Origin of the sequence: Marinobacter sp. (assembly GCF_965229985.1) — a bacterium.
GTDB lineage: Bacteria > Pseudomonadota > Gammaproteobacteria > Pseudomonadales > Oleiphilaceae > Marinobacter.
Map to the genome: position 1 here is coordinate 797516 of NZ_OZ245935.1, position 55630 is coordinate 853145.

Annotated in this window: 60 protein-coding genes and 2 tRNA genes (1 of these 62 only partly in view); 33 read left to right on the top strand and 29 right to left on the bottom strand. The window is 56.9% G+C overall.

Translation table 11 applies throughout. The annotated features are described in order from the left end of the window. From ACO06L_RS03620 to ACO06L_RS03630, 3 genes are all read right to left on the bottom strand, one after another. Positions 1 to 702, bottom strand: partial view of a DEAD/DEAH box helicase gene (locus tag ACO06L_RS03620; RefSeq protein ID WP_202347577.1) — the 5' portion only. The gene continues 1500 nt to the left of window position 1, outside the view; the window shows 702 of its 2202 coding nt (coding positions 1-702); its start codon is at positions 700 to 702; the stop codon falls past the left edge of the window. 139 nt (positions 703 to 841) lie between these two features. After that, positions 842 to 928 (bottom strand) — tRNA-Leu (locus ACO06L_RS03625). Positions 929 to 1003: 75 nt separating this feature from the next. Next, the gene (locus ACO06L_RS03630; protein ID WP_202347578.1) at positions 1004 to 1645 is read right to left on the bottom strand and encodes a class I SAM-dependent methyltransferase; all 642 of its coding nucleotides are present in this window, start codon (positions 1643 to 1645) and stop codon (positions 1004 to 1006) included. 184 nt (positions 1646 to 1829) lie between these two features. Here ACO06L_RS03630 and ACO06L_RS03635 point away from each other — a divergent pair, with 184 nt between their 5' ends. From ACO06L_RS03635 to cydC, 4 genes are read left to right on the top strand one after another with little or no spacing between them, the layout of a single operon-like run. Then, positions 1830 to 3260, top strand: coding sequence for a cytochrome ubiquinol oxidase subunit I (locus tag ACO06L_RS03635; RefSeq protein ID WP_202347579.1), 1431 nt, complete (start codon positions 1830 to 1832; stop codon positions 3258 to 3260). Positions 3261 to 3262: 2 nt separating this feature from the next. After that, the gene (gene cydB, locus ACO06L_RS03640; RefSeq protein WP_064230426.1) at positions 3263 to 4264 is read left to right on the top strand and encodes a cytochrome d ubiquinol oxidase subunit II; all 1002 of its coding nucleotides are present in this window, start codon (positions 3263 to 3265) and stop codon (positions 4262 to 4264) included. After that, positions 4265 to 5977, top strand: a complete 1713-nt coding sequence (gene cydD, locus ACO06L_RS03645) for a thiol reductant ABC exporter subunit CydD (protein ID WP_202347580.1) — start codon at positions 4265 to 4267, stop codon at positions 5975 to 5977. Then, the gene (gene cydC / locus ACO06L_RS03650; RefSeq protein ID WP_202347581.1) at positions 5970 to 7586 is read left to right on the top strand and encodes a thiol reductant ABC exporter subunit CydC; all 1617 of its coding nucleotides are present in this window, start codon (positions 5970 to 5972) and stop codon (positions 7584 to 7586) included. The genes cydD and cydC overlap by 8 nt, the downstream gene beginning before the upstream one ends. On the opposite strand, the gene ACO06L_RS03655 is transcribed toward cydC, so the two are convergent. Next, positions 7583 to 8824 carry a saccharopine dehydrogenase family protein gene (locus tag ACO06L_RS03655; protein ID WP_202347582.1) on the bottom strand — a complete coding sequence of 414 codons (1242 nt, stop codon included), beginning with the start codon at positions 8822 to 8824 and terminating at the stop codon, positions 7583 to 7585. The two genes, cydC and ACO06L_RS03655, sit on opposite strands and share 4 nt — an antisense overlap. Positions 8825 to 8891: 67 nt before the next feature. Continuing rightward, positions 8892 to 9308, bottom strand: a complete 417-nt coding sequence (locus ACO06L_RS03660; RefSeq protein ID WP_064230430.1) for a hypothetical protein — start codon at positions 9306 to 9308, stop codon at positions 8892 to 8894. Positions 9309 to 9515: 207 nt separating this feature from the next. On the opposite strand from ACO06L_RS03660, the gene ACO06L_RS03665 reads away from it, so the two are divergent. Continuing rightward, positions 9516 to 9845, top strand: a complete 330-nt coding sequence (locus ACO06L_RS03665; protein ID WP_202347583.1) for a hypothetical protein — start codon at positions 9516 to 9518, stop codon at positions 9843 to 9845. Positions 9846 to 9882: 37 nt separating this feature from the next. Next, positions 9883 to 10356, top strand: a complete 474-nt coding sequence (locus ACO06L_RS03670; protein ID WP_202347584.1) for a hypothetical protein — start codon at positions 9883 to 9885, stop codon at positions 10354 to 10356. A gap of 13 nt (positions 10357 to 10369) precedes the next feature. Here ACO06L_RS03670 and ACO06L_RS03675 read toward each other — a convergent pair whose 3' ends face one another. From ACO06L_RS03675 to ACO06L_RS03685, 3 genes are all read right to left on the bottom strand, one after another. Further along, positions 10370 to 11209, bottom strand: coding sequence for a putative RNA methyltransferase (locus ACO06L_RS03675; protein ID WP_202347585.1), 840 nt, complete (start codon positions 11207 to 11209; stop codon positions 10370 to 10372). A gap of 110 nt (positions 11210 to 11319) precedes the next feature. Next, positions 11320 to 12261: an electron transfer flavoprotein subunit alpha/FixB family protein gene (locus ACO06L_RS03680; protein WP_064230432.1), complete on the bottom strand. Its 942-nt coding sequence runs from the start codon at positions 12259 to 12261 to the stop codon at positions 11320 to 11322. Then, positions 12262 to 13011: an electron transfer flavoprotein subunit beta/FixA family protein gene (locus ACO06L_RS03685; protein WP_064230433.1), complete on the bottom strand. Its 750-nt coding sequence runs from the start codon at positions 13009 to 13011 to the stop codon at positions 12262 to 12264. It abuts the gene before it with no gap. Positions 13012 to 13429: 418 nt separating this feature from the next. Between ACO06L_RS03685 and ACO06L_RS03690 the strand changes: the two genes are divergently transcribed. Further along, on the top strand, positions 13430 to 15082 hold the full coding sequence (locus ACO06L_RS03690; RefSeq protein ID WP_202347586.1) for an electron transfer flavoprotein-ubiquinone oxidoreductase: 1653 nt from the start codon (positions 13430 to 13432) through the stop codon (positions 15080 to 15082). Positions 15083 to 15148: 66 nt separating this feature from the next. On the opposite strand, the gene ACO06L_RS03695 is transcribed toward ACO06L_RS03690, so the two are convergent. The 7 genes from ACO06L_RS03695 to ACO06L_RS03725 all read right to left on the bottom strand — a co-directional run bounded on the left by ACO06L_RS03695 (position 15149) and on the right by ACO06L_RS03725 (position 20681). Next, positions 15149 to 15610: an FKBP-type peptidyl-prolyl cis-trans isomerase gene (locus ACO06L_RS03695; RefSeq protein WP_104322649.1), complete on the bottom strand. Its 462-nt coding sequence runs from the start codon at positions 15608 to 15610 to the stop codon at positions 15149 to 15151. A 198-nt stretch (positions 15611 to 15808) separates the two neighbouring features. Beyond that, positions 15809 to 16375 carry a DUF1285 domain-containing protein gene (locus ACO06L_RS03700; protein ID WP_202347587.1) on the bottom strand — a complete coding sequence of 189 codons (567 nt, stop codon included), beginning with the start codon at positions 16373 to 16375 and terminating at the stop codon, positions 15809 to 15811. A 24-nt stretch (positions 16376 to 16399) separates the two neighbouring features. Continuing rightward, positions 16400 to 17296 (bottom strand): radical SAM protein, encoded by an 897-nt coding sequence (locus ACO06L_RS03705; RefSeq protein WP_202347588.1) that lies wholly within the window; start codon positions 17294 to 17296, stop codon positions 16400 to 16402. A 45-nt stretch (positions 17297 to 17341) separates the two neighbouring features. After that, positions 17342 to 17791, bottom strand: a complete 450-nt coding sequence (locus ACO06L_RS03710) for a SixA phosphatase family protein (protein WP_202347589.1) — start codon at positions 17789 to 17791, stop codon at positions 17342 to 17344. A 43-nt stretch (positions 17792 to 17834) separates the two neighbouring features. Further along, positions 17835 to 18902, bottom strand: a complete 1068-nt coding sequence (locus ACO06L_RS03715; protein WP_202347590.1) for an NAD(P)H-dependent glycerol-3-phosphate dehydrogenase — start codon at positions 18900 to 18902, stop codon at positions 17835 to 17837. A 64-nt stretch (positions 18903 to 18966) separates the two neighbouring features. Further along, positions 18967 to 19458, bottom strand: coding sequence for an STAS domain-containing protein (locus ACO06L_RS03720; protein ID WP_064230439.1), 492 nt, complete (start codon positions 19456 to 19458; stop codon positions 18967 to 18969). A 14-nt stretch (positions 19459 to 19472) separates the two neighbouring features. After that, complete coding sequence (locus ACO06L_RS03725; protein WP_202347591.1) at positions 19473 to 20681, bottom strand: PP2C family protein-serine/threonine phosphatase; 1209 nt, start codon at positions 20679 to 20681, stop codon at positions 19473 to 19475. A gap of 114 nt (positions 20682 to 20795) precedes the next feature. Between ACO06L_RS03725 and ACO06L_RS03730 the strand changes: the two genes are divergently transcribed. Beyond that, positions 20796 to 22280 carry an HD domain-containing protein gene (locus ACO06L_RS03730; RefSeq protein ID WP_064230441.1) on the top strand — a complete coding sequence of 495 codons (1485 nt, stop codon included), beginning with the start codon at positions 20796 to 20798 and terminating at the stop codon, positions 22278 to 22280. On the opposite strand, the gene ACO06L_RS03735 is transcribed toward ACO06L_RS03730, so the two are convergent. Further along, positions 22270 to 23298, bottom strand: coding sequence for an NAD(P)/FAD-dependent oxidoreductase (locus tag ACO06L_RS03735; RefSeq protein ID WP_202347592.1), 1029 nt, complete (start codon positions 23296 to 23298; stop codon positions 22270 to 22272). The genes ACO06L_RS03730 and ACO06L_RS03735 overlap by 11 nt on opposite strands. Positions 23299 to 23414: 116 nt before the next feature. Here ACO06L_RS03735 and ACO06L_RS03740 point away from each other — a divergent pair, with 116 nt between their 5' ends. The 10 genes from ACO06L_RS03740 (at position 23415) to ACO06L_RS03785 (ending at position 31840) form a co-directional block, all read left to right on the top strand. Then, positions 23415 to 24371, top strand: coding sequence for an acyl-CoA desaturase (locus tag ACO06L_RS03740; protein ID WP_202347593.1), 957 nt, complete (start codon positions 23415 to 23417; stop codon positions 24369 to 24371). Continuing rightward, positions 24368 to 24835: a nuclear transport factor 2 family protein gene (locus tag ACO06L_RS03745; RefSeq protein WP_202347594.1), complete on the top strand. Its 468-nt coding sequence runs from the start codon at positions 24368 to 24370 to the stop codon at positions 24833 to 24835. Before ACO06L_RS03740 ends, ACO06L_RS03745 begins: the two co-directional genes overlap by 4 nt. After that, the gene (locus ACO06L_RS03750; RefSeq protein ID WP_202347595.1) at positions 24832 to 25632 is read left to right on the top strand and encodes an SDR family NAD(P)-dependent oxidoreductase; all 801 of its coding nucleotides are present in this window, start codon (positions 24832 to 24834) and stop codon (positions 25630 to 25632) included. Before ACO06L_RS03745 ends, ACO06L_RS03750 begins: the two co-directional genes overlap by 4 nt. Beyond that, entirely contained in the window at positions 25629 to 26894 is a 1266-nt protein-coding gene (locus tag ACO06L_RS03755) for an NAD(P)/FAD-dependent oxidoreductase (protein ID WP_202347596.1), read from the top strand. Before ACO06L_RS03750 ends, ACO06L_RS03755 begins: the two co-directional genes overlap by 4 nt. A 2-nt stretch (positions 26895 to 26896) precedes the next feature. Then, positions 26897 to 27781 (top strand): DUF1365 domain-containing protein, encoded by an 885-nt coding sequence (locus ACO06L_RS03760; protein ID WP_202347597.1) that lies wholly within the window; start codon positions 26897 to 26899, stop codon positions 27779 to 27781. Next, complete coding sequence (locus ACO06L_RS03765; protein ID WP_202347598.1) at positions 27769 to 29043, top strand: SAM-dependent methyltransferase; 1275 nt, start codon at positions 27769 to 27771, stop codon at positions 29041 to 29043. The genes ACO06L_RS03760 and ACO06L_RS03765 overlap by 13 nt, the downstream gene beginning before the upstream one ends. After that, positions 29040 to 29561, top strand: a complete 522-nt coding sequence (locus ACO06L_RS03770) for a DUF2878 domain-containing protein (RefSeq protein ID WP_202347599.1) — start codon at positions 29040 to 29042, stop codon at positions 29559 to 29561. The genes ACO06L_RS03765 and ACO06L_RS03770 overlap by 4 nt, the downstream gene beginning before the upstream one ends. Continuing rightward, entirely contained in the window at positions 29558 to 30298 is a 741-nt protein-coding gene (locus ACO06L_RS03775; RefSeq protein WP_202347600.1) for a hypothetical protein, read from the top strand. Before ACO06L_RS03770 ends, ACO06L_RS03775 begins: the two co-directional genes overlap by 4 nt. Positions 30299 to 30379: 81 nt before the next feature. Beyond that, positions 30380 to 31192 carry an exodeoxyribonuclease III gene (gene xthA, locus ACO06L_RS03780; RefSeq protein WP_202347601.1) on the top strand — a complete coding sequence of 271 codons (813 nt, stop codon included), beginning with the start codon at positions 30380 to 30382 and terminating at the stop codon, positions 31190 to 31192. 18 nt (positions 31193 to 31210) lie between these two features. After that, entirely contained in the window at positions 31211 to 31840 is a 630-nt protein-coding gene (locus ACO06L_RS03785; RefSeq protein ID WP_202347602.1) for a TetR/AcrR family transcriptional regulator, read from the top strand. A 9-nt stretch (positions 31841 to 31849) separates the two neighbouring features. Here the strand turns inward: ACO06L_RS03785 and ACO06L_RS03790 are convergent, their stop codons facing one another. Beyond that, entirely contained in the window at positions 31850 to 32266 is a 417-nt protein-coding gene (locus ACO06L_RS03790; RefSeq protein WP_104322630.1) for a phasin family protein, read from the bottom strand. A gap of 347 nt (positions 32267 to 32613) precedes the next feature. Here ACO06L_RS03790 and ACO06L_RS03795 point away from each other — a divergent pair, with 347 nt between their 5' ends. From ACO06L_RS03795 to hemH, 4 genes are all read left to right on the top strand, one after another. Next, entirely contained in the window at positions 32614 to 33051 is a 438-nt protein-coding gene (locus ACO06L_RS03795) for a YeeE/YedE family protein (RefSeq protein ID WP_202347603.1), read from the top strand. Positions 33052 to 33055: 4 nt separating this feature from the next. Continuing rightward, entirely contained in the window at positions 33056 to 33481 is a 426-nt protein-coding gene (locus tag ACO06L_RS03800; protein ID WP_202347604.1) for a YeeE/YedE family protein, read from the top strand. A gap of 96 nt (positions 33482 to 33577) precedes the next feature. Further along, positions 33578 to 34009, top strand: coding sequence for a TIGR01244 family sulfur transferase (locus tag ACO06L_RS03805; protein ID WP_202347605.1), 432 nt, complete (start codon positions 33578 to 33580; stop codon positions 34007 to 34009). 37 nt (positions 34010 to 34046) lie between these two features. Then, on the top strand, positions 34047 to 35156 hold the full coding sequence (hemH, locus tag ACO06L_RS03810; RefSeq protein WP_064230456.1) for a ferrochelatase: 1110 nt from the start codon (positions 34047 to 34049) through the stop codon (positions 35154 to 35156). Between the two features lie 29 nt (positions 35157 to 35185). Here hemH and ACO06L_RS03815 read toward each other — a convergent pair whose 3' ends face one another. Together ACO06L_RS03815 and ACO06L_RS03820 are read right to left on the bottom strand one after the other, a co-directional pair. Continuing rightward, positions 35186 to 35404 (bottom strand): hypothetical protein, encoded by a 219-nt coding sequence (locus ACO06L_RS03815; RefSeq protein WP_202347606.1) that lies wholly within the window; start codon positions 35402 to 35404, stop codon positions 35186 to 35188. Between the two features lie 140 nt (positions 35405 to 35544). Next, positions 35545 to 35635: transfer RNA gene (locus ACO06L_RS03820), tRNA-Ser, on the bottom strand. 211 nt (positions 35636 to 35846) lie between these two features. Between ACO06L_RS03820 and ACO06L_RS03825 the strand changes: the two genes are divergently transcribed. The 5 genes from ACO06L_RS03825 (at position 35847) to ACO06L_RS03845 (ending at position 38038) form a co-directional block, all read left to right on the top strand. Beyond that, entirely contained in the window at positions 35847 to 36545 is a 699-nt protein-coding gene (locus ACO06L_RS03825) for a Bax inhibitor-1/YccA family protein (protein WP_014577154.1), read from the top strand. Between the two features lie 103 nt (positions 36546 to 36648). Beyond that, the gene (gene tusD, locus ACO06L_RS03830; protein WP_202347607.1) at positions 36649 to 37065 is read left to right on the top strand and encodes a sulfurtransferase complex subunit TusD; all 417 of its coding nucleotides are present in this window, start codon (positions 36649 to 36651) and stop codon (positions 37063 to 37065) included. 2 nt (positions 37066 to 37067) lie between these two features. Further along, positions 37068 to 37418, top strand: a complete 351-nt coding sequence (locus tag ACO06L_RS03835) for a DsrE family protein (protein WP_202347608.1) — start codon at positions 37068 to 37070, stop codon at positions 37416 to 37418. Positions 37419 to 37423: 5 nt separating this feature from the next. Further along, positions 37424 to 37708: a sulfurtransferase complex subunit TusB gene (tusB, locus tag ACO06L_RS03840; RefSeq protein WP_202347609.1), complete on the top strand. Its 285-nt coding sequence runs from the start codon at positions 37424 to 37426 to the stop codon at positions 37706 to 37708. Positions 37709 to 37711: 3 nt separating this feature from the next. After that, entirely contained in the window at positions 37712 to 38038 is a 327-nt protein-coding gene (locus tag ACO06L_RS03845; protein WP_202347610.1) for a TusE/DsrC/DsvC family sulfur relay protein, read from the top strand. Here the strand turns inward: ACO06L_RS03845 and ACO06L_RS03850 are convergent. The 3 genes from ACO06L_RS03850 to nfuA all read right to left on the bottom strand — a co-directional run bounded on the left by ACO06L_RS03850 (position 38025) and on the right by nfuA (position 40450). Continuing rightward, the gene (locus ACO06L_RS03850) at positions 38025 to 38396 is read right to left on the bottom strand and encodes a hypothetical protein (RefSeq protein ID WP_202347611.1); all 372 of its coding nucleotides are present in this window, start codon (positions 38394 to 38396) and stop codon (positions 38025 to 38027) included. The two genes, ACO06L_RS03845 and ACO06L_RS03850, sit on opposite strands and share 14 nt — an antisense overlap. A gap of 43 nt (positions 38397 to 38439) precedes the next feature. Further along, positions 38440 to 39639 carry a hypothetical protein gene (locus tag ACO06L_RS03855; RefSeq protein ID WP_202347612.1) on the bottom strand — a complete coding sequence of 400 codons (1200 nt, stop codon included), beginning with the start codon at positions 39637 to 39639 and terminating at the stop codon, positions 38440 to 38442. Positions 39640 to 39862: 223 nt separating this feature from the next. Next, on the bottom strand, positions 39863 to 40450 hold the full coding sequence (nfuA, locus tag ACO06L_RS03860) for a Fe-S biogenesis protein NfuA (RefSeq protein WP_008171684.1): 588 nt from the start codon (positions 40448 to 40450) through the stop codon (positions 39863 to 39865). A gap of 232 nt (positions 40451 to 40682) precedes the next feature. On the opposite strand from nfuA, the gene metH reads away from it, so the two are divergent. From metH to ACO06L_RS03880, 4 genes are all read left to right on the top strand, one after another. Then, a complete protein-coding gene (gene metH, locus ACO06L_RS03865) occupies positions 40683 to 44381 on the top strand; it encodes a methionine synthase (RefSeq protein ID WP_202347613.1) in 3699 nt (1232 codons plus the stop codon). Positions 44382 to 44414: 33 nt separating this feature from the next. Then, positions 44415 to 44651 (top strand): DUF2970 domain-containing protein, encoded by a 237-nt coding sequence (locus ACO06L_RS03870; protein ID WP_064230462.1) that lies wholly within the window; start codon positions 44415 to 44417, stop codon positions 44649 to 44651. Positions 44652 to 45013: 362 nt separating this feature from the next. Beyond that, positions 45014 to 46666: a nitrite/sulfite reductase gene (locus ACO06L_RS03875; protein WP_064230463.1), complete on the top strand. Its 1653-nt coding sequence runs from the start codon at positions 45014 to 45016 to the stop codon at positions 46664 to 46666. Further along, entirely contained in the window at positions 46659 to 47165 is a 507-nt protein-coding gene (locus ACO06L_RS03880; protein ID WP_202347614.1) for a DUF934 domain-containing protein, read from the top strand. Before ACO06L_RS03875 ends, ACO06L_RS03880 begins: the two co-directional genes overlap by 8 nt. Positions 47166 to 47451: 286 nt before the next feature. Here the strand turns inward: ACO06L_RS03880 and ACO06L_RS03885 are convergent, their stop codons facing one another. Then, on the bottom strand, positions 47452 to 48450 hold the full coding sequence (locus ACO06L_RS03885) for a YhdH/YhfP family quinone oxidoreductase (RefSeq protein ID WP_064230465.1): 999 nt from the start codon (positions 48448 to 48450) through the stop codon (positions 47452 to 47454). Between the two features lie 23 nt (positions 48451 to 48473). Continuing rightward, positions 48474 to 49535 (bottom strand): protease SohB, encoded by a 1062-nt coding sequence (gene sohB / locus ACO06L_RS03890; RefSeq protein ID WP_064230466.1) that lies wholly within the window; start codon positions 49533 to 49535, stop codon positions 48474 to 48476. 231 nt (positions 49536 to 49766) lie between these two features. Between sohB and ACO06L_RS03895 the strand changes: the two genes are divergently transcribed. Continuing rightward, positions 49767 to 50081, top strand: a complete 315-nt coding sequence (locus tag ACO06L_RS03895; protein ID WP_008171697.1) for an SCP2 sterol-binding domain-containing protein — start codon at positions 49767 to 49769, stop codon at positions 50079 to 50081. Positions 50082 to 50146: 65 nt separating this feature from the next. Here ACO06L_RS03895 and ACO06L_RS03900 read toward each other — a convergent pair whose 3' ends face one another. The 5 genes from ACO06L_RS03900 to ACO06L_RS03920 form a co-directional block, all read right to left on the bottom strand. Then, entirely contained in the window at positions 50147 to 50794 is a 648-nt protein-coding gene (locus ACO06L_RS03900; protein ID WP_064230467.1) for a hypothetical protein, read from the bottom strand. A gap of 4 nt (positions 50795 to 50798) precedes the next feature. Continuing rightward, positions 50799 to 52505 carry a hypothetical protein gene (locus tag ACO06L_RS03905; RefSeq protein ID WP_064230468.1) on the bottom strand — a complete coding sequence of 569 codons (1707 nt, stop codon included), beginning with the start codon at positions 52503 to 52505 and terminating at the stop codon, positions 50799 to 50801. 218 nt (positions 52506 to 52723) lie between these two features. Further along, positions 52724 to 53434, bottom strand: coding sequence for a DNA polymerase III subunit epsilon (gene dnaQ, locus ACO06L_RS03910; RefSeq protein ID WP_064230469.1), 711 nt, complete (start codon positions 53432 to 53434; stop codon positions 52724 to 52726). Positions 53435 to 53456: 22 nt separating this feature from the next. Then, positions 53457 to 53900, bottom strand: a complete 444-nt coding sequence (gene rnhA / locus ACO06L_RS03915; RefSeq protein ID WP_064230470.1) for a ribonuclease HI — start codon at positions 53898 to 53900, stop codon at positions 53457 to 53459. 28 nt (positions 53901 to 53928) lie between these two features. Continuing rightward, positions 53929 to 54723: a class I SAM-dependent methyltransferase gene (locus ACO06L_RS03920; RefSeq protein ID WP_064230518.1), complete on the bottom strand. Its 795-nt coding sequence runs from the start codon at positions 54721 to 54723 to the stop codon at positions 53929 to 53931. Between the two features lie 96 nt (positions 54724 to 54819). Here ACO06L_RS03920 and gloB point away from each other — a divergent pair, with 96 nt between their 5' ends. Beyond that, complete coding sequence (gloB, locus tag ACO06L_RS03925) at positions 54820 to 55614, top strand: hydroxyacylglutathione hydrolase (protein ID WP_202347615.1); 795 nt, start codon at positions 54820 to 54822, stop codon at positions 55612 to 55614. The last annotated feature ends 16 nt before the right edge of the window (positions 55615 to 55630 follow it).

Below are 55630 nucleotides of genomic sequence, written 5' to 3' on the forward strand. Positions count from 1 at the left end.
GCCATTCGGAATTTGCATTGAAATTTGACGTTGAGCTCGATCTTGCTTGAATGTCCGAGCAAGAGATGCCGAAATCAAGTCGTTTATCGTCTCAAGCCTCACGTTCTTAACGGGCGTGGAAGTCTTTCCAATCGCATCAGTCCCTTCCAGCAAAGAAAGGACCTCATTAAAACTCTCTACATCCGCGTTCCAAACAGGGTTATTCAACAGCCGCTCGAGATTTCCTGTAATATCATCGCAAGAAATAATGTCGGAGAGGCAGAAATCTTGGGTGGACAGCTCTTCTAGCGATGCGTGCGTGTTTTCCCGGAATATAAGAGCTCTTCGGAGTGGTACCTTTAGACTGGCTGCTCTTCTGTCATAAAACCTTGGATTTCTCTTCAACCGAGTGACGATCTCATCGCCATAGAGTTCTAGAATCAAGTCTCGCGAGTACTGAGCTCCGCCAGATGTGTTCCAGACCCTACCGTCATCGTCAAAAGAGTTCACCTCATCATGAACTACGTCTAACAGCACAATACCAAGCTCAGGCGTCACAATAATGAACGTGGGGACTTCGGACGTATCTACGCTTCCCAGCATAGGAATTTTGTAGGCGCAGTACCCTTCCTCTGTAACTTGGAAGATAGATTCAAGTTGACGCCAGATTTCCACATCGTAAGGAATGTTGTCGAGCTCGAGCGATCCAGGTAGGTATTGCATGTTTAATCCTGCGGGCGGTCCTTCAAATTAAACTCTCAGGTTAACTTTTTAGCCGAAAAAGTCTAGCAGCAGCATGTCTACATTTGTGCACGTGCCGACTTAGCGAAGATCTTGAAGGCTTTTAAGATATTGATTTATATGGTGCTCCGGGCCGGAATCGAACCGGCACGACCTAACGGTCGAGAGATTTTAAGTCTCTTGTGTCTACCAATTTCACCACCGGAGCATTCGGGGGAGGTTTTGACGGGCAGAATTGTATAAGTCTGCGTGGGGTAACGCAATTCGGATTCCGCCCTCGCCTTCAAGCAGCTGGGCTGGCTGCTCCGGGCTTGGTTGCCCTGCCCTTATAGATGTATCCGGCGATTTTTGGTGCCTTGGGGATGTAGAGGTTTTCCAGTTCCTGGATTTCAAAGCCGGCGTGTCGGATCAGATCGGCGATGTGGCGGTTCAGGTTGCAGCCGCCGGCCAGCTTTTTCCAGCCGGGGGTGATGCGGTGTTGCCATTTGCGGGTGCCATCGTGGGGGGATTCGCCGTGTTCCAGGAACAGGAGTTCGCCGCCCGGTTTCAGTACCCGCCACATTTGCTGTAACGCGGCCTGCCAGTCGGGGATGGTGCACAGGGTGAAGGTCAGCAGTACCGTATCGACGGAATGGTCTTCCAGGGGGATCTTCTCACCCGGCAGGTCTAGCCACTCTACCTTGATGGGGGATCTTGCGAGATTCGGTTGGGCCTTGCGGCGCATGCCCTCTGAGGGCTCCAGGCCGTACACCATGTCTACGTTGTCGGAATTGTAGAACTCCATGTTGATGGCCGAGCCCATGCCCACTTCCAGAACCACCCCTTTGGCTTGTGGTACTACCTGGCTACGAAGCTTCATTACCTGGCCCATGGAGCAGGCCCGGTCTATGATGTGGGGCAGTATCCTGTCTTCGTAAAAGCTCATTGGTTTGCCCATACTTGTTTTAAATCAAGGGGTGCGACAAAACGCCCTATCGGGTTTATCGCCATGTTTAGTAGCATGGTAATCATCTGCCGGTAATAACAACACAACAAAATGAGCTAAGGCAGCGGCTAAACGGGTTCGCTGGGCCCGTTTGTTTTGATGTGAACGTTACCGGAGGGTTCCCATGGAACTTGATCCTCTTATCCTATCGCGAATCCAGTTCGCGTTTGTGGTGTCATTTCACGCCATTTTTCCGGTGTTTACCATCGGCCTTGCTTCCTACATCGCGGTGCTCGAAGGCCTGGCTTTCAAAACCGAGAATCCGTTGTGGGTGAAGCTCTCTGCCTTCTGGACCAAGGTGTTTGCCGTTGTATTCGGAATGGGTGTGGTGTCGGGCATCGTGATGTCGTTCCAGTTCGGAACCAACTGGAGTAACTTCGCCCAGGCTTCCGCTAACTTCCTTGGCCCGATCCTGAGTTATGAGGTGGTCACGGCGTTTTTCCTGGAGGCGGCTTTCCTCGGGGTGCTGCTGTTCGGTCGGGATAAGGTTCCGGCCGGCGTTCACCTGTTCGCCGCTATCATGGTTGCTACGGGCACCTTCATCTCGTCATTCTGGATTCTGTCGGCCAACAGCTGGATGCAGACTCCGGCCGGCACCGAACTTCGCGACGGCGTGTTCTACGTAACCTCCTGGAGCGAGGCGATCTTTAACCCCTCCTTCCCCTATCGGTTCGGCCATATGGCACTGGCCTCCTTCCTGACCGGTGGCTTTGTGGTGGCCGGTGTGAGTGCCTGGTATCTGCTGCTGGGTCGCGAGGTTGAGGCGAACAAGAAGGCACTGTCCATGTGCCTGTGGCTGCTGCTGTTTATTGCCCCCGCCCAGGCGGTACTGGGGGATTTCCACGGCCTGAATACTCTGGAGCATCAGCCGACCAAAGTGGCGGCGATGGAAGGCAACTGGGAAACCTCCCGCAATGTGCCGTTGCTGCTGTTTGCCATTCCCGATCAGGAGAACCAGCGGAACCTTTACGAGATTGGTATTCCCAGCCTGGCCAGTTTCATTCTCACCCATGAATGGAACGGTGAGGTGCCGGGCGTGAGCGCAGTGCCTGTTGACGAGCAGCCACCGGTGGCGATCGTGTTCTGGTCGTTCCGGGTCATGGTAGGTATTGGCCTGCTGATGATTGCTTTCGCGGTTACCGGCCTGGTTCTGCGTGCCGGCGGTCGTTACTGGCGCACCCGCTGGTTCCTGCAGGGCATGCGCTTCATGAGCATTGCGCCCTTCTTTGCGGTGCTGACCGGCTGGTTCGTAACCGAGGTGGGGCGGGCGCCGTGGCTGGTCTACGGGCAGATGACTCAGGCAGAGGCCCTGACACCGTCACTGACCGGCGGGATGGCGCTATTCACACTCATCGGCTATATCGTTGTGTACGCTCTGGTGTTCTCTGCCGGCGTGTATTACCTGATGCGGGTGCTGTATGTGGGTCTCGAAGACCGGGATGAAGACGAGCATGAGGCCGAGCGGCCGAAACGTCCCTTCTCCGCCGCACACGTGCCTTTTGAGATTGATGAAGACGAGCATCACGGTAAACCGGCCAGCCAGGGAGGTCACTGATTATGGAACTGTTTGATCTGCCCCTTATCTGGGCATTCATTATTGGCTTCGGCATCATCATGTACGTGCTGATGGATGGCTTCGACCTGGGCGTGGGGATTCTGTTCCCCTTCGCCCCGAACGAGGAAGCCCGGGACACCATGATGAACTCGGTGGCCCCGGTATGGGACGGCAACGAAACCTGGCTGGTGCTGGGTGGTGCCGGTCTTCTGGCGGCCTTCCCAATGGTGTATTCCATCTTCCTGCCGGCGCTCTACATTGGTGTGTTCCTGCTGCTGGCCGGGCTGATTTTCCGGGGCGTGGCGTTCGAGTTCCGGTTCAAGGCCCGGACGTCCCGTTACCTCTGGAACTGGGCGTTTGCCGGCGGTTCTACTGTTGCCTCCTTCGCCCAGGGCGCTGTGGTTGGGGCCTATATTCAAGGCTTTGAAACCGCCAACGGCGTATACGTGGGCGGCGCCCTGGACTGGCTCACGCCTTTCACCGTGCTTACCGGCCTGGGCATGCTGGCTGGCTATGCCCTCTTGGGTTCCACCTGGCTGATCATGAAAACGGAGGGGTACCTGCAGCAGTGGGCCTACAAGATCACCCTGCCATTGCTCCTGGCGGTTCTTGTGGTCTTTGGCATCATCGGTGTCTGGACGCCCTTCGTGGATGAAATGGTTCGTGAACGCTGGTTCTCCAACCTGAGCATTATCTGGATTCTGCCGGTTCTGACGTTGCTTTGCGCTATCCAGATTTACCGTTCGGTTCGTGATCGCAAAGACGGCATGCCGTTCGTGGCCACCATGGGGCTGTTTATCACCACCTATCTGGGCCTGGTGGTCAGCCGCTGGCCCTATGTGGTTCCGCCGGAATACACGCTCTGGGAAGCGGCGTCTGCCTATGAATCCCAGCTGTTCCTGCTGTTGGGCCTACTGTTCGTGATTCCCATCGTGCTGGTGTACACCGCCTGGACCTACTGGGTGTTCCGCGGCAAGGTCCGCGCGGGCGAGGGATACCACTAAGTGGTGGAGCCACAGGCCAAGGGTGGCGGGGAGAGTGCCTCCGCCACCGATCAGAAAGCCGTTAAGGGATGGCTTGCAGATCTGGCCCGTGGTAGCCGCCTGTGGATTCGCGGCACTGTGGTTGCCGGCACCGTTGCCGGCATTGCCACCATCATTCAGATGGTGCTGTTGGCCCGGATCATCCATCTGGGTGTGATTGACGAGGTCCCGGTTGCGGACCTCACTCCCCTCTTTCTCGGCCTGATTCTGGCGCTGGCTGTTCGAGGACTGGGCCAGGGTTTTCAGACCCGGTTTGCGGCCCGTTGCAGCGAACAGGTTCGCCGGGATGCCCGGCGTCAGCTCCATAAACATTGGCAGGCCACAGGTCCGGTGGAACTGGGCCAGTCCTCGGCAGGCACCCTTGCCCGGGAATGGATTGACCATGTGGAAGCCCTGCACGGCTATTTCGCCCGCTTTCTGCCACAGATGACCCTGTCGATGATTGTGCCGGTGCTGATTCTCGCCCTGGTGTTCTGGCTGGACTGGTTGGCTGGCATCTTCCTTCTGTTGTCCGCGCCGCTGATTCCGTTGTTCATGGCCCTGGTGGGCATGGGCGCGGAGAAACTGAACCAGCAGCACTTTGAAACCATCAGCCGGCTTTCCGGGCAGTTCCTGGACAAGGTTCGCGGCCTGACCACGCTGCAACTGTTCGGCCAGACGGCCGGAGCAGCCGAACTTATTCGCAAACGCTCGGATCACTACCGGCGCATTACCATGAAAACGCTACGGGTGGCTTTTCTGTCTTCGGCGGTTCTGGAGTTCTTCGCCTCGGTGGCCATAGCCGTTATCGCCATCTACATCGGGTTTGGTCTGCTTGGGTATATCACCTACGGCCCTTCTGAAGATCTGACCCTGTTTTCCGGGCTGCTGATTCTTTTGCTGGCCCCGGAGTTTTTCCAGCCGTTGCGAACACTCTCCCAGCATTACCACGATCGTGCCGCAGCCATGGGCGCAGGCACCGAGATCCTCGAGCGACTGGAAACCCCGGTGAACCTCGAGACCACGACAGAAATGGCTTCTGTCGAGGGTGCGGAAGACCAGATTGAGCTTCGTTCTGTCTGTAAAAGCTTCCGATCCGATCAACCGGTTCTGCGGGACCTCACGCTGACCATCCGACAAGGCGAAGTGATTGCCCTGACCGGCCCCTCCGGCGGTGGCAAATCCACCCTGCTCCATCTGTTGGCGGGCTTTCTGGCGCCGGACACCGGTGAGATCTATCTGTTCGGTGAAGCACCGGGCAGTTTCCGGTTTGGCTGGCTGGGGCAGAAAGGGTTTCTGGTTCAGGGCACCTGGGCCGATAACCTCAGGCTGACCACACCCGATGCCTCTGATATTGCCATCGAAACCGCCCTGCGCAATGTCGGTCTCGGTTCCCTGCTGGACAGTCGCAAACAGGGGATTCATAGCCCGGTATCCGAGGAGGGCCAGGGGCTCTCCGGTGGCCAGGCCCGGCGGCTGAGTCTGGCCCGTATCTTTCTGGCGGATTACGACCTGATCCTGCTGGATGAGCCCACCGCCGGCCTGGACAGCGACAGTGAAGTGTTCGTGCTGGAGGCACTGCATAAACTGGCGGTAGCCGGAAAAACCCTGATTTTCTCGACTCACCACCAGGCCTTGCTGACCCTGGCAAATCGTGTGCTGCTGGTTGCCGGCGGGGAGGTGCGGGATGCGTGACTTGAAGCCCTGGCTGGACCTGATCTTCAAGCGCCCGGGCCGGCTGGTTGTGGGCGGCTTCCTGATTTTCGCCACCCTGCTCTCCGGCATTGGCCTGTTGGCGGTTTCGGGCTGGTTTATAACCGAAACCGCGCTGGTGGGCCTGTTGTTGGCTGCGGGCGTGGCGGCGACCATAAACCTCTACGTGCCCGGCGGCGCCATCCGGTTTTTTGCCGTTTCCCGCACGGTGTTCCGGTATCTGGAGCGGGTCTACAACCACGATACGGTTCTGAGGTTGCTGACAGATATTCGCGTGGCTCTGTTCCAGCGCCTCTCTCGCGCCAGCCGCGTTCGCCGTGGAGAGCTAAGCGGCGCCCAGTGGCTGTCCCGGCTCACCAGCGATGTGGATGCACTGGACACCCTGTACCTACGTTTAATCGCGCCCACCGCCCTTGCAGGCCTGGTAACGCTATTGGTGGTGATTCTGGCTGCGGTTCTCTTCGATATAGGCACGGCGTTGCTGGTGGGACTGTTGCTGATCATTGCCCTGGTGATCGCCACCGTAGGGGTTTACCTGAGAACCTGGCGTCTGGCCGCCCGGCAAAGCGACCGGCAGGAAGAACTGAGAACGGCGGTGATCGAACACATCGAAGGTTTCTCTGAACTGACGGCCGCCGGGCGTACCGGTAAACATGCCGCCTGGCTGATGCGCCAGGCCCATCAGGTTACGTCAGAGCAGGCGAAGGCCGACACCCGTGTAGGCTGGCATCTGGCCGGCTCCCATCTGTTCGTCAACCTTTCTGCGGTGCTGGCACTCTGGGCCGGGTTTGCCCTGTTCCAGTCGGGCTCGGTTTCCGGCCCGGTGCTTGTGTTGTTGCCCATTGCACTGCTCGGCCTGGCCGAGGTCTATGCCATACTGCCGGATGCCTTTGGAAAGTTGGGAGCAACGGTCGCTTCCGCTGGGCGATTGAACCGGGATTGTCGTGAGGAGGAACAAAACACCGCGACCTCCAGTTCCGAATTACCACCAAAAACCGCGCTTCTGGCAGAAAATATTGCGGTAAAACACGATGGTTACGCGCCTCTATTCACGCGTTTCAATCTAAGGATCGACGACGGGGAGCGCATTGGTATTCTCGGTCATTCCGGCAGCGGCAAGTCCTCACTGGCGGATGTACTCGCCGGCCTGTTGCCCACTGCCCAGGGCAGCCTGGCGCGCAGGGATTGCGTCTACCTGACCCAGAAAACCGTGTTGTTCGAGGACACCCTTCGCGCCAATCTGTTGCTGGGATCGCCTGAGGCCTCGGACACCGAACTCTGGAGCATTCTGGAGCACATGGAACTGGCCGAGCGCTTCGCCACGGAACCGGATCAGCTCGATACCTGGCTGGGCAGTGCCGGCAGCCGACTCTCCGGCGGTGAAGCCCGGCGTGTGGCCCTGGCGCGGGTGCTTCTTAACCCTGCCTCGCTGGTGATACTGGACGAGCCCTTTACCGGCCTGGATGCCGAAACCCGGGCGCGGGTTTCAAAACGGATGGAAACACTTCTGGAAGGAAAAACCGTGGTTAGCCTGGCACACGGGCCGGATGCCCTTCCGGGCACCGACCGTGTGATTTACCTGAGCGGTTAGCGGGTTTCCAGAACCTCGAAGGTCAGGCCCGCCTTGCTGGTGAGCCGGTCCATCAGCTTGCCGTCCAGCAATGAGGATGGTGTCCAGAACCCACCCGGCTGATCCGCCGGAATATCGAATGCCAGGCACATGCCCGCTTCTCCCAGCATCTTGCCGGTGGAACCGTAGCCCGGATCCTGATCGCCGGTCACCTTAGTGATGATGGTTTTGCCATCTTCCGTGCGGCCAACGAACCGAAGGTCATAGAACCCCGCTTTCTGGGCTTCAGGGCTTGGGCCTTCGCCCGGCTTGGGTACAAACTTCTCAACCAGCCAGCGGGTCGGTTTGATGGCCGAGGCGGTAAAGAACGCTGCGAGGCCACCGGTGATAGCGTACGCTGCCAGGCGGCCCTTGGTACCCCGGCCGGTCATCATGGCTTCGTCGTAGGTAAACTCCTGGCCATAACGAGCGCTCTGCAAGGCGTTGGAGCGATGCACCACCCGCGTGTTAATGGCACCCATTACGAACGGCGCCAGCCATGCGTTGAAGGTTTTGTCGAACTCTGCACCCTTGAGGCTGGGCTGACGGGTTTTGGAGCGATGCTCCGGCGGGCAAATCGAAAACGGATTGGCCAGCTCTTTCCGTAGTTTGGGGTCGGCCGCTGCTTCCTTCGCCACGTTCATCATGGAGGCTACGGTGCCGCCCGAGAATTCGCCCTTGGCTGTTTTCACCCGCATGCGAACATCCCGGCATGGCGCACCGAAGGTCTGCTCTGCCTGGTTCTGCAGGAACCACACCCCCATATCAGAGGGAATCGAGTCAAAGCCGCAGCAGTGAACAATCCGCGCGCCGGAGGATTTGGCTTCCTCCTCGTAGCGTTCCACCATCTTGCGGATCCACTGCACTTCGCCCGTCAGGTCGCAGTAGTCCGTGCCACTGCGCACGCACGCCTGCACCAGCGGCTCACCGTACAAGGCGTAGGGGCCGACGGTGGAAATGATGACCCGGGTTTGCTCGCACATGGCCTTCAGAGCGTCTTCATCGGACGCATCAGCCAGAATCACCGGAACAGCGTTGGCCTTGTCGCCAAGTTCGCCCTTCAGGGTATTGAGCTTGCTCTCGGAGCGACCGGCAATCGCCCATCTCACCGATTGACCCACTCCGTAGGTTTCCAGCAAGTAGCGGGTAAGAATCTGGCCAACGAAACTGGTGGCACCGAACACCACCAGATCATAGGCCGTTTCAGCGGATTTGGTCATTGCTCTTCCTTAGTCAGCTGCATTGAAAACAAGTTGATAGAGAGTTTATTGGGTACTGGTTCGGAATTTAGCGAGCTCCGACAGGCGCTTTCGCACCCATCAGGCGCATGAATACGGCCACGCCCAGGCCCCAGAACCCGTTAAGAAGAAGTCCGCCTACCCAGGTCTGGGCAGACACATCGAGCCCTTTCAGGGGAAATACCACCAGCATGGCGACTGCAGTGGGACCTACTGCCCCTACAATGACATGCCCCAGCCAGAACTTCACCCCCGCCAGGCGGCCGAGAATCAGCCAGAGCAACATGCCCCACAGGCCACCAAAGAACGCCAGGGATACAACCTGCGGAACGCCGAGCGGTGGTACCGGAGACAGGTTAAACGGCGCTGCGGGCACAATACCGCCCAACCAGAAGAGTGCGAACAGGCCCTGATGAAACACCAGGGTCGCGAGAAAACCACTTGCAAACGCCTTGAACCAAACCATGAACAATCCTCTGTTGGTATGAATAGTTGGCCTTAACTCGTTGATTCTGCGTAGCTCATTCAACAACTGCAACCGATATTAACAGTTTTGAGCGCTCGTTCTACTTTCCTGGCCGCGCCCCCGAATCCGTCGTCACGGCCAATCGTTTGTCACACTTCATAGGGCACACTGCAGGGCAGTGCACGAAACGACTTCCGGAGGTTCGAATTGATCACCTTTTTGATGGTACTGAGCATCCTGCTTGTCCTGTTCAGCGGTTTTGTTGGCTGGCAGGTTCTTGAACAGCGTAAAGTGATCGCGCGAATGATGGAGAACGACGACATCGCAGATTCCGAGCAGGAACCGGAGCTGGTTATTACGCTTCGGGTGCTGAATCCGATTGCCCTGGCGAAGCGGGAATCACGCTCTGCCCGGGTGCTTGCCGACAAACTGCCCGTCATGGTTCGCAAGATGGTGTATCAGGAAGTGATGAAAGAGCTTGAAGAAGAGATGACGGAGCGTGAAATAGACGTGGAAATGCAGATCGAGTATCGATAACTGGGGTATTCAAGATGAATGATGGAAGCGCACTGTCATGATCATCACTGGCATCACAATTCTGTTGTTGCTTCTGGCGTTCAGCGGGCTCTGCTTTGCCTACTGGCAGTTGCTGCTGTGCCGCCGTGAGGCCCGGATTCTGAACTCCCATCGGGTGGCGGCGCACAGCGCCATCCAGAAAAGCAGAATGGACCTTCTTGAGGTTCGAAACCGTGCCCGATTACTGGAGGACTCCGTCTCAGGCGGTGCCAGCGCGGTGGAGAAACTCCACAAAGCGATCTCCAACACCACCTTCGGGCTGATCGATCTGTTCTCGAAGGACGAAGAGTTCCGGCAGACGGCCCGTAAAGCAAGGGCCACCCATGATCAGACCAGTCAGCAGATCTACCGAACCGTGCGCACCACCAACAAGGCACTGCATATTCTTGCTGACACCCTGATCATCGGGAAGGCTGAAAAACGGCTCGCTTCCCGCAAGCGCAGAAAAGCTGAGGGTTCTGACGGCGGTTAATAGACTTCGGCGGTCAGACCTTTTCCAGACGTTTCAGAACTACGTCGACGGTTACCTCCAGGGATTCGAGTACCCCAGCCTTCTCAAGCCCTTCAGGGGTAGCCCGGTACAGATGCGGTGTCATGGCCAGCAGATCGGCAATGCTAGCCTGATCTGGAAGGTTCAGCGGGAAACGTACCACGGTTGAATCCACTTGCCGGAAACCCTCGGGGGCAGCGCTCCCGGTGTCTCCGGGCGACTTCAGCTCCGGATAAATGATTTCGCGTAGTTCCCTTAGATGGTCCGCACCGGCATCCACCTGTATCACCTGCCCACCGGGCTTCAGCACCCGGGCGAATTCGCTGTAAACCGGAAACCCGAACAGGCAAAGCACCAGATCCAGCGATTCCGGCAGGACCGGCAGGTTTGCATTGCTGCCCACCACCCATCGGGTCTGTTTATCCTGCTTTGCCGCAGCCAGGACTGCCCATTTCGAGATATCGACGCCAATCATGGCAAGCTCTGTGTTGCCGGCCACGTTTGCAAGGTGTCGGAGGTAATAGCCTTCCCCTGCGCCGGCGTCCAGCACCGAGCCAGCGCCCTCTTTCGGGAACGACTGGATCGCAAGATCGCTAACCGCCTCAGCGATCTTTGTGTAGAACACGGCATTCAGGAACCGTTGTCTGGCAGCGACCATTTCCTTGCTGTCACCCGGGTCCAGGGTACGTTTCTTCTGAACAGGTAACAGATGCACGTAGCCCTGTCGGGCAACATCAAAGCTGTGCCCATTCTCGCACTGCCAGGTCTTTTCGCTGGGCGTAAGCGGGCAGCCGTCCAGTGGGCAAGCTAAGGCGTCAAACGGCATCGTGGTCATGGTTTGTGTATCCGGTTCCAAAGTCGGGGTCGGGTATCATGGCAGGAATTTTGGTTTCACCCAAAACAAAAAGGCACCCGAAGGTGCCTTTTCTAGAGCCGAACAGAAAGTTACAGAACTTTCTTCAGCTCTTCTTCAAGTTGCGGAACTGCTTCGAACAGGTCCGCGACCAGGCCGTAATCGGCAACCTGGAAGATCGGGGCTTCTTCGTCCTTGTTGATCGCAACGATCACCTTGGAGTCAGACATACCGGCCAGGTGCTGGATGGCACCGGAAATGCCCACGGCGATGTACAGCTGCGGAGCAACAATCTTACCGGTCTGTCCAACCTGCATGTCGTTCGGCACGAAGCCGGCGTCAACTGCAGCACGGGATGCGCCAACAGCGGCACCCATCAGATCGGCAACCTGCTCAAGCATCTTGAAGTTGTCGCCGTTCTGCATGCCGCGACCACCGGAAACAACGATACCAGCGCTTGCCAGATCAGGACGGTCAGACTTGGCCAGCTCTTCGCTTACGAACTGGGACAGGCCAGCGTCTTTTACAACGTCCAGCTGTTCAACGGCAGCGGAGCCACCTTCACCAGCGACCGGATCAAATGCGGTCGGACGAACAGTAACTACCTTGATGCTGTCACTGGATTTGACAGTGGCAATGGCGTTACCAGCGTAGATCGGGCGAACGAAGGTGTCTTCGGACTCCACACGCATGATGTCGGAAACCTGGGCAACGTCCAGCAGTGCAGCAACACGTGGCATAAAGTCTTTGCCCACGGTGCCAGCGGCGGCCAGGATGTGGCTGTAGCCCTTGCCTACTTCGGCAACCAGCTCACCCAGGTTCTCGCCCAGGAAGTGACCATAAGCAGCGTTATCGGCAACCAGTACCTTGTTAACGCCTTCGGCCTTGGCAGCTGCTTCAGCAACGGCACCACAGTTCTCACCGGCAACCAGTACGTCGATGTCTCCGCCGATGGCCTTGGCAGCCGCTACAACATTCAGGGTAGCCTGTTTCAGGCTGCTGTTGTCATGTTCAGCAATTACAAGGATGCTCATTTAGATCACCTTCGCTTCGTTCTTCAGTTTATCGACCAGCTCGGCAACGTCGGCCACTTTCACACCCGCCTGACGGGAAGCAGGCGCTTCAACCTTCAGGGTGGAAAGGCGCGGAGCGATGTCGACACCCAGATCGGCCGGGCTCATGTTGTCCAGCGGCTTCTTCTTGGCCTTCATGATGTTCGGCAGAGAAGCGTAGCGCGGCTCGTTCAGGCGCAGGTCGGTGGTGACAACCGCAGGCAGGTTCAGGGCAACGGTCATCAGACCACCGTCTATCTCACGGGTTACGTTGACCTTGTCGCCCTCAACAACCACTTCGGAAGCGAAAGTGCCCTGACCCATGCCGGTCAGCGCGGCCAGCATCTGGCCGGTCTGGTTGTTATCGGAATCGATGGACTGCTTGCCAAGAATAACCAGCTTTGGCTCTTCTTTCTCAACAACAGCCTTGAGCAGCTTGGCCGCTTCGAGAGACTGAACCTCCTCGTCGGTTTCGACGTGGATACCACGGTCAGCACCCAGCGCCAGCGCAGTACGGATCTGCTCCTGGGAGGCCTTCGGACCAATGGATACCACCACGATTTCACTGGCAACACCCTTCTCTTTCAGGCGAACGGCTTCTTCTACCGCGATTTCGCAGAACGGGTTCATTGCCATCTTGACGTTGGCGAGGTCAACACCGGTGTTGTCCGGCTTGACGCGCACCTTTACGTTGTAGTCGATTACTCGTTTTACAGCGACCAGAACCTTCATAGATTCCTCGTTCTTCTACGATGGGTTTATGACTTGCAGTCCTCGCGCAGAGCCTGCCGAAATTCAATGCGCACTAATGATGGAGGCAACACTCAGCAGAATCAATAGCCTCAAACGACGCGCCAGGACTGAACTTTCAGCCAATTCCCCGGTATTGACCGGGAACGGCAATGAGACGATACTAGATTTCGACTCAAAACACACGATGTTTCAGTGTGCTCTTACAATGCCAAAGGACAGAGCGAATTTCAAACAAACGTTTGTTTGATTCTTCAAATACGGTATCCTTTTGGTTATGCAAGTCGGGTCAAACGGCTTGGGGCAGTCGTCTATAGCGACTTTTACCGGTATGATGGCGGCCCAGAATAATTGGCCTGCGGGCATATAATTTCCATTAAAGATGTTTGAGGAGACCAACGTGGAACGCGAATCGATGGAATTTGATGTTCTGATCGTCGGCGGCGGCCCGGCGGGCCTGTCGGCAGCGTGCCGTGTCATGCAGCTGGCGCAGGAAGCTGGCGAGGAACTCACCGTATGCGTGGTAGAGAAAGGTTCTGAGATCGGCGCTCACATTCTGGCCGGTACCGTATTCGAGCCCACTGCCCTCAACGAACTCTTCCCGGACTGGAAAGAGAAAGGCGCCCCGCTGAACACGCCGGTTACCCGTGACGATATTTTCCTGCTGAAGAACCAGGAAAGCGCCACCAAGATCCCCAATGCGTTTGTGCCCAAGAACATGCACAACCATGGCAACTACATTATCAGCCTGGGCAACCTGTGCCGCTGGCTCGCCGAACAGGCCGAGCAGCTGGGCGTTGAGGTGTATCCCGGCTTTGCCGCCTCCGAGACCATCGTTGAGGACGGTCAGGTAAAAGGCATTATTACCGGCGATATGGGCGTGGCCCGTGATGGTTCCGAAAAAGACGGTTACATGCCGGGCATGGAACTGCGCGCCAAATACACCCTGTTCACCGAGGGCTGCCGTGGTCACCTGGGCAAGCGCCTGATCAACGAGTTCAACCTTGACGAAGGCAAGGATCCCCAGCACTACGGCATCGGTATCAAAGAGCTGTGGGACATTGATCCAGCCAAACACGAGCCGGGACTGGTTGTTCATACCACTGGCTGGCCGCTGAAGGAGACCGGTTCCACCGGTGGTTCCTTCCTTTATCATCTCGAGAATGGCCAGGTCTACGTGGGCCTGATCACCGATCTGTCCTACAGCAACCCGCATCTGAGTCCGTTCGAGGAATTCCAGCGCCTGAAGCATCACCCGGAGATCAAGAAACACCTGGAAGGCGGCAAGCGCGTCTCCTACGGCGCCCGTGCAATCACCAAAGGTGGTTACAACGCCCTGCCCAAGATGAGCTTCCCGGGTGGTCTGCTGCTGGGCTGTGACGCCGGCACGCTGAACGGTTCCAAGATCAAGGGCTCCCACACTGCCATGAAGTCCGGCATGCTGGGCGCCGAGGCTGTCTTCGAAGCGCTCAAGGACGGCAAGAGTGGCGAAGAGATCAGCGGCTTCCAGAAGAAATTTGAGGACAGCTGGCTGTTCAAGGAGCTCTACGCCGAGCGTAACTTCGGCCCGGCCATGCACAAGTTCGGCAACGTGGTTGGCGGTGCTATCGCCTTCTTCGAGCAGAACATCCTGCGTGGCAGCCTGCCGATCACCTTCCACGATACCACTCCGGACTACGCCACCCTGAAGCCGGCGGCCGAGTGCAAGAAGGTGACCTATCCCAAGCCGGATAACACCCTGACCTTTGACCGTCTGTCCTCGGTGTTTATCTCCAACACCAACCATGAGGAAGATCAGCCGGTTCACCTGAAGCTGACGGACCCAGAGTTGCCGATTCGCGACAATCTGCCGAAATACGACGAGCCTGCGCAGCGTTACTGCCCGGCTGGTGTGTACGAAGTTGTCGAGAAGGATGACGGTAGCGGCAAGCGCTTCCAGATCAACGCCCAGAACTGTGTTCACTGCAAGACCTGTGATATCAAGGATCCTGCCCAGAACATTAACTGGGTGACTCCGGAAGGGGGCGGTGGCCCGAACTATCCGAACATGTAAGTTCGGCTTCCGTACATAAAAAAACGGCTCCCGCGGGAGCCGTTTTTCGTTGCGCTTCAGAACAGCTTAGTGAGCGTGGCCGTGCTCTTGCTCTTCGTCAGTCGCTTCGCGAGCTTCTACTACTTCTACGTCGAAGTGCAGAGTCTCTCCGGCGAGCGGATGGTTGGCGTCGATGGTGACGGTCTCGTCGCCAACTTCAACCACGCGAACAACCTGAGGGCCGCCCGGGGTCTGCGCCTGGAACTGCATGCCCGGCTCGATGGTGTCTACGCCTTCAAATGCAGAACGCGGAACCGGCTGGATCAGCTCTTCGTTCACTTCGCCGTAGCCTTCAGCAGGCTCTACAGAAACCTTAACCTGATCGCCTGCGTTCTTTTCGTTCAGTGCACTTTCCAGTCCACCGATAATGTTCTGTGCACCTTCCAGATAAGACAGAGGCTCACGACCTTCTACACGGGAGGAGTCAAGCTGCTCTCCCTGATCGTTGGTGAGCGTGTAATGGATGGTGACAACACGAGGTTGGGCCATGTGATCTCCTTGCGTGTCGCAATGACTGTTTAATTGATTTAGGCAATCGAAAGTGATCGTGAACAGCCAGACTGCACAGAGGGACTAACGACCACCGGGCCTCGTTAGAGAGCCAGGCTCATAACAAGTATGAAAACACAGTTTAACAACTGAGCTAATGCGTTTTCTACCGTAATTCTGGGGCCGCAGTACGGGTTTTCAACCACCCTGCCCGATTTTGTAGAAAATTCCGTGACTAAAAACGCCGAGAACAGGATGGCCGTCTTCATTTCGCTCGACCACATGCTCGGCCAGATCGTAATAGGCGGCAGTTACCAGGCGAGCTTCGACGCCGTGGCGAACCTTGACGACAGGGCGCGGTTCGTCGGAGTCCGGATAGGTTCCCACTTCAAGGGGGTGGTGCTGGCCAATCTCGAGGGTTTCGCCAACGTTGGTGGTCAGTGAGATGACCTGCCGGTCGCCCTCCCCGGTTACCTGAAGCGAATGCGCCAGAAGCGGCGCGTCCTCAACCTGTATTCGCCACTTTTCTACCGGCGTCACCAGGTAGTACTCACCATCTTCCTCCCGGCGCAGAATGGTGGAGAACAGTCTTACAATGGCTTCCCGTGCCAGTGGCTCACCCTTGAAGATCCATTGACCATCACGGCTGATGCGAAGATCCATGTCGCCTGACAGTTCGGGATGCCACTGATCGATTGGCGGGTTGCCGGGGTTTTTCACGGTTTCCTCCACCTTTTTAGCGAGATTATCCGGATTCATGCTCATAACGGTGGCTCCCGGTTCAGAGATTTACAACCCACGCATCCACTCCGCTCGAAGCGGCGCTGCGCCAGGATTCGTGATGGCCAGATTAACCTGATCCAGCATTTTCTGCTTGTCGCGACCAAGGGTTCCTTTCAGTACCAGGTAATTGGAGGCGTGGTCGCTGCGAAAGATGGTTTTATCGAGCTCCAGATGTTCCAGGAACAGACGGATTTCTTTGAAAAGACCCTGCTGCGAGAGCGGGACGAAATCATCACCGAAGCCTTCCCGAAAACGCTCTTCACCCTGAGGGAAGCTCACCACGAGGGTAGATAGGTAGTCTGGCTGGGTTTCATTGCACAGCGTGGCGGTGTTGATCGCATGCTGGCGCGAGAGGCTCTCACCGCCCAGTCCGTTCAGCACCATCACAGAACTGGTCAGGCCGGCCTCACGAATCTTCAACAGCGCAGAACGGGTCGACTCCCAGGTTTCGCCCTTGTTAACGCGGCGCAGAACTTCATCATCGCCGGATTCCATTCCAACATAGAGAATCTGGAGCCCGGCTTCTTTCAGCTGTGCCAGTTCTTCCACAGTCTTTTTGGCAAGGTTGCGAGGCAGGCAATAACTGGAAACCCGCTGAAGGTCCGGAAAAGCTTCCCGCAGCTGGCCCAGAATCTCCAGCAGCCGACGGGTCGGCAGCACCATGGCATCACCGTCCGCCAGGAATACCCGGCGCACGCCGCCCAGGCTTCGGGCAGCGTTCTGAATATCCTGGAGCACGTCGTCGGGCTTGCGGGCCCGGAATTTCTTCTGCGGCTGCGTGTACATCTCACAGAAGGTGCATTTGTTCCAGGAGCAGCCGTTGGTAACCGGCAGGATCAGGGACTTGGCTTCGCTGGGCGGCCGAAATACCGGCTCTACATAGTCGATCGGAAAGCTGTACATAGTCAGGCTCGAATTTGAGGATTCGGAAATCGGATAACTGGAGTATCAGGGCAGAAACTGCGCTTTCAAGTCTGCGCAGCCAGGGCCAACCACCGGCATGTCGAGCATCACCGCCTGGGAGGTCATAAACGGAATGCCGCGGCGGTGGGCGTCTACCAGAAGCGTGGCAAGGCCACCAACCAGGGGCATGTGGGAGACGATCATCAATGGCGATTCGTGCTGTTCGATCAGTGCGTCGAGGCACTCGCCGGGGTCATCGTCCGGAGTGAGGAACATCTTTTCTTCAACGGGGCAATTAAGGATCTCGGACACTATGGCGGCGGTTTGCCGGGCCCGTACGTAGGGGCTGCTCCAGATCAGCTTTGGACGCCAGGGCGACCCGGCGATGCGGGCGGCAACCTCGGCAACGCCCAGCCTGCCGGATTCGGTGAGTTCACGCTCCTGATCCAGCGTATGCCAGCCAGCTTCACCGTGGCGCATGATGAGCAGTTGCAAGGGCTCTCTCCTTTCCGACCTTCTCCGGCGTTTATTGGCCGTTTTACTGGCTGATGGTACGCGGCAATATAAACTCTACGTCGGAATTCTGGACCGACATCATCAGGCTGTTGATTACCGCCTTTATTGAAGCATTATCGTACAGAATCTCGTAAAGCCCACGGACCAGGGGCATATAGATACCGATCGCCTCGGCTTTTTCCTTCACCAACTTCAGGGTATAGATACCTTCTGCAACCTGCCCGAGCTCCGCGACGGCGTCATCCAGCTTCTGGCCCTGCCCGACTGCATAGCCAACTCGGAAATTTCGGCTCTTGGACGACGTGCAGGTCACAATCAGGTCGCCTACACCCGCCAGCCCCATAAAGGTCATCGGGTTGGCGCCGAGGCTGACGGCAAACCGACTCATTTCTGCAAGGCCACGGGTGATCAGCATGGCCTTGGCGTTCTCCCCCATCTCCAGGGCGGAGGCAAGGCCGGCGACTATCGCATAGATATTCTTCAGTGCCCCGGCGAGCTCTACACCATACACATCCACATTGGCGTAAACCCGGAAGTACTCGCAGCCCAGGAGATCCTGAACCGAGCGACGGACATCGGGATCCTTCGCGGCAATCACGGTGGCGGTCAGGTCCCGGTTAACGATTTCACCCGCCAGGTTGGGCCCGCTGAGCACACCGATGCGACAGCGGGGAATCTCCTCCTGGAGAATCTCGCTCATCAGCTTGAAGCCGTGCTCTTCAATGCCCTTGGTCAGGCTGATAACAATCTGGTCGTCGCGGAATTTATCGCAGTTTTCACGGATGACGGCCCGAAAAGCCTTGCTGGGGATGGCAACGAATACGATTTCTGCCTTGCTGACAGCATCCGCGAGGTCGGTGGTGGGCTGGATATCACCGGAGAGTTCGATGCCCGGCATATAGCGGCTGTTGACACGGGTGGTGCGAATTTCCTCGGCCTGGGCCTCTCCGCGCATCCAGAAGTGCACGCGATGGCCGTTTTCACCCAGTACCTTGGCCATGGCGGTGCCAAAACTGCCACCGCCCAGAACCGCTACATCGTGCACCGGTCCGGTTGCCCCGGTGTCTTGAGGCGTCGTTTGTTCAGACATAGTTCTTCCGTTTTGTCAGATCAGGTGTGAAACCGGCGGCGCCGTGCTCAAAGGGCAGGAGGCGTTAGCCGGGCTCTTCACATTCCAGAGCGCGCACCAGATTCTTGAATTCTTCCCTGTTTCGGTTGTTCAGGCCCATCAGCACCTTATGGGCATCGAGAACCTTGTCCCGAACCTGCTGTTCGCTGGCCCTGAGTACAGGTATTTCTTCAAGCTCTTCAATACGGGACGCGGGTTCTCGAACAATGATGAAAATCTTGTCGAACCCCATGGAAGTGATAATGCGGGTAATGTCGGGGTTGGTCGAAATCAGTGTGGGCAGGAAATGGCTCTGTTTCTGGGCCGCCATGGCTATCTTGGCAAGCAGGCCGAGCGTGGTGCTGTCGATGATCTCGGTTTCGGTCAGGTCGATCACCACGGTTTTGAACTGCGGATCCTGGGTGATGGACTCAACCAGATTGTCCAGCGTCGAACACAGGTTCAGCCGGATTTCCCCAATAAACTTCAGGACATAGATGCCCTGTTTTTCAGCTTGCAGGATCTTGTAACCAGCCATGTTTCACACTGCCACTAATTCGACGGGGTGTTATCTGATCCGTTCATGGTATCAGTTACCGACACGATAGCGATATCGTCCGGTAGCTCTGAGATCTGATCGAGATTCAGAGCTTCGCTAAGAGAGGCGATAGTGTGACGACCTCCCGATACGAGTTCAAGTAGTGTCCGTTCCTTTTCATCCAAACCTTTTTCCCGGATAACCTCCAGAATTCCATCCGAAAACAGGGTCAGATGAAAAGGTTTGTTCAGGGGTACTTCGTACACCTCCCACTCCGGCGTCTCGAACAGCCCTACCGGCAGCCCGCTGCCTTCGAGAAAAGCCGTCTCTCCTCCCTCGAAGGACAGGATGGGCATGGGGAAATGTGCACCCACTGCGTAATTCAATTTACGCTCACTCAGGGAAATGATGCCAACGAAAACGGTTACGTGTTTACCGAGGCCGGTATCCAGCAGTTCCGAGTTGATGCGTTCGAGGAATCGGTCCGGATACAGGATGTCCTCACTGGACCCCCTCCGGAGGTTTCGCTGCAAGCGGTTGGTGAGGTTCTTCAGCAGAACCGTCACGAACGCGGAGCTGGCCCCATGCCCGGAGACATCAGCGATGTACACCAGAACCTTGTCGTCGGAAATGCGGAAGTAATCCAGGAAGTCACCGCTCAGATAGAGCGACGGCTTGATCATATGGTCCACGTGCAGGCCACTCATTACCTGCTCGTGTTCAGGCAGCATTCGTAACTGGACCTTCCGGCCGGCACGCTGATCTGCCCTGAGCTCGGCAATGCCATCCCGAAGATCCCGGTTGGCCTCTTCCAGTTCCTGCCGGTACAGCTGGTTCAGGCGGTTGACCCGCACCCTGTCAAACAGTTTACCGAGTACGTCATCCAGGGCGCCCTTGTCGTCGTTGCAGGGTTTAAGGACGAAGTCCGCGGCGCCTGCCCGGAGCGCACTGACCACATCGGCACTGGATTCACTCGATGAACAAGCGACGATCGGGGTGAAGGTTTCAGCCTCTTCCAGGCGGTTGACAAGGTCCCGGATGGCCTCCGGAGACAGATCTGCAAAGATGACGTCGGGAATGTTATCGTCAAACAGTGCCTTGGCGCCGGCGAGATCCGGGTATCCCGTGACATAGAACCCCCTCGCTTCAAGGTACCGGGCGAGATCCGTACGGGCCTTTTCATCGGCGTCTATTATAAGTATGCGCTCGGTGCGCGAGGTCATGGCGACTGCCCTAAACTACCAGCGATAAACGATAAATTGGCATGATTAAGCCTATTCTGGCACGCCCCTGTGATATAACAAGGCCAGTTTTATGAAATTGGGAGATTCCATCTGATGCGACGTGCCGTTAACGATCTTCTCGGAGCCTATGACAAGTTGATCATGGATCCGGTTCACGGAGGGATTCCACTTTACCGGCACGAAATCCAGGTGATCGATCATCCGCTCTTCCAGCGACTACGCAACATCTGTCAAAACGACATCCTGAGCCTGGTCTTTCCCGGCGCGACCCATTCCCGATTCCTTCACAGCATCGGTGTGATGCACGTGGGTACGCGGATGTTCCGGTCAATGATAGACGCCTACCTGAGAGAGCGGCAGCTCAGTGAGCAGACAGACCTGAGCCTGAGCCAGCTGGATGCCATCGACTACCTTGCCAAAACCATCCGGCTCGGCTGCCTGCTGCACGACAGTGGCCATTCCAGTTTCTCCCACCAGTTCACCCAGGCCCGGCGTATTCGAGAATTGATGTCGCGGCCGGGCCGTTTCCGGGATCTCTGGCGGGGTGTGGATTATTCCACCTACCACCCGGAAGAGCCCGATGAACTGGAACACGAGCATTATTCCGTACGGGTCGCTCACGACGTACTGACGGCCGTGGATCTGGAAAGTGCTGGTCTCTATGCCCGGGATGTTATCGGCATCATGGAAACCACCGAGGTCAGGCCCAGCGAGACCTTCTGCCGTCATGCCCGGACTTTCTGGGCTTTTATAGCCGGTGAGGATGCCGCGGCGGGATCGCCCCTGAGTGAAAATATTCCGGGCCTGGTGATGGACCTCCTGTCGTCCATTGTCTCCGGCGAAATCGATGCCGACCGAGCCGACTATATGTTGCGGGATGGCTTCCACTCGTCAGTCACAATTGGCGGTTTCAACCTGGACCACCTGCTGAGTAACCTGCGGTTTGGTTGGGATGTGTCTGAACCCTGGCTGGGGCTTGCCATTACCCAGAAAGGACTGGGGGCACTTGAAGACTTCGTTTACAGTCGCCACCAGATGTACCGGAAAGTGTATGCCCACAAGACCGCGCTTGGCTTTGACTGGCTCCTGCGGGAAGCGATCAATGAGGTATTGGATGACCCGGAGAATTTCGAATGGGTGGATACCTGCCTGAGTGACATGACCTATTTTGCGGAGCTCACCGATAACTTTTTCTGGGAAGCCTTCCGCAAAGTGGCCCGCAAGCACCCGAAAAGCTTCTCTTTTTGTATTGTGAACCGGGTAAAGCTGAACCACCTGGATACCCGGGAAGACCTCTCGGCCAGGGGTATTGAGCGGCACAGCGCCTGGTTGGCCGGGGAGCTCTCTCTTAATCCGGCCCAGGTGGTGACCTGCTCCATGCGGGCGCGTTTCTCGAATATCCAGGACAATTTCAACGGTATCAAGGTACTGGTGCGCGAGCCCATTCACCGCACTCGTTCACTGAAGAAGATCACCGATGTGAGCGCCTTCTTCAGTAAATTCAGTGACGGCACCATCACCCATTTCTACACTCGCCCGGATGTCACCACCGGCAGCCAGGAATCGCTTACTGAGTAGCAGTCTCTGCATTCAGCTCGGCAACCAGTCCGCAGGCGCTGTCAAAAGCGCCTTCAACCCGACCACCGCTGAGCCAGTCGCCGGCCAGCCCGAGCCCGTAATCCGGGAACCACAGGTGGCCAGGCTGCTCTCCGCCTTCGGAGCGGGCATAAAGCCAGCGATGAGTGACAACGTCGTCTGGCCCGGCATCAAAGCCCGTCAGCTCCTGGAAGGCAGCCAGGAGTTTGTCGGCAACTTCATCCGCGGGCGCATCCACATGGTCTTCCGTCCAGGCGGGGCTCGCATGCAGAACCCACCACTGACCATCGTCCTCCCGACCGGGTTTGCTGGAGTTGTTGGCCACCCAAAACAGTGCCGGGTGCTGGCAACGCATGCCTTCATGATGAGGCCAGGGCGAGGTCGGGAAGTGCGCGGCGACGGCCCAGCACGGCAGGACCCGGCTCACCGGATCATCAAGCTGCGACGCCAATTCGTCCAGGCCACTGTCGGCAAGCAGATCCCGGGCCTGTGCTGGAGGCGCGGTGATGATCACCTGATCAAAGTCGCCAAGGGGGATGCCGGAGGTGTCCAGGAGGCGCCAGGACTGGTCGTTTCGGGCCAATTTGCCAACCCGGGTTTCAGTGACAACCGAGGCATGAGCGGACAACGCCCGGGTGATGGCGGTCATACGTGGCGTGCCCACGAAACGCGTTTCCGGAGGGAACGGCTCCCAATTACCTGCCTCTGCCTGGAAACCAAACCGGCCTTTCCACGGTCCGAAACTGTCAGTGCCGGCAAATTCACGGAGAAACGGCAGAAAATCCGGGTTTCGGGAGGTGAAGTACTGTGCACCCACATCCGCCGAACCACCGGTTACCCGCTTGGCTGCAAGCCTGCCACCGGGCCCCCGGCTTTTCTCAAAGACGGTGACGCGATGGCCGAGGCCCTGTAGTTGAATAGCCGCCGTTAGCCCGGCGAGGCCTGAACCAACAACAGCGATACGGCGTATAAGAGGCGAATGAAAGGTTTGATTAAACATGGTTTATCGTGCATCCAATTCCGGTAGTGAGATCGTACAACTCCCCATGAAACTGCTTTGGCCAGAGGGCTGAGCGTGCGATCAAGGTTCCATAAAAGAGAAAGGGCAATCAGGGTATGACCCGAATGCAGCATTGGCTTACAAACATTCTGAGGTGGTTCGACTCCGAGGCGGGTTCGGATCACATCGACACCACGTCCAGATCGTTCAATTTTTTACGGGTTATACCGTTCATAGCGCTTCACCTGGCGTGTTTACTGGCTTTCTACACCGGCGTTAGCGCCTTCGCCATCGGCTTTGCGATCGCATTTTTCCTCGTGCGCATGTTCGCAATCACCGGATTCTATCATCGTTACTTTGCCCATAAGACGTTCAAGACCAGCCGCCCTGCCCAGTTTGTGTTCGCCGTTCTCGGCGCCAGTGCTGCCCAGCGCGGACCATTGTGGTGGGCCGCTCACCACCGGCATCATCATCAGCATTCCGATGATGTTCAGGACCTCCACTCGCCCCATCAAGGCGGCTTCTGGTGGTCCCACATGGGCTGGTTTACCTGTGACGCCGGCTTCGCCACCGACGAACGCCGGGTTCGCGATTGGCTCAAATTCCCCGAGCTGAAGCTGATTAACAGGTTTGATGCGCTCGTGCCGGCCCTGGCCGCGGTGAGCATCTACGCTCTTGGTGAGGCTCTGGCGGCCTGGGCGCCGGGCCTGGGAACGAACGGTTTGCAGCTTCTGGTCTGGGGTTTCTTCGTATCAACGGTGGTGCTGTTCCATGCCACGGTCTCCATTAATTCACTCTCCCACGTCTGGGGCAAGCGCCGGTTCGAGACATCGGACGACAGCCGTAACAACTTCTGGCTGGCCCTGCTTACGCTTGGCGAGGGCTGGCACAACAACCATCATCGCTGGCCCCAGTCTGTGCGTCAGGGGTTCCGCTGGTATGAAATTGATATCACCTGGTATGGCCTCTGGCTGATGTCCAAGCTGGGCATCATCTGGGAGCTGAACCCTATCCCGAAACACATTCAGGAAGAAACACGCGAGCTGGATAGAATGAGGAGGAGCAGACAATGACAACCGCCTCAAAAATCGAAGTAGGTACGCGTAACTCGGCGGTGCCGGCAACGCTCGACAATTTTCGGGCGCTGTTCAATGAACTCGATAAGGGCAATCTCAACAAACTTTCCCGGGTTTACAGCGAGGATATTCGTTTTCAGGACCCGCTGAATGCGGTTCAAGGGCTTGATGACCTCACACATTACTTCGCTGAGGCCTACGCCAACGTTATTTCCTGTCGCTTCGAGTTTGGTGACGCTGTGGTGCAGGGAGAGTTTGCTGCGCTGCCCTGGGTTATGTATTTGCGACACAAGCGCATTCGCAAGGGCCGGGAGGTTCAGGTTCAGGGCATGAGCCACCTGGAAATCCGGGATGGCATGGTGTGCTACCACCGGGACTACTTTGACGCAGGGGAAATGCTTTACGAAAACCTGCCTGTCGTTGGCAGGGTCATTCGCTGGATCAAGGATCAGGCAGGATGAGTGATCGACTTCAGGAAACCTCGAACATCTGGATTACCGGAGCCAGCTCAGGCATTGGCGAATCCCTTACCCGTGCTCTTGCTCGCGGCGGTCACCGCCTTGTGATTACCGGTCGACGCCAGGGAGTCCTCGAGGAGCTTGCCTCTGTTGCGCCCGAGCGGATCATTCCGGCTGCAGCAGACACCACCAGCAAGGAAGATCTGCAAGCCATAGCCGGGACACTGGAGAATCACGGCGACCTGAACATGGTGATACTCAATGCCGGCACCTGTGAGTATCTCGAGATTGCCCATTACAGCAGTGATGTAATCGAAAAGAACATACACACCAATGTAATCGGCACGGCCAGGTGCCTGGACATCGCCCTGCCCGCCCTTCGCCGCAGCCGGGCAAAGGGACAGCCGGCTACCCTGGTGATCGTTAGCTCCTCGGCCTGGTGGTTTCCCTTCGGCCGGGCAGAAGGTTACGGCGCCTCCAAGGCCGCTCTGACCTACTTCGCCCATGCCCTCAGGGCGGATCTCGCCGCAGAAGGTATCGACGTCGTCGTGGTGTCACCCGGCTTTGTGAAGACTCCGCTGACCGACCGCAACGATTTTCCCATGCCTTTTCTGGTCTCGGCAGAAGATGCGGCGGAACGGATTGTAAGTGGCCTGGCGCGTGGTAAGAACGAAATAGCCTTTCCCAAGCGTTTCACCTGGATGTTGAAAGCGCTGGGCGCCCTTCCCCGGCCTCTGATCGACCGTATGTCGGCCTCCATGGCCCGAAAAAGCAACACCGAACAGGAAAATAATGGATGAGTAGTGAACGTCAGCGAATTGCTGTCATTGGGGCCGGCGTTTCCGGCCTCACGGCTGCCTGGCTTTTGGCCGAGAAACACGAGGTTCAGATTTTTGAGGCCGGCGACTATGCCGGCGGCCACACCAACACAGAACAGGTTGAGGCCGGTGGTCGAACCTGGCCGGTGAACACGGGGTTTATTGTGTTCAACGACTGGACGTACCCCAACTTCATCAAATTAATGGAGCGGCTTGGCGTGCCATCGGAAGTCAGCGACATGAGCTTCAGCGTGGATTGCAGTAGCACCGGCCTGCAATACAACGGCACCAGCCTGAACACCCTGTTCGCCCAGCGCCGGAACCTGTTCAACCTGCCGTTCCTGAAAATGGTGCGGGAGATTCTGCGCTTCAACAAGGAAACACGGGCAGACCTTGAAGCGGGAAACATCAACAATGAGGAAACCCTTGGCGAATATCTGAACCGAAACGGTTATTCCCGTTACTTCCGGAACTACTACATCGTGCCCATGGGTGCGGCCATCTGGTCAGCGCCGGAGATTATTCTGGAACAGTTTCCCATCAGGTTTTTCCTGCAGTTCTTCAACAACCACGGCATGCTGTCCGTGGATGACCGACCCACGTGGCGGGTGATTTCAGGCGGTTCCGCCCAGTACGTGAAAAAGATGATGGAACGCCTGGGGGATGCCACGCACCTGAACAGCCCTGTCGACAGGGTGGTCAGAGATGAGAGCGGGGTCACCATTTCGGCAAAGGGCGAGGATCATCACTTCGACCAGGTGATCTTCGCGTGCCACAGTGACCAGGCGCTTGCCATGCTTGCAGAGCCAACTGACAAGGAGCGGGATATCCTGGGCGCCATGGCGTACCAGAACAACGATGTGGTGCTTCATACCGACAGCAGCGTGTTGCCGGACAATCGCCGCGCCTGGGCCGCCTGGAACTACTTTATCCCGACCCACAGCACGGAACCTGTCTCCGTTACCTACAACATGAACATTCTGCAGAACTTCCACGATGCTCCGGAAACCTTCTGCGTGACCCTCAATCGCAGCCGCGATATCGATCCCGACAAGGTGATCAAGCGCTTTGAGTACGCTCACCCGGTGTTCACCCTGGATGCGGTGGCCGCCCAGGAACGCTACGAAGAAATCGGCAACCAGAATCGCACCCATTACTGTGGCGCCTACTGGTTCAACGGGTTCCACGAAGACGGTGTCCGCAGTGCGCTGCGGGTAACCGAGGCCTTCGGGGTGGAGCTTTGACCATGAACAGCCAGTGGCTGGAGGGTACTGTCCGGCACAGACGGAAGTACCCGGTGCAACACGAATTCAGCTACAGCACCGGCATCCTGGCCCTGGACACCGATGAGTGGGGCAAGGTTGCCGGGATCAGTCCGCTTTTCTCCCTGGAAGGATTCAACTGGATCTCCCTGAAGCGCAAGGATTACTTTCGCCCGGAAACCGACGACCTGTCGGTGGCTGTTCGCGATCACGTGGAAGAAGCCACCGGCTGGCGCCCGGACGGGGAAGTGGAGCTGATTACCCACCCCCGCTACTTCGGCTATGTGTTCAATCCTGTCAGTTTTTATTTCTGCTATCGGTCCGGGGAATGTCCCGCCGATGGTGTGGTTCCCAAAGTGATCGTTGCCCAGATTACCAACACACCCTGGCACGATCGCCATGCCTATTGTCTGGAGACCACAGGAGCGGAACCCAACCAGGCCGGTTGGCGCACCGAGCAATTTGGCTTCAGCAAGCGCTTTCACGTGTCGCCGTTCAATGGCATGAACCAGCATTACGAGTGGACATTCAGTTTCCGGGGCCCGGAGCTGAGAATCCACATGAATGTTCTGGAGGAAGGTCGCAAGCATTTTGATGCCACCCTGGTAGTCCAACGCACCCCTCTCAATCGTAAAGATGTGCACAGAAGTCTTCGAAAGTTTCCGCTAGAGGCGTTCAAGGTTGTGGCAGGCATTTACTGGCATGCGCTCCGTCTCAAGCTGAAGGGGGCACCGTTTTACAGCCACCCGGACAAACTGCCCGAAGACGACAGTGCCTACCGCCGTGGGCACGATGATTCCGGGCTGGATGTCACCAGCGCCGAGACCAATGACAAGATTCGTGGAAGGGTAAGCTCATGGAGAACCTGAATACTTCGGTTGAAAACACCTCATCCGGCTCCGGCAGCCTGCCGGCCCTCAGCCGGTTTGCGAGGACGCTGGTGATTCAGCAGCTCCGATTACTGGGCGAAGGCCAGCTGACGGTCAAGGAATCCGGGTTTGAAGACCTGGTATTCGGAGACGGCAATAGCCAATACCAGCCTGCCGAACTCATTGTCCATGATCACAGTACCTGGCGGGACCTGCTGACCGGCGGCAGCGTTGGCGCAGCAGAGGCGTATGTGGCCGGTGACTGGTCGACGCCAGATCTGGTTGCCCTGCTCCGGTTCTTTACCCGGAACGTCGACCGCATGAACGAGTTTGAAGACCGGTTCAGCTGGGTTACCAAGCCGGCTCTGAAAGGTTTGCACTGGCTGAATCGCAACACCAAGGAAGGCTCCCGGAAGAACATCAGTGCCCATTACGACCTGGGCAACGACCTGTTCGAGACCTTCCTCGACCCGACCATGATGTATTCCTCGGCTATCTACCCGAGTGCCGAATCCACTCTCGAAGAAGCCGCTGTCCACAAGCTGGACACCATCTGCCAGAAACTGGATCTCCAACCGGGTGACAAGGTGATTGAAATCGGCACCGGCTGGGGCGGTTTCGCGATCCACGCTGCCAGGCATTACGGCTGCCACGTGACCACGACGACCATTTCCAGAGAGCAGCTGGAGTTGGCGCAAGAGCGAGTTCAGAAGGAAGGTCTGGAAGACCGTATCACCCTCCTGTTCGACGATTACCGTGATCTTGAGGGCCAGTTCGACAAGCTGGTCTCCATCGAGATGATCGAGGCCGTTGGCCCGCAGTTCCTGGACAGCTACTTCTCCCAGATTAACGCCCTGCTCAAGCCGGATGGTCTTGCGCTTGTACAGGCCATCAACATGCCGGAACAGCGCTACCAGAGGGCCCTGAAGAACGTGGACTTCATCCAGCGCTTCATATTCCCCGGCAGCTTTATTCCTTCGTTCGGAGCGATCCTCGAATCGGTTCGCAAGGAAAGCAAGCTGGTGCTGACCCATGCCGAAGACACCGGTTTCCACTATGCCCGTACACTTCGTGACTGGTGTGACCGCTTTATGGCCCAGCGCGATAAACTGGAGTCAATGGGTTACGACGAGGCATTCCGACGGCTGTGGCACTTTTACTTTGCCTACTGTGAGGCGGGCTTCAGCGAACGCGCCATTGGCGTGGCTCAGCTGGTGTTCGCCAAGCCCGGCAACAAACGCGAGAATATCTTGAGCGTATGATTGCGTCAGAAACGGCTCGTAACGTACTGAACTTCCTGCTTTTCCAGGCGGGGTGGTTTGCCTGTGTGTTCTATCCGGGGCTGATCGGTGCCGGGGTCGTCGTGGTGTTTCTGATCCTGCATTTCGTGCTGGTCAGCCAGAACCGGGTGACCGAATTGCAGTTCATTGGCCTGGGCACCGTGGTTGGTTCCGTTCTGGACGGCATCTGGTTCCAGACCGGTACTCTGGACGACGGCACCGGCCAGGTGATGCTGACCCCGCCGTGGCTGGTGGCCATCTGGGCCATTTTCATGACCACCCTGAGCCATTCTCTGGACTGGATCAGCAAGAAGGCGTGGCTGCCGTTCGTGCTTGCGCCCTTCGCCGGCCCATTCGCTTACTGGTCGGCAAGCCAGCTCGGTGCAGTGCAACTGCCGGAATTGATTCCCTCGCTGATCGCACTCGCATTTGGCTGGCTGGTTGTTTTCCCACTGCTCTTGTTCGCCCGTAAAACGCTTTATCCGGAGCTGGTGCGATGAGAAACGAAACCGTGATGGTTACCCTTGCCCTGATGGCTGCTTCTTTGCCAGCGGTAGCTCAGGATTTCCGCTTCACCGGTACCGCGACCACTGACAGCGGTAGCGTCATCTACGAGGAGCGCCATGCCGTTAGCGGCACCTGTGAGGATGGAATCTTCCGGCCTCAACAGCACGATGTGGCCTATCACAAACCGGATGCAGAGGAGTCGTTCGCCAGTAAGGCGCTGGAATATGACGCCTCGGTACTGCGCCCGACCGTAGACTTCTCTCAACCGACGTTCGATGAAAAAATGGAGATAACCTACCCCGAACCGGAGACCCTGCTAATTAATTGGCAGACGCCCCGCGGCGACTCGGAGAGGTTCGAGGTAGCGTACCCGCCAAATACCGTTGTGGATGCGGGATTCGACAACTTTGTCCGCCAGAACTGGCAGAGTGTGGTTGCCGGCGAGCCCGTGGAATTCCGGTTTCTGGGGCCTACCCGGGGCGAGCACTATGGCTTCGTGTTGGAACGGGCCGATAACGACCGGTTGGATGCCGACCATGTGGTCCAGATACGCCCGACCGGCATGGTGCTGAGGTTCCTGGTGGATCCGATTGTGTTGGGTTATAGCAACTCCGGTGCCCTTTCCGATTATCTTGGCCTGAGCAATATCCGGAAGAATCAGGACGAGAATTATACCGCTCATATCCGCTATTCCGTGGATACCTACCCGGATTGTGAACTGACCCCCTGAAACTGTCTGCCCTGCCAGGGCAGACCCCGGGGGCCAGTATGTTAAACTCCGGCAGGAATCAACGCCGGAGAGTTTTTTGCAATGATGTTCGTCTCTTTCAACGTCAACAGTATCCGTACCCGCCTGCACCAGCTTGAGGCCGTTATCGACGCCCTGGCTCCCGATGTTATCGGTCTTCAGGAAACCAAGGTTCAGGACGCAGACTTTCCGGTCGAGTCGATCCGCGAGCTTGGCTACCACGTGCATTTCCACGGCCAGAAAACCCACTACGGCGTTGCCCTGCTCTCAAAGGCGGAGCCGGAAGAGGTTGTCAAAGGCTATCCCTGGGACGGCGAGGATTCCCAGCGTCGGCTGATTACCGGCCATTTTACCGTCAATGGAGAAAAACTGACGGTGATTAACGGCTATTTTCCCCAGGGCGAAAGCCGTGACCATCCGGTGAAGTTCCCTGCCAAGGAAAAGTTCTACGCCGACCTGATGCGCTACCTGGATGAGCTGAAGCAGGCCGGCGGCCATGTGGTGGTCATGGGTGATATGAACATCTCCCCAACCGACAAGGACATTGGCATCGGCGCGGACAACGCCAAACGCTGGTTGCGCACCGGCAAATGTTCCTTCCTTCCCGAGGAACGGGAATGGCTTGGCCAGGTTGAAGCCCGTGGTTACACCGATGTGTTCCGACACCTCCACCCCGACGAAGCGGACACCTTCAGCTGGTTCGATTACCGCAGCAAGGGCTTTGAGCGCGACCCCAAGCGGGGCCTCAGGATCGACCTGATCATGGCCAGTGACAACCTGCTGCCCAAAGCCCGGCAAGCTGGTGTTTCCTACGACATTCGCGCCATGGAACGGCCGTCCGACCATTGTCCGGTCTGGGCGAGCTTCGAACTCTAGGGGCTGGCCCGGCGCGACATGAAAAAAATCAAAACCCGCGACCGTATTCTGCAGACAAGCTTGGCGCTGTTTAACAGCGTCGGCGAGCCCAATGTCACCACGCTGCTGATCTCCGATGAAATGGACATCAGCCCGGGCAACCTCTACTACCATTTCAAGAGCAAGGGCGACATTGTCGAGGAACTGTTCGACCAGTATGAGCACGACATGGTGGATCTGCTGGCGGTCCCGGAAGATGCCGACATCAGTCTCGACCAACAGGGATTTTTCCTGCATCTGCTGTTCGAGACCGTCGCCCGCTACCGGTTTCTCTACCAGGATCTGGTGAACGTTTTGTCCCGCTACGACCAACTACAGGTCCGGTTCAAACGCATCCAGAAGAAGAAAACGGTCGCTTTCAAAACCATTTGCGAAAGTTTCCGGCGCCAGGGAATCATGGCGATTGAAGCGGAAGAACTTGAATCTTTGTGTGAACAGCTAACTCTAACTGCCTGTTACTGGAGCGCTTTTGATACTCTGTCACACCTGGATGACAGGGAATCAGTCGATCCGGGCCGCGGGGTCTACCAGATGATGCACCTGGTTATTCCCTACCTGGAGCCCGACCATCGGGAGGAAGCCCGGCTGATGAGCCGGGACTATCTCTGAGTGGTGTTACTATTCCTCTTCATCGTCGCCGGCACGATTGCGCAGGCGGGCGAGTTCTGATTCAAGGGCCTCAATCCTCCGCTCCAGGGACTCGATCTCTTCCCGACGGTGGATCCCCAGACGTCTCAGTGCCCCGGATACCCGTTCATCAAACATGTGCTCAAGCCGGTCCCAGGTGCCAGTCGCACGTTCGCGAACGCCTTCAACCCGGTCCTCCACGGACTTGATCTGCTTTTCTACCACGCCCCGGGTTTTGTTCTCCAACTGCTCACCTTCCTGAACGAGACGATCGAAGAAACGGCCAGTGTCCTCTTCGGCCTTGGTGTAGGCGCCCAACCCGGCCAGCCAGATCTGGCGGGCGGAACCCTTGATTTTTGCCGCCAGTTGCGGATCATTCTCCGGCTTATTGTCGTTCTCGTCAGACATGTAACAACCTCGGGGGTACGGATATTTCTCTCGGAAGCCTATTGTATTACAGCTTTGGCCGGATTTCAGTCGGGCTGTAAGCCGCACAATGAAAGGCCGCAGTATAAAGACGTATCCGATATGAAAAAATGTTTTCAAACGAAAGTCGCTCTCGCTTGAAGTGTTCAAAATATAGTCAATACTTCCCAATACCGGCGTCCCTGCTGATGCCGGTTTGTCTGGAAGTCTTTCATGGATACTACTCGCACGCCTCTGCCCGGCATCCTTTGCCGGGCTTTTTTTGGTATTATTGCCCCAAGATATATGCTTATTCCCGAATCAACCACATCTAACGTTCGGAGTATCAGATGATTGAAATCGCGTGGAGTAACTTCACCCCCTGGTCCGCACTGGTGGGTGGCATTCTGGTGGGCATTGCTGCAGCCAGTTTTCTGCTTCTGAATGGGCGGATTGCAGGCATCAGCGGAATTCTTGGCGGCCTTCTTTCACCAGCAAAGGGCGATATAGCCTGGCGGCTGGCGTTTCTCGTCGGGCTGATTGGCGCTCCGGCAGTCTGGATACTGGCTACTGAACTTCCCCCCATTGAAATCAAGGCCGGCTACCCAGCGCTGATTATTGCAGGGCTTTTAGTGGGTGTCGGCACTCGATACGGCTCCGGCTGTACCAGTGGGCATGGGGTTTGCGGCCTCTCGCGGCTTTCTCTTCGCTCTCTGGCAGCCACCCTGAGCTTCATGGGTGCCGGGTTTGTCACTGTCTACGTCATTCGTCATCTCCTGGGAGCCTGATGCCATGAAATTTTCCCTTGCTTCCCTGTTTGCCGGCCTGGTGTTTGGTCTTGGCCTCATCGTCTCCGGTATGGCAAATCCCGAGAAAGTGCTTGGCTTTCTCGATATCGCTGGTCTCTGGGATCCGTCACTGGCCTTTGTGATGGGTGGCGCCATCATGGTGGGCTTCGTCGCGTTTGCCGTAGCTCGCAAGCGCACCCTTTCTTTCCTCGGTTATCACATGAAAATGCCAGCCAACACCCACATCGATAAACGGCTGATCCTGGGCGGTCTGACCTTTGGTGTTGGCTGGGGCATTGCTGGTTTCTGCCCGGGACCAGGGGTGGTAGCGCTCGGTGCCGGTGAAATCAAGGCGGCGGTGTTTGTGGCGGCCATGGTCGCGGGCATGGGCATCTTCGAGGTGATTGAGCGCAGCCGAGCGAAAGCCTGATCAGTTTCTGTTAAATTCCCTGCCGTCACTCTGACACAGCCCGGAGGCTGTGCGATCATGGCGGCAGCTCCATTACCCGATTCGGAGAAGACATCCATGGATATCAGAAAGATTGATGACAACATTTCGGTAGCGCCCCAGATTTCAGTCGAAGACGTGGCAGAAGCCGCAAAGCTGGGCTTCAAGACCCTGGTGGCAAACCGCCCCGATCAGGAAGAGCAGGGCCAGCCGGCAATGGCGGAGATTGAAGCAGCTGCCCGGGAACAGGGCCTTGAATGGGTCTACATGCCAGTGGAGTCGGGCAACATCACTGATGACGACGTAAACCGCTTCGCACCTATGATCCGGGACGCCGAAAAACCCGTACTGGCATTCTGCCGCTCCGGAACCCGCTGTACCGTTCTGTGGGCACTGAGTGCGGCCCGAAACACGTCAGCCAACGAAATCTTTACCAAGGCGCGCAACGCCGGTTACGACATTTCCGGCCTTGCACCAAGGATGGCACAGCAGGCCGCCGAAAAAGGCTGACAGTCCAACCGCCTAATCAACGTTCAGGATCCACCGCATGCAATACAAAGGTTCAGAGAATTTCAGCCACAACCAGCCTGACCGATTGGGGGTGCTGGTCACCAACCTGGGGACCCCGGACGCCCCGACCACCTCGGCACTCCGGCGCTACCTGGCTGAATTTCTCTCGGACCCGCGTGTCGTGGAGCTGCCAAGGCCTCTGTGGTGGCTGATCCTGCACGGGGTTATCCTGCGCATTCGCCCCAAGCGCAGTGCAGAGGCTTATTCCAGCGTGTGGCAGCCGGAAGGCTCTCCCCTGCTGCTGCACACCGCAAAGCAGGCTGAGGGCATCCGTGAGGCGCTCAAGCGCAAGTATGGCCCCAATGTGGTCGTCGGGTTTGCCATGCGTTATGGCAACCCCTCGATCGCCCGGGTTCTGGATGAGATGCAGGAACAGGGTGTGCGGAAACTGCTGGTTTTGCCGTTGTATCCGCAATACTCCGCCTCCACATCTGCATCCACCTTCGATGCCATCGCCAAAGATTTCACCAAGCGACGCTGGCTGCCGGATTTCCGGTTTATTTCCCACTACCCGGATTACCCGCCTTACATTGAGGCCATGGCGCGCCATATCGAGGCGCATTGGGCGAATCACGGGCGCAACCAGAAGCTGGTGCTCTCCTACCACGGGGTGCCACTGAAGTACCTGACCAAAGGCGATCCATATCACTGTGAGTGCCACAAAACCTCACGACTGCTGGCGGAACGGCTCGGTCTGAGCAAGGAAGACTACATGACCACTTTCCAGTCCAGGTTTGGCAAGGAAGAGTGGCTCAAGCCTTACACGGATGAAACCCTGAAATCGCTGCCAGGCAAAGGCGTGAAATCCATCGATGTTTTCTGCCCCGGCTTCTCATCAGATTGCCTGGAAACCATTGAGGAAATTGACGAAGAGAACCGCGAGTACTTCATGGAAGCCGGTGGCGAAGGATTCAGCTATATTACCGCGCTGAACGCCACGCCGGGGCATATCGAAGCCCTGGTGAAACTGATCGAAGAGAACCTGGAAGGCTGGCAGTTGCCGAAGAACGAACCTGAGGCTCTGTCTGCCCGTCAACAAAGAGCCGATGAGCAGAAAGAGATGATTTATCCGGGCCGGGATCTCTGATCTGACCCAGGCTCACTACCGGGGCGGCATCAGCTGCTCCGGCCTTTCCCCTTCTCCTCAGCATCTGCGGAGAGATCTGGTACAGACTGGCAGAACGTGCACTCTTCTGTATCCACCGCTGCACCGCCGGCCTCCACGTAACGCACCTTATGACTCGCCTTGCCCCGATTGGCGGACACAGAAAACTTCCGATCGCGACGTTCGGCTGAACTGGAGTCAGGTGACTCAAGATGTTGAAAGTCGGTCATAACAAGCCCTCGAAGAATCTGTGCTCTGATGATGAGGGTTGACTGGCCCCAAACCAAGTAGGGATAACCACGGCGATTCATGAACAATTGGCGCTTTGGGAGAGGAGGTAGTTCAGAAGAAAGGAGATAAGAGGAAAAAATGGCGGTGGGCCAGGGATTCGAACCCCGGGAAGGCTACTAACCTTCGGCGGTTTTCAAGACCGCTGCATTCAGCCACTCTGCCAGCCCACCGGTTTTTCCATTCGCCGCCATTGCGACAGCGGTGAGCATGATACCGGAATTGCCTGTGCTGTCAACGCTCTGCATAAAACCCGCCGCATTTTTCAACATTAACGGTTTTTAATGGAATCCGGAAGGCGGTTTCCTGTCGTAAATGATTGAAAGTTGCGTATCTGACACTATTATGGGACACAGTATCCAGTCGTTATAAACGGAGATGACAATGGAAGACAGACGATTCGGCGTTCAGAACTCTCAGGGAGCCTATTCGACTCCCCAGACGGAGCGCGCGACCACTGGCATCAGCGATGATGCGATGAAGGTGTTGCGCAACACCTACATGCTGCTTGGCATGACCCTCGCCTTCTCGGCGCTGACGGCATTCCTGAACATGAACGGAACCCACCCGGGCTTCCTGATCACCATCGTGGGATACATTGGGCTGCTGTTCGCAACCTATAAGTTGAAAAACAGCCCCTGGGGCATTGTCACCACCTTCGCCCTGACCGGCTTCATGGGTTACACCCTGGGCCCGATCATCGGCGCGTTTGTGGCTGCCGGCGCTTCCTCGATTGTGGCCCAGGCGCTGACACTGACCGCTGTTGCGTTCGTTGGTCTGTCTGCCACGGCAATTATCACCAAGAAAGACTTCAGCTTCATGTCCAGCTTCCTGACTGCTGGTGCGTTCGTGCTGATCGGTGCCATGCTGCTGGCCTTCCTGATGGAGAGCTCTGTTCTTCACCTCGCGGTGTCCGCTGGCTTCACCATCTTTGCGTCCATCATGATCCTGTTTGAGACCAGCCAGATCATCAAGGGTGGAGAGCGCAACTATGTGATCGCCACTGTTGGCCTGTATGTATCCATCTACAACCTGTTCGTCAGCCTGCTGCACCTGCTGTCTGCGTTCAGTGGCGAAGATTGATACCAGGCTGAATTAGCCGCTTCAAAACCCCGGCAGTTGCCGGGGTTTTTGCTTTCGGTACACTGAATGCCTGTACACGGCAGATCAGGAACGAACAGGAACCATGTCGGAAACCACTTCTGAAACCTTCACCCTGGTAATTACCGGCGCGCCCTACTCGTCCCAGGCACCCCAGACCGCTCTTGGCTTTGCACAGGCTGCCGTAGACGCCGGCCACCGCATTGACCGGGTCTTCCTCTACGGTGACGGTGTGCATCTGGCCTCGGCACTCTGCGCACCGCCGTCTGACGAGACCAACTGGTCTGAGGCATGGTCTCAATTTCTGGCGGACCACAGCGTTCCCGGCGTTGCCTGCATTGCCTCGGCGCTGCGTCGTGGGCTGGCAAACGAAACCGAGCAGAAACGCTACGAGTTGCCAGGGGCCAATCTGCGCGCTCCGTTTGAAATCGCCGGCCTCGGAGAGTGGGTCGAAGGACGGATTAAGTCCACACGAACACTCTACTTTCACGCTGGAGACTGACCGTGAGCACATTGATCATGATTGACCAGCCACCCTACGGCGCGTGGACTGGCCGGGAGGCCCTGGATATGGCGTTCTCGCTTGCAGCCTTTGACCAGCCGGCATCACTGCTGTTCACGGGGGCCGGCGTTAACTGGCTGAGACAGGCGCAGGAAGCCGGCGGTATTGGGCAGAAGTCTGTGGAGAAGAATCTATCAGCGGCACCCATTTTCGGTATTGAGGCGATCATGGCCGATCGTTCTGCATGCAACACCTACGGGCTGGATGAGAATTCGCTGATTGAAGGCGTGACTCTGGTGGATGCCGATGCCGCTCTGCTCACAAATTATGACCACACTGCTTTCGCAGGTTAGCCACCATGACTGCCATCAAGACATTACACATTCTGAACAAATCCCCCGATCATCCCCGCGCGGCCAAATGTCTTGAAATGGTCTCGGAGGAAGATGGTCTCCTGCTTATCGGCGGTGGTGTTTTGTTCCTTGCAACGGGAAACCTGCCCGGCGCCGCCAAGGTATTTGCGCTTTCGCCGGACGTTGACGCCCGCGGTCTCGGAAAGCTGAAAGGGGGTAGCGCCAGTGCTGTGGATTTCGCAGAGATGGTCCAGCTTTCACTTCAGGCACGAAGGGTAGTCAGTTGGTAGACCATGACGGGTAATTCAATGCCAGAACGAAACAACGAAGGCTTTCTTGAAAACGCTCAGGATTGGACGGAAGCTGTCGCGACCGCCATTGCGACCGAGGATGAGATGGTGCTGACCGAAAAGCACTGGGAAATCATCCAGTTTCTTCGTTCTTTTTATAAAGAACATGAAATGTCCCCACCCTCGAACCGACTGTTCGTGAAGGCGGTTAAAGAGGCGCTGGGCGAAGATAAGGGCAACAGCATTTATCTGATGCAGTTGTTCCCCGGCACACCGGCAAAAACCGCCTGCCGGATTGCCGGGCTACCACGCCCCACTAACTGTCTGTAGAACCCTTGGAGGTGTTACCTGTCTCGCTCTGCCTGTTGCGCTCCAGATCAGCAGCAGTGCCGAGAAAACTGCTCAGGCCGTTCTCAAAGAGGCCTGAGCCGAATTTCAGGAACTGACGGGTGGACTCCTTAACGGTGCCGTCCAGGGCGCTTTCCGGCAGTTCCCGGATGGTATCGGCCACACCTTTTTTCACCCCACGGGTCACAGCGGGCTCGATTTCCCGGCTGGCCTCGATGAGTTCATCGACCTTAGCATCCAGGTAAGGACGCACAACGAACCGCCAGAAGCCCCACAGGGTGGCAAGCACGGCAACAACGGTTGCGGAAATCTGGATTGCTAATGTTGCCCATAAAGGCATGGCCTTCCTCCTTGTGCGTCAGGCAAAACAGGGCGCACTCCGGCTAGAAATTCAAATAGTTCAGGGACAGGAACTGAAGCAATCCTGCCAGGGCCCCGAAAATACCGCCCACGATCATCAACTGAACCTCCTCTTCCCGGAACGCGGGGCGAAGGATGTCCTGAAACTCATCGGGTTTTAGCGCCTTCATCTGGCCCGACAGAACTTCCGCCACGACCGGCGCCCGCTCCCGGTTAAAGGCCGGATCACTGAACACGTCCCGGGTGGCCAGCACCGCTTTCTGGTTCATGGCCTTCTTCAGCTCCGTGTATCCCGTCATTCCTACAGTCACCTGAGCGGTCAGCTTCATGATGACAGAGTTGTCCAGCAATGGCCGAAGGTGTTTCTGGATGATTGCGCGTGTCCGGTCGCCATGGCTACCGTTAATCATGGCATCGGCTACTTTTTCGACAGTTATCAGCTCTTCCGCCACCAGTTTTGCCCAGACATCGCTGATCTCCGGTTGCCTCCGCAGAAACAGCCCCTGGATTTTCCAGAACAGAAAACGCCGGGGCCTCAGCGGGGCAAAGATCAGGTTGATCGCAATCCAGTTGGTTACGAACCCGACCACAAAGCCCCCGAGTGGCAGTATCCAGGGCTCAGGGTAGCGAGTCCATAAAGGCACAAGAACCGCTCCCAGGATGCCGCCGATGATCGCGCCACGGTTGATCACCGATTGCAGCTCCACCGCACCGGCTTGCTGGAAGATCCGGTTCATCATATCCGGATGCCTCTCCAGTTCCCGGCTGAGCAGAGCCTTCAGATCCACCAGCTCATCCAGATCGTCGCCGAAATCCTCAACCAGCTCCTCTACCCTGGACGGCAACTGCTCCCGGGCCCACTGGTAAATACGGTTTCTGACAAACAAAGGCAGGTTGTCCCAGAGAACGGGCTGGATCTCGTACATGACTTCATCAATGTACTCATCCATCCGCGGGGTAACCTGGCTAATAACCTGTTCAACGATGCGCTGGGGTTCGAGCTTCTGGTAGACGGCGTTCAGGTCGCCGAACTGCTGGAGAGTCCTGTCGATGCAGATGTGCGCCATCTTTTCAGCCTTGCGGGGGATCACCCCCTGCCACCCCACCAGGCCTACGCCGATAAACTGCACCGGATAAAAGGACATCTGGATGGCAAGCCAGTTGGTCAGCCAACCAACCACGGCCGCCATGAGTGGCACGGACAGAAGCGCAACGTCGAACAAGTTAGACCCCGGTGTAAGAGTGAAATCCGTTTAAGCCGGTGATAATGCCGCTAACGGGCAGTCAGGATAGTACCTGCCTGATGTTTCTGTGTATGCGACAAATGATGAAGTAACTGAAATGTCACAACATTGGCCGTGCAGCCATGGTGGTGACGGTATTGCGGCAGTCTGAAGGAGGTACCGCGTCCACAGGGACGCGATACACCGGGGAGAGATGGCCTTCTTACTGGTAGTAGGCGTTCTCAGTGTAGGAGTGGTCGGTCACATCACGTACGGCGGTTATTTCCGGCACGCGCTCCTTCAATGTTGATTCAACGCCCTGCTTCAGGGTCAGACTCACCGCAGAGCAACCCTGACAACCGCCGCCGAACCGAAGCACCGCCACGGATTCGTCGACGATCTCCACAAGAGATACCTCGCCACCATGGGCCGCCAGGTTCGGATTGATCTCGGAAGCCAGAATGTAATTCACCCGATCCGGCAGAGGCGCATCGTCATCGATCTTGGGCACTTTTGCATTCGGTGCCTTGATGGTGAGCTGACCACCCATCTGGTCCTTGGAATAATCCACATACGCTTCTTCCAGGAAGGGCACTGAATTGTGATCCAGATACAGGATGAATTTGTCCAGATCCACCTGCTCGTCCGTAGGTACCACTTCATTGGGCGGGCAGTAGGCCAGACAGGTCTCGGCATTCTTGGTACCGGGCTGGGTAACGAAAATACGCACGCCCATGCCTTCCACGTCCTGTTTCTCGATAAGTTGTGCAAGATAATCCCGTGCGGGATCTGTCACAGTAACCTGAGCCATGTTTTCAACCCGTTTGAAAGTTTGAATTCATTTTAAGGGAGTTCGCGGGAACATGAAAGACCAAGTAAAATAGTCGGGCTTTACGAAGGTAATGAATTTCCCGTATTGGCAGGTATTTGCGAAAGGCAATTGATAATCGTCATTCGTACTAAGACGGGCTCAGGCATTTTTGCTATGATCCCGCGCCATTGAAATTATTACAGCGTTATTAACGACATCCGGAAGTAATTCTATGACCGATCGCAACACTCGTCTCGACCAGCTCCACAAGGCCCTGAAGGAACGCATTGTGATCCTTGATGGCGGCATGGGCACCATGATCCAGAATCTCAAGCTGGACGAGAAGGCGTTCCGTGGCGATCGGTTTGCCGACTATGAGCGGGAAGTCCAGGGTAACAACGACCTCCTGAACCTGACCCAGCCCGCCCTGCTCCGCAACATCCATGCGGATTACCTGGACGCCGGCGCAGACATCATCGAAACCAATACCTTCAACTCCACCCAGCTTTCCCAGGCAGACTACGGGCTGGAAGAGATTGCCAAGGAACTCAACGTGGCCGCGGCCCAGCTGGCCCGTCAGATCGCCGATGAATACACCGCCAAAAACCCGGACAAGCCGCGCTTTGTGGCCGGTGCCGTCGGGCCCACATCGCGCACGGCATCCATCTCACCGGATGTGAACAACCCGGGCTACCGGAATGTCGACTTCCAGACCCTGGTCGACAACTATTATGAGGCGGTGGAAGGGCTTGTGGAGGGCGGCTGCGACCTGATCCTGATCGAGACCATTTTCGATACCCTCAACGCCAAGGCGGCGATCTACGCCACCCAGCAGTACTTTGAAGACAGCGGCATCACCCTGCCGATCATGATTTCCGGCACCATCACCGATGCCTCCGGCCGAACCCTTTCCGGTCAGACCACCGAGGCCTTCTGGAATTCCGTGGCCCACGCCATGCCTATCTCCGTTGGCCTGAACTGTGCGTTGGGCGCGGACGCCCTGCGCCCCTATGTGGAAGAGCTGTCGGCCAAGGCAGAAACCTATGTCAGCGCCCATCCGAACGCCGGGCTTCCCAACGAGTTTGGTGAATACGATCAGACACCCGAGGAAATGGCCGAGATCATTGAAGGTTTCGCTCGTGACGGCTTCCTGAACATCATCGGTGGCTGCTGTGGGTCACGACCGGACCACATCGAAGCGATTGCCCAGGCGGTGGCCAAGTACCCTCCCCGGAAGATTCCCGAGCGCCCGAAGGCATTGCGCCTGTCCGGCCTCGAGCCGTTCACCGGCGACGACAACGTTCTGTTCATTAACGTAGGTGAGCGAACCAACGTTACCGGCTCCAAGCGCTTCCTGCGTCTGATCAAGGAAGAGCAGTACGAGGAAGCCCTCAGTGTTGCCCGGGATCAGGTTGAAAACGGTGCCCAGATTATCGACATCAACATGGACGAAGGCATGCTGGAGTCGAAGGAGGTGATGGTCACCTTCCTGAATCTTGTGGCCTCCGAGCCGGATATCTCCCGGGTGCCGATCATGATCGACTCCTCCAAGTGGGATGTCATCGAAGCCGGCCTGCGCTGTATCCAGGGCAAGGCCGTGGTGAATTCCATCAGTCTCAAGGAGGGCGAAGAGGAATTCATCAAACGCGCCAGAGACTGCATGCGCTACGGTGCCGCCGTGGTGGTCATGGCGTTCGATGAACAGGGTCAGGCCGATACCTATGAGCGCAAAACCGAAATCTGCAAACGCTCCTACGATGTTCTGACCGGGATTGGCTTCAACCCGGCCGATATCATCTTCGACCCGAACATCTTCGCCATTGCCACCGGCATCGAAGAGCACAACAACTACGCGGTGGACTTCATTAACGCCACCCGCTGGATTCGTGAAAACCTGCCCTATGCCTCCATTTCCGGTGGCGTGAGCAACGTTTCGTTCTCGTTCCGGGGCAATGACGTGGTCCGGGAGGCCATTCATTCAGTCTTCCTCTACCACGCCATCAAGGCGGGCATGAACATGGGGATCGTGAACCCCGGCCAGCTGGTGATCTATGATGAGATCGACCCGGAGCTCAAGGAGCTGGTGGAAGACGTTGTCCTGAACCGCCGAGACGATGGCACCGACCGACTGCTCGAGATTGCCGAGCGTTACAAAGGCAAAGGCGGCAAAACCCAGGAGGAAGACCTCGCCTGGCGTGAATGGCCGGTGGAAAAACGCCTGGAGCATGCGCTGGTCAAGGGAATTACCACCTACATAGTGGACGACACCGAAGCATGCCGTCAGAGAGCCACACATCCGATTGAGGTGATTGAAGGCCCTCTGATGGATGGCATGAACGTTGTCGGCGATCTGTTTGGCGACGGCAAGATGTTCCTGCCCCAGGTAGTGAAGAGCGCCCGGGTAATGAAGCAGGCGGTGGCGCACCTCATTCCCTTCATCGAAGCCGAGAAAACCGAAGACCAGAAAGCCAAGGGCAAGATCCTCATGGCCACGGTGAAAGGCGATGTCCACGATATCGGCAAGAATATCGTGGGCGTGGTGCTGCAGTGCAACAACTACGAGGTGATCGATCTCGGCGTTATGGTTCCCTGCGACAAGATCCTGGCCGCCGCCAAGGAGCACGATGTCGACATTATCGGCCTCAGCGGGCTGATCACGCCGTCCCTGGATGAGATGGTCCACGTGGCCCGTGAAATGCAGCGTCTGGATTTCAACATTCCGCTGATGATCGGCGGTGCAACCACTTCGAAGGCCCACACGGCTGTCAAGATCGAGCCCCAGTACAAGAACGACATTGCCCTGTACGTGTCGGACGCGTCCCGTTGCGTAAACGTGGCATCCCAGCTGCTCAGCAAAACCGCGAAACCAGATCTGGTGGGAGCTGCCCGCACCGAATACGACGAGATCCGCGAGCGCCGCAAGAACCGGGGTGACCGGACCAAGCTGGTCTCCCTGAAGGAAGCCCGCGATCGCGCCCCGGCTATCTCCTTCGAAGGCTACCAGCCTCCGAAGCCGGCCTTCACCGGGATCCGGGTATTCGAGGAATATGATCTCAATGAGCTGGTGGATTACATCGACTGGACACCCTTCTTCATGTCCTGGGACATTTCCGGCAAGTACCCGGCTATTTTTGACGATCCCAAGCGGGGCGAGGCGGCACGCAACCTCTTTGATGATGCCCAGAAGATTCTGCACCGAATGATTGATGAAAAACGGGTGTCAGCCCGTGGCGTCATCGGGTTCTGGCCAGCCAACCGCCGCGGCGACGATATCGTGTTGTACACAGATGATTCGTGCAGCGAGGAACTGAGGACCCTGCACCACCTCCGTCAGCAGGATGAAAAGGCTCCCGGCAAACCCATGATGGCACTGTCTGATTTCGTCGCGCCTGAAGGTTCCGATACCGTGGACTATGTGGGCGGTTTCGCCGTGACCACCGGGATTGGTGCCGAGGAGTTCTCAGTCGAGTTCAAGGATGCCAATGACGATTACAACGCCATCATGGTCAAGGCCTTGGCCGACCGGTTGGCGGAGGCTTTTGCAGAGCGCATGCATGAGCGGGTGCGTCAGGAATTCTGGGGCTACGCAGCTGATGAAAAGCTGGCCAATAACGACCTCATTAAGGAAAGGTACCGCGGGATACGTCCGGCGCCCGGCTATCCGGCCTGTCCAGACCACACTGAAAAGGCAACCTTGTTCAACCTGCTCGAGGCCACTGATACTGCAGGCATCGAGCTGACGGAGCATTTCGCCATGTTCCCGACCGCAGCAGTGTCGGGCTGGTACTTTGCGCATCCGGAATCCAAGTACTTTGCGGTAGGGAAAATTGGCGCGGACCAGGTTGAGGACTATGCTGAACGCAAAGGCATTTCCAAGGCCGAAGCGGAACGCTGGCTTGCGCCAAGCCTGGCCTACGATCCGGCAGAGTAAGCTTCAGTCAGGATAACGATCAGGGGCAGATGTATGACGGAGTCTTCAGAGGCTGAGAAAAAGGATCAGAAAAAGCAGCGCGGACCTGGCGTTTTCAAAGTCATGCAAAGCATTCTGGCCGGTGCTTTCGGAGTACAGTCCGACAAGCGCCGGGAAGAGGACTTCTCAAGCCATAGCCCCTGGCCTTATATCATCGCAGGCATCCTGTTCACAGCCAGCTTCGTGGTGGGCCTGATTGTTATCGTGAATCTGGTCCTGGCGAGCCAGTAGGATTACTGGCCAGCTACCCAGACTACGGCGAACGCAACGGCAAGAACCACCAGGAGAACGGCGGCAACGGCATCGGCCTGACTATCAGAGCGTACGGTCTTTTTCATGTCTGTTCCTCTTTCCGAGTTGTGTCTCGTGTTTTTCTTATTTTCAAGGCAGCACCGCACAGCGGCCCTGCTACCTTTACTAAGTTAAGCAGTTAATTGATATTCGTCCAGTCCATTGTTCCGCTTGCTTATCGCCTGAATCGATAAACATATTTTGAAATAATCATTTTAAGAATAAAAACCCGCTGTTATCCTTCCGGTCAGATATAAGGCCGCCGGCCTCGATATGTCGCTTTCAAGCAGGATCTTCCCACTATGTACGTATACGATGAACACGATCGGCAAATGGCTGCCGAGAGGGTTGCCCAGTTCCGTGACCAGACCGAAAGGGCTCTGGCCGGTGAGTTGGCAGAAGACGAGTTTCTTCCCCTTCGCCTGCAGAACGGCCTGTACGTTCAGCGTCTTGCCCCCATGCTCAGGATCTGTGTTCCCTACGGCATGATGCGTTCGGACCAGCTTCGCCGGCTTGCCCGGATTACCCGGGACTACGACAAAGGCTATGCGCACTTCACCACCCGCCAGAACGTGCAGCTCAACTGGCCGGCACTGGAAGATGTTCCCGATATTCTTGCGGAACTCGCGGAAGTGGAGATGCATGCCAACCAGACCAGCGGCAACTGCATTCGTAACACCACTACAGACCAGTTCTCCGGCGTTCAGTCTGACGAGATCGCTGACCCGCGTCCCTATTGTGAAATTATTCGCCAGTGGTCCACATTTCACCCGGAATTCGCCTTCCTGCCACGGAAATTCAAGGTTGCCGTGAATGCTTCCGAGCATACCGATCGCGCAGCCATCCAAGTCCACGATATCGGGCTGCAGATGGTACGCAATGAAGCCGGCGAGCTTGGCTTCCGGGTCCACGTGGGCGGCGGCCTCGGCCGTACACCCATGGTCGGGCCGGTCATTCGCGAATTCCTTCCGGAGATGGATCTGCTGACCTATCTGGAAGCCGTTCTGCGCGTCTACAACCGCTATGGCCGGAGGGACAACAAGTTCAAGGCCCGGATCAAGATTCTGGTGAAGGCGCTCACGCCTGAGGGCTTTGCCGAGAAGGTGGAAGCCGAGTGGCAGCACATCAAGGATTCCCCTACCCGGCTGACACCGGAGGCGGTTCAACGCATTCAGGCCTACTTCACCGAGCCGGATTACGCAGCTCTGGATAATGCCACGGACCTGCTGGCCAGCCAGCGCTTTGAGAACCGGGGCTTCGATCAGTGGCTGACCCACAACGTCGATACCCACAAAAAGCCGGGCTACGCCATTGTCACACTGACCATGAAGAAGACCGGTACGCCTCCGGGTGATGTGAGCGACAAACAACTGGAACAGATTGCCGATCTGGCAGACGAGTTCAGCTTTGGCGAAGTCCGGGTTACCCACCAGCAGAATGTGGTGCTGGCCGATGTGCGCCAGGATCGACTGCTTGAGCTGTGGCAGGCTATCACCCCCATGGGCTTCGGTACCGCAAACCTGAACACCCTGACGGACGTTATCTGCTGCCCCGGTGGCGATTACTGCGCACTGGCCAATGCCAAGTCCATTCCGGTTGCGGAGGCCATCCAGCGGCAGTTTGATGACCTGGATTACCTCTACGACCTTGGCAACATTGATCTGAACATCTCCGGCTGCATGAACGCCTGCGGTCACCACCATGTCGGCCATATCGGTGTTCTGGGCGTCGACAAAAAAGGTCAGGAGTTCTATCAGATCAGCCTTGGCGGTTCGTCCCACCATGACGCCTCAATTGGCAAGATCCTTGGACCGTCGTTTGCCCGAGACGAGATGCCTCAGGTGATTTCAAAAATCATTGATGTCTACGTTGATAAGCGCACGGAAGAAGAGACCTTCCTGGATACTTATCGTCGTGTAGGAATTGATCCTTTCAAGGAGCGGGTATATGCCTAACGTTATTTCTCCGGATGGCAGCATCCGTCAGGACAACTGGGTTGTGGTGCCCCGCCCGGCCGAAGGCGAATCGCTGGACATTCCGGCGGACGAGCCGGCATTGATCCCGGCGGATCTTTGGCTGGCCGGCTATGAGCACTTCACCGGAAGGCAGGATATCGGCGTATGGTTTGACAGCCACGACGAACCGGAGATCCTGGATGGCCGGGTCAATGAGCTGCCGGTGATTGCGGTGAATTTCCCGAAGTTCAGTGATGGCCGGGGTTATAGCATTGGCCGATTGTTGCGTGAGCGCTTTGGCTACGTGAATGAGCTACGCGCCATCGGCGATGTGCTGCTGGATCAGCTGCAGTTCATGAAGCGTTGTGGATTTGATGCCTATGTGCTGAGGGCCGACAAGGACATCACCAAGGCGCAGAAATGCCTGAACTTCTTCAGTCAGGGCTACCAGGCTGCAACCGACACCGAAATCCCTCTGTTCCGGCGTCGGGCGTCTTAGTTTTCAGACTTTAGAGTACGAAGAGAGAGGATTCACTTTCCAAAACACGCTCCTTGCGGCACCCCTCCGGGGTCCGGCCTGCAATCGTAGATTGCAGTCGTGCGGCTTTCGCATGAAGCTTCGCTTCATAAGCGCTCGGCCCCACCCATGTGACGCTTGGGCTCCGCCATCCATGGCTCCGCACAGTTTTGGAAAGTAAATCCTCTCTCTTCTATCCAAGCTTCGGAGTTCGGTAGGTCGGATTAGGCAAAGCCGTAATCCGACAAACAACACCAACCGGAAAGAATTACCTGGAGTGATCCAGAACAATCTTCCCGGACGATTCACCTTTCAAAAACGCCTTCAACGCCCCATCAAGCTCACCACGCCCAATATCACGAGCGGAAGCCTCAGTCTTCGGACATGCCCACTCTCCTGAGAATTTCTTCCATACAGCTTCTTTCTCCGCCAGCGGAATCTCAACCGAATCCACACCCAGCAGATTCACGCCTCGCAGGATAAACGGCAGCACGGTGGTCTGAAGACCTGGACCGGCGACAAGGCCGCAGCAGGAGACGGAGCCACCAGGCTGAATCTGCTTGAGTAGTTCCGCCAGCGGGCCACCACCCACGGTATCCACGGCGTTGGCAAACGCAGGTTTAACGAGAGGTTTCTTTTCTTCTGCCAGGGTTTCACGACCCACAACTTCCTTGGCGCCCAGAGCCTTGAGATCGTCCGCGTGGTCGGCCTTACCGCTAATGGCAACGACGTCGAATCCGAGTTTGGCAAGCAGCTCAACCGCAACGGTGCCAACCGCACCGGAGGCTCCGGAAACGGCGACTTTGCCCTGCTCCGGCTTGGCGCCCATGGTCAGAAGTTTCTGGACACAAAGCCCGGCGGTGAGGCCGGCGGTGCCATAGATCATGGCGGTGCGGGCATTCCAGCCGGCAGGCATCGGGACGCACCACGCGGCAGGCACGCGGATGTATTCGCCAAAGCCCCCGTCGGTGTTCATGCCGAGGTCGTAGCCGGTAACGATCACGGGGTTGCCGTTGGACGGTGTGCCCGTGGCAGATTCAACAACTTCACCGGCGGCGTCGATACCCGGTGTATGGGGGAAAGAACGGGTGACACCCTTGTTGCCGGAGGCTGACAACGCATCCTTGTAATTCAGCGAGGAGTGGCTTACCCGAATCAGGACCTCGCCATCGGGCAGGTCCCCGGTGCTCAGGGTTTTCTCGGCGCCGACATATTCACCGTTCTGCTCTTCAACACGCCAGGCTTTGAATTCGGTATTGGTTGTCATCATTGTTCCCCGTTTTCAGTGGTCTACTGGAACTTCTGGTTGCGGAAGGCACCCAGCACTTTCCAGACGGTGTGTTCAAGCGCTGCACTGGTCGCCAATCCGAGCTTTTCCGGAAGGGTGCGTTTGCGCTGGTATGCCACTGAGACTACGTCTGCGCGGTCGCAGGCTTCAATGAGATATTCGTCGGAGGTCTTGATCTCATCGATCAGTTTTACCTCCAGCGCCCGCTTGCCAAACCAGATATCGCCATTGGCAACCGCGGCTATGTCCAGATCCGGGCGTCGTTCGCTCACATACTCTTTAAAGAGTCCGTGGGTGTCTTCCAGATCTTCCAGGAATTTCTGACGCCCTTTGTCGGTGTTTTCACCGAAAATGGTCATGGTGCGTTTGTGCTCGCCGGCTGTCAGCACTTCAAAGTCCACGTCGTTCTTTTTGAGAAAACGGTGGAAATTCGGGAGCTGGGCAACCACGCCAATAGACCCCAGAATGGCAAACGGCGAGGCAACAATCCGGTCGGCAACACAGGCCATCATGTAACCACCGCTGGCCGCGACCTTGTCGACACAGGCAGTAAGGCGAACACCCTTGCTGCGAATGCGATCCAGCTGGGCGGCAGCAAGACCATAGGAGTGAACCAGTCCTCCGCCGCTTTCCAGACGAATAACCACTTCGTCTTTGTCCGGATCAACGATACTCAATACCGCGGTAATGGCACGGCGAAGCGGATCTGTATCACTGGCTTTGATATCACCGTCAAAATCGAGGACGTAAACACGACCACGACTGTCGTCCTGCCCACCGGTATCCTTTTTCGCCTTGGCCGCTTTCTTCTCGGCCTTCTGCTCTTTCTTCCGGGCCTTCTGGAACGCCTTGCGTTGCTGATCAGACATCAGCCTGGACTGAATCGTTTCGCGAAGTTTTTCGTATTTCTCGTTGAGCTTCCGGATCTTGAGCTCTCCCTCGCCCTCATGATCGCCCCGATCCTTCTGGGCGGCAGACATGATGACAGAGATCACCACCAGGGCCGCCACCACGAAAGTAACGATCTTGGCTAAAAACAAACCGTATTCTGTCAGGAACTCCAAAGTGCTTCTCCAACTGGATGTACAAAGGCAAGAGTGTAACTTACCGAATTTATGGTGATAAGGAGAGCAAAAAAATTAAAACAAGCGTTCGATCGATCTTGACAGAGCCGACCACTAACCATAAAGTCGGATTGCGAGGTCGGCTCCACCCGGGCACCCGATCAGGCTCGTGCAGCCAGGGACATCAAGCCGTCGTGATCATGACTAGACAACCATCAAAAGGGTAAAACAATGTCTGTAGCTCAGGTATTTGAACAACTCGAACAGAATTTCAACGCAGACGCAGCTCAAGGCCTGGACCTGGTATTCCAGTTCGACATCGAAGACGACAAGACCTATCACCTCGTCATTAATGACGGCACCTGCAAGATGCACGAAGGCGCTCATGACGATCCTTCCGTTACCCTGATCATGAACTCCGAAACCCTGCAGGGCATCGTTTCCGGCGAGACTGACGGCATGCAGGCATTCATGGCGGGTCAGCTGCGTGCTGAAGGCGATATGATGCTGGCAACCAAGCTGGGCGAACTGTTCAAGATGGGCTGATTGCCCCCGGCAAGCGCTGCTAGACAACCTGCGTTTCGACGCAGGTTTTTTTGTACCCCATATTCCTACTGATTCCAGAACTGGACGGCCGCCCTCGCCTGCTCATTAACCGGGACAGCGACCAGGCCCGACGAAGAAAGTTTTACCTCGAAAACAGCCCCATCCCGCATCGGCATGAAGGTCATGTTCCCGTCCACAGCCTCCACAAACGGCAAGTTGAACTGCTGATCCCACTGCCAGAGATCCGGCCAGATGCCCTCGGCAAGTCCGATCACAGTTCTTGGAGCAGATCGCTCCTGCTCGAGGGAAGTGTAACGCCCGCTCAATTGTTCCAACCGATAGCCCGGTGCAATATCAAGCCATCGGAAAGGTCCCGAAAACCGGATAATCCGGGCGTCGATCTGCCACTGATCCCCCTGAAGTGTTCTTACCGCGGCTATCTCACCCTGACTCTGGAGCGTGACCTGCCAGATCTGCTCAGCCTGTCGCTGCGTGGAAATGGTTGCAACGGTCTGCATGCCGACCAACGACCGGTAGCTTGTGAGATTTGCCGCAACAACGAGGGCATAAAGCCCGGCGAGAATGACGCCAAATACCGCCATTCCTTTCAGCCAGGCCAGCAACCAACGGGGGTGTCTGAAAAACAGCAGGCCCGCGATCACCATTACCGCGCCTGCAGCGGCCAGTACAATGGTGGCGAGCGTATGGGACATGAAACTACAAACCTACATCGTCCAGCGACGATTCGGCCAGCTTCAGCAGGTCAACGTTGCGGTCTTCGCTCTTGCCGATGCTCTCGATGTAGTATTCCAGCGAGGTCAGCGCGTCGGCAAGTGCCTCAAGGACCTGAGCCGCCGGGGCTTCCTTGGCATCCAGCAAACGCTCCTGAATAGAAGCTGCCACACGTTCAAGAACCCCAGCAGCCCCAGGGTCATTGACCATCTGCAGGCCACCCCAGATGCTGTGCAAGGTTGCAGGCAGGTTGGCCAGATGGAGTTTGTCGTAGTCGGATTCAATAAAGGCAGTAATCGCGCGCTTTGCGAGGGTCAGCGCTCCACGAGCCTCATCGGCAACCACATACAGCGCCTCTCGAAGATACACAGACTCTTCACGCTTGCGCTCGCCTCCGGCCAGTGCGTCAGTTTCCGAGGTAATGCCCCGGGTCACGATCTGCATCACGGCATCTTCAATGCCAAGCACGGAGTCAGCCAGACGGTATAGCTCATCATCACCGGGCAGCCGGGACTCTTCTTCCCAGCCGCGCAATTTACTCGCCTCTTCCCGCGAAATGCCCGCCAGCTTGTTCAGGTCCAGCATGACCAGCGTGTTGGCCAACCGCTCGAGGGCGTCAGCAATGGAAGACAATTCTGCCAGATCGGGCTCAATACCACGCTCGATAATGTCCAGTTTGTCTTTCAACTGGTTCAATTCATCCTGCAAGGCTTCTGACAGGGACTTGAGAACATCGCTGCCGGGGCCATACAACCTGCGCGCATGGGCCTCAAGCATGGAATCCGGGAAATCGGCCGGGGCGAGATGATAAGCGGAGAGCACCTGGGAAACTTCAGGGTTAGCGGAGCCACTGCGGTACAGCAGGTAGACCAGGTCCCGGATCAGCGAATCCGGCGCGTCTTTGCCAGTGGCGACCTTCCCGACGTAAACCACTTCCCGGGCGTATTTCTCAATCCGCATGAACATGCGCTTGCGAGCCTTGGTAAATACCATCGCCCGATCAAGCATGGTGTCCGCAACGATGCCAACGAGACACCACATCTGCCCCATAGGTGCACCCTGACACAGGCGCGCAAGACCCCGGGAAGCCCGCCCGATCAGCTTCTTGTTCACGACGTCGTTGCGGTCGCGCAGAATACCGAGAAGCGCCACCTGGAAGGTCAGGCGCATGCGCCGGGCCATGATCTCGTAATCAGCCTCATTGCCTTCAAACGGCTGCAAAGTCAGGCCGGCACAGAAATCGGGACGCTCCTTGACGTCGACATCAAAGAAACAGGACTCGGGATATGGCTTCTCCCGTCGGGCCTCCCGAAGATCATTGATCACAGGAAGCAGCAATTCGGGATGATCTTCCCTTTGCTGGTGGTAATACTCTACATAGCGACGAAGAATAAACAGTGCGCTATTAAGTGTGGTCAAGAGGATGTTTTTGTCGTCGTTCGCGCCAACAGGTACATCGTTGGCCATGGTGACTGCTTCCTGGCACAGCAGGGTGCCGCCACGAAGCTCCACCAAAATAAAGATGCCCCGCAACTGATTGATGAAATCAACACAGTTCTGGAGATCCTCACCCCTTTCGCGGTTTTCCTGAAAGCGTTCAAGGCTGGATTCTGCCTGCTTGATCGTCTGTTCTATTTCACTTTTGACCAGATCAAACGACTGCGATTTCGTCGCGAGAGACGACTGAACCATAAACGCTTCCCGTTAATGTTGCGGAGACTACCGCATCCTCTTTGGTGGTCACTGGTCCGGCAATAGCGGACCAGGCCTTTTTGTTCTGGGCCGGTTAACCCCTTTTCCGGCCAAAGCCAGTTCGCAAAAAACTGGCGAACTTATCATTACTTATAACATAAAACTCAAGTACCTCAAGAAAGGCGGAATGTAACATTTGGTACAGACCGACCCAGTTCTCATTCTGCGCTCTGGAGTTTGCCCCATACGGTTTCGCCGGCCTGTTTTTCGAGCAGCGACATGAACTCCTCATGGGCTTCATTTTCTGAACTGGAGGCGCGAACCACCGAGAGTGGCGCCCTGTCCGCGGGCAGCCTTCTGATGCCGCCGTTGCCGCCACCGTTTTCGGATCCCGCATCCAGTGACAACGCGGTCTGTCCACCGGTGAGCAGCAGGTAAACGTCGGCCAGGATCTCCGCGTCCAGCAAAGCGCCGTGGAGGTCACGGTTGCTGTTGTCCACGCCGTAGCGTTTACAGAGAGCATCCAGGTTGTTTTTCTGGCCGGGGTGACGGGCCCGGGCGATGGCAAGAGAATCGACAATTGAGCAATGCTCAGCGGTTTTGCGCACCGGTTTCAGCCGGGCGAATTCTGAATCCATAAAGCCGACGTCGAAGGCGGCGTTATGGATAACCAGTTCGGCCCCCTTAATAAATTCGAAGAACTCGTCGGCAATCTCGGCAAAACGGGGCTTATCCGCCAGGAACTCGTTGGTGATGCCGTGAACGGTTATTGCTTCGGCCTCGACCTCACGGTCCGGATTAATGTAAACGTGATAGTTGCGTCCGGTGAGCTGGCGCTCCATCAGTTCAACGCAGCCGATCTCGATGATCCGATGACCTTCGGCGGGATCGATACCCGTGGTCTCTGTATCCAGTACGATCTGTCTCATTACCTGTCCTGGTTGTCTGCTTTTATGCGTTGGAAAGCTCTTCGACACCGCGGTTGGCGAGCTCATCCGCCAACTCGTTGTCGGGAACCCCGGAGTGCCCCTTTACCCAATGCCAGTTGACCTTGTGGCGGGCGACTTCCGTATCCAGCTCGCGCCAGAGATCTTCGTTCTTGACTGGTTTTTTCGCAGAGGTTTTCCAGCCATTGCGCTTCCAGCCAGCCATCCATTCAGTGATACCTTTACGCACGTACTGCGAGTCAGTAAACAGCTCCACTTCGCAGGGGCGCTTAAGAGCCTCTAGCCCCCGGATGGCCGCCATGAGCTCCATGCGATTATTGGTAGTGTTGGCTTCGCCGCCGTGCAGGGTTTTACGGTTATCGCCGTAGCGCAAAACCACACCCCAGCCGCCCGGGCCCGGGTTGCCCTTACAGGCGCCATCTGTATACAGGATTACCTTGCCGGCCATTCAGTCTCCTGGTTCGGTTATCAATAATTCACTTTAACTTGTGTGGGGGCGTGCCATTCCGGTTGCAGCTGCGGGAGGCGCCAACAGTGCCAGTCCCCGGCAGGGCAATAACCTTGCTTTGTCGCCAGACAGGCCGTCTCGGCAGCCGTGCATGCACGCGTTTTTTGGCAAGGATACAGTAATAGGCGCCCACTGGCAGGAGCCGATTTCCGGACAGACGGTTGTCAATCCGGCTGACAGGTTTGCGGCCGGCGCGTTGCAGCGGGGTTCTGAAAAACCGGGTAACGGACGCCTCGACATTGAACCCCAGCAGGTGAAGCCAGTCTTCCATCCGCCCGCGCAACAGAAAACGACCGCCCCAGGGGCCTTCGCTGCTCCTGGTGATCAACTTGCGAGCGCCCCAGAGGCTGAGCGGGTTAAAACCAAACAAGGCCATGGTGCCCTCCCCCCTGAGTACTCGCGCAGCCTCCCGGATCACCTGGTGCGGGTAAGGTGAGAAATCGGCAGTATGGTGCAATACCACGAGATCCATGGAGTCACCGGGAAAGGCCAGTTCGTCGGCATCGCAGATGGCCACTCCGTCGGGTATGTGGGGATACCAGCGGGGCGCTGTCATGATTTTCTGGGAAAAATCCGTGCCCGTGGCCAGTGGTAACCGATGGCTTATGCCCACCTGTAACTGCCTGGCACCTGTCAGACGCTGGAGCTCGGCGTCAACAAAGCGCCTTTGATCCGCCAGCAGTGCCCGGCCCAGTGGGGTCTGGAACCAGCGCTCAAAGCTCTCATGTCTGGCGGAATAATCAACTGCGTCGGATTCACTCACCAATGCGCCACTCCCGGAAGCCCGAACCTGTGGTTGGGGCCTTGTATTTAATGCTCTATCATATCAGTCACATTCGATACGCACATGTGGGGCCCTATGCTGACCATTTCTGCCATACCCGCCTTCAGTGACAACTATATCTGGTGCCTTTCCGACGCTTCCAGCGGCAAAGCGCTGACCGTCGATCCCGGCCAGGCCCAGCCGGTTCTCGAACACCTGGCCGAAAACAGCCTGACACTCGATACCATCCTGGTGACCCATCATCACCCCGATCATGTTGGGGGTGTCAAAGAACTGGTTTCCCGCTTTCCGGATTGCCGTGTAACCGGTCCCGCTGATTCCCCCTTCAAGGGTAGCACCAACCTGGTTCACCCGGGCGATGAGGTGATCTGGGAAGACATCACCTTCCAGGTTCTCGGCGTGCCCGGCCATACCCTGGACCATATTGCCTATTTCACGGATGTCGAGGTAAATGGCCGGCCAGTCCTGTTCTGCGGCGACACCCTGTTTGTTTGTGGTTGCGGCCGCCTGTTCGAGGGTTCTCCGGAACAGATGCGCCAATCTCTTCAGACCCTGAGGGCCCTGCCGGGCAAAACCGCCGTTTATTGCGCCCACGAATACACCCTCGCGAATCTCCGTTTCGCCCGCAACTGGCTTCCGAATGATGAAGGGCTACGGGATTTCGAGCAGCAGTGTCAGAACGCCCGCAATGAAGGAAGGCCGACTGTTCCTTCCATACTTGAAGACGAGAAACGGCTGAATCCCTTCCTCCGCTGGGACGATCCGGCTGTGATGGACTCCGCCCGTGCCTATTGCGCCAGCCACGGCTTGCCGGCAGATTCCGAGAACGCCATCTTTGCGGCTATCCGCCACGGCAAGGATAACTTCTGACGCCCGGCGATACGCA

Coding starts and splice junctions, on each gene's coding strand:
- ACO06L_RS03630 (WP_202347578.1), bottom strand. CDS start 1,645: ATGAGCTTTTACGAAGACAGGATACTGCCCCACATCATAGACCGGGCC.
- ACO06L_RS03635 (WP_202347579.1), top strand. CDS start 1,830: ATGGAACTTGATCCTCTTATCCTATCGCGAATCCAGTTCGCGTTTGTG.
- cydB (WP_064230426.1), top strand. CDS start 3,263: ATGGAACTGTTTGATCTGCCCCTTATCTGGGCATTCATTATTGGCTTC.
- cydC (WP_202347581.1), top strand. CDS start 5,970: ATGCGTGACTTGAAGCCCTGGCTGGACCTGATCTTCAAGCGCCCGGGC.
- ACO06L_RS03655 (WP_202347582.1), bottom strand. CDS start 8,824: ATGACCAAATCCGCTGAAACGGCCTATGATCTGGTGGTGTTCGGTGCC.
- ACO06L_RS03660 (WP_064230430.1), bottom strand. CDS start 9,308: ATGGTTTGGTTCAAGGCGTTTGCAAGTGGTTTTCTCGCGACCCTGGTG.
- ACO06L_RS03670 (WP_202347584.1), top strand. CDS start 9,883: ATGATCATCACTGGCATCACAATTCTGTTGTTGCTTCTGGCGTTCAGC.
- ACO06L_RS03675 (WP_202347585.1), bottom strand. CDS start 11,209: ATGACCACGATGCCGTTTGACGCCTTAGCTTGCCCACTGGACGGCTGC.
- ACO06L_RS03680 (WP_064230432.1), bottom strand. CDS start 12,261: ATGAGCATCCTTGTAATTGCTGAACATGACAACAGCAGCCTGAAACAG.
- ACO06L_RS03685 (WP_064230433.1), bottom strand. CDS start 13,011: ATGAAGGTTCTGGTCGCTGTAAAACGAGTAATCGACTACAACGTAAAG.
- ACO06L_RS03695 (WP_104322649.1), bottom strand. CDS start 15,610: ATGGCCCAACCTCGTGTTGTCACCATCCATTACACGCTCACCAACGAT.
- ACO06L_RS03700 (WP_202347587.1), bottom strand. CDS start 16,375: ATGAGCATGAATCCGGATAATCTCGCTAAAAAGGTGGAGGAAACCGTG.
- ACO06L_RS03705 (WP_202347588.1), bottom strand. CDS start 17,296: ATGTACAGCTTTCCGATCGACTATGTAGAGCCGGTATTTCGGCCGCCC.
- ACO06L_RS03715 (WP_202347590.1), bottom strand. CDS start 18,902: ATGTCTGAACAAACGACGCCTCAAGACACCGGGGCAACCGGACCGGTG.
- ACO06L_RS03720 (WP_064230439.1), bottom strand. CDS start 19,458: ATGGCTGGTTACAAGATCCTGCAAGCTGAAAAACAGGGCATCTATGTC.
- ACO06L_RS03725 (WP_202347591.1), bottom strand. CDS start 20,681: ATGACCTCGCGCACCGAGCGCATACTTATAATAGACGCCGATGAAAAG.
- ACO06L_RS03730 (WP_064230441.1), top strand. CDS start 20,796: ATGCGACGTGCCGTTAACGATCTTCTCGGAGCCTATGACAAGTTGATC.
- ACO06L_RS03735 (WP_202347592.1), bottom strand. CDS start 23,298: ATGTTTAATCAAACCTTTCATTCGCCTCTTATACGCCGTATCGCTGTT.
- ACO06L_RS03740 (WP_202347593.1), top strand. CDS start 23,415: ATGACCCGAATGCAGCATTGGCTTACAAACATTCTGAGGTGGTTCGAC.
- ACO06L_RS03745 (WP_202347594.1), top strand. CDS start 24,368: ATGACAACCGCCTCAAAAATCGAAGTAGGTACGCGTAACTCGGCGGTG.
- ACO06L_RS03750 (WP_202347595.1), top strand. CDS start 24,832: ATGAGTGATCGACTTCAGGAAACCTCGAACATCTGGATTACCGGAGCC.
- ACO06L_RS03755 (WP_202347596.1), top strand. CDS start 25,629: ATGAGTAGTGAACGTCAGCGAATTGCTGTCATTGGGGCCGGCGTTTCC.
- ACO06L_RS03760 (WP_202347597.1), top strand. CDS start 26,897: ATGAACAGCCAGTGGCTGGAGGGTACTGTCCGGCACAGACGGAAGTAC.
- ACO06L_RS03765 (WP_202347598.1), top strand. CDS start 27,769: ATGGAGAACCTGAATACTTCGGTTGAAAACACCTCATCCGGCTCCGGC.
- ACO06L_RS03770 (WP_202347599.1), top strand. CDS start 29,040: ATGATTGCGTCAGAAACGGCTCGTAACGTACTGAACTTCCTGCTTTTC.
- ACO06L_RS03775 (WP_202347600.1), top strand. CDS start 29,558: ATGAGAAACGAAACCGTGATGGTTACCCTTGCCCTGATGGCTGCTTCT.
- xthA (WP_202347601.1), top strand. CDS start 30,380: ATGATGTTCGTCTCTTTCAACGTCAACAGTATCCGTACCCGCCTGCAC.
- ACO06L_RS03785 (WP_202347602.1), top strand. CDS start 31,211: ATGAAAAAAATCAAAACCCGCGACCGTATTCTGCAGACAAGCTTGGCG.
- ACO06L_RS03790 (WP_104322630.1), bottom strand. CDS start 32,266: ATGTCTGACGAGAACGACAATAAGCCGGAGAATGATCCGCAACTGGCG.
- ACO06L_RS03795 (WP_202347603.1), top strand. CDS start 32,614: ATGATTGAAATCGCGTGGAGTAACTTCACCCCCTGGTCCGCACTGGTG.
- ACO06L_RS03800 (WP_202347604.1), top strand. CDS start 33,056: ATGAAATTTTCCCTTGCTTCCCTGTTTGCCGGCCTGGTGTTTGGTCTT.
- ACO06L_RS03805 (WP_202347605.1), top strand. CDS start 33,578: ATGGATATCAGAAAGATTGATGACAACATTTCGGTAGCGCCCCAGATT.
- hemH (WP_064230456.1), top strand. CDS start 34,047: ATGCAATACAAAGGTTCAGAGAATTTCAGCCACAACCAGCCTGACCGA.
- ACO06L_RS03815 (WP_202347606.1), bottom strand. CDS start 35,404: ATGACCGACTTTCAACATCTTGAGTCACCTGACTCCAGTTCAGCCGAA.
- ACO06L_RS03825 (WP_014577154.1), top strand. CDS start 35,847: ATGGAAGACAGACGATTCGGCGTTCAGAACTCTCAGGGAGCCTATTCG.
- tusD (WP_202347607.1), top strand. CDS start 36,649: ATGTCGGAAACCACTTCTGAAACCTTCACCCTGGTAATTACCGGCGCG.
- tusB (WP_202347609.1), top strand. CDS start 37,424: ATGACTGCCATCAAGACATTACACATTCTGAACAAATCCCCCGATCAT.
- ACO06L_RS03845 (WP_202347610.1), top strand. CDS start 37,712: ATGACGGGTAATTCAATGCCAGAACGAAACAACGAAGGCTTTCTTGAA.
- ACO06L_RS03850 (WP_202347611.1), bottom strand. CDS start 38,396: ATGCCTTTATGGGCAACATTAGCAATCCAGATTTCCGCAACCGTTGTT.
- nfuA (WP_008171684.1), bottom strand. CDS start 40,450: ATGGCTCAGGTTACTGTGACAGATCCCGCACGGGATTATCTTGCACAA.
- metH (WP_202347613.1), top strand. CDS start 40,683: ATGACCGATCGCAACACTCGTCTCGACCAGCTCCACAAGGCCCTGAAG.
- ACO06L_RS03870 (WP_064230462.1), top strand. CDS start 44,415: ATGACGGAGTCTTCAGAGGCTGAGAAAAAGGATCAGAAAAAGCAGCGC.
- ACO06L_RS03875 (WP_064230463.1), top strand. CDS start 45,014: ATGTACGTATACGATGAACACGATCGGCAAATGGCTGCCGAGAGGGTT.
- ACO06L_RS03880 (WP_202347614.1), top strand. CDS start 46,659: ATGCCTAACGTTATTTCTCCGGATGGCAGCATCCGTCAGGACAACTGG.
- ACO06L_RS03885 (WP_064230465.1), bottom strand. CDS start 48,450: ATGACAACCAATACCGAATTCAAAGCCTGGCGTGTTGAAGAGCAGAAC.
- ACO06L_RS03895 (WP_008171697.1), top strand. CDS start 49,767: ATGTCTGTAGCTCAGGTATTTGAACAACTCGAACAGAATTTCAACGCA.
- ACO06L_RS03900 (WP_064230467.1), bottom strand. CDS start 50,794: ATGTCCCATACGCTCGCCACCATTGTACTGGCCGCTGCAGGCGCGGTA.
- ACO06L_RS03905 (WP_064230468.1), bottom strand. CDS start 52,505: ATGGTTCAGTCGTCTCTCGCGACGAAATCGCAGTCGTTTGATCTGGTC.
- dnaQ (WP_064230469.1), bottom strand. CDS start 53,434: ATGAGACAGATCGTACTGGATACAGAGACCACGGGTATCGATCCCGCC.
- rnhA (WP_064230470.1), bottom strand. CDS start 53,900: ATGGCCGGCAAGGTAATCCTGTATACAGATGGCGCCTGTAAGGGCAAC.
- gloB (WP_202347615.1), top strand. CDS start 54,820: ATGCTGACCATTTCTGCCATACCCGCCTTCAGTGACAACTATATCTGG.